Origin of the sequence: Streptacidiphilus cavernicola, from assembly GCF_042510955.1 — a bacterium.
GTDB classification, from domain to species: Bacteria; Actinomycetota; Actinomycetes; order Streptomycetales; family Streptomycetaceae; genus Streptacidiphilus; species Streptacidiphilus cavernicola.
Genome location: NZ_JBHFAB010000027.1, coordinates 55,691 through 109,053, shown reverse-complemented (window position 1 = coordinate 109,053; position 53,363 = coordinate 55,691). Strand labels below are relative to the sequence as shown.

General features: G+C 73.6%; 40 protein-coding genes and 2 pseudogenes (1 of these 42 cut by a window edge). 25 read left to right on the top strand and 17 right to left on the bottom strand.

What is annotated here, in order from left to right; translation table 11 throughout:
* From ACEZDE_RS28615 to ACEZDE_RS28605, 3 genes and pseudogenes are all read left to right on the top strand, one after another.
* Positions 1 to 601, top strand: a pseudogene (locus tag ACEZDE_RS28615) (discoidin domain-containing protein); the annotation flags it as partial.
* A gap of 176 nt (positions 602 to 777) precedes the next feature.
* A complete protein-coding gene (locus tag ACEZDE_RS28610; protein ID WP_380542065.1) occupies positions 778 to 1,770 on the top strand; it encodes a GNAT family N-acetyltransferase in 993 nt (330 codons plus the stop codon).
* Between the two features lie 161 nt (positions 1,771 to 1,931).
* Positions 1,932 to 3,689 (top strand): MFS transporter, encoded by a 1,758-nt coding sequence (locus ACEZDE_RS28605; protein ID WP_380542061.1) that lies wholly within the window; start codon positions 1,932 to 1,934, stop codon positions 3,687 to 3,689.
* A gap of 44 nt (positions 3,690 to 3,733) precedes the next feature.
* Here ACEZDE_RS28605 and pgm read toward each other — a convergent pair whose 3' ends face one another.
* Complete coding sequence (gene pgm / locus ACEZDE_RS28600; RefSeq protein WP_380542058.1) at positions 3,734 to 5,377, bottom strand: phosphoglucomutase (alpha-D-glucose-1,6-bisphosphate-dependent); 1,644 nt, start codon at positions 5,375 to 5,377, stop codon at positions 3,734 to 3,736.
* Between the two features lie 209 nt (positions 5,378 to 5,586).
* Here pgm and ACEZDE_RS28595 point away from each other — a divergent pair, with 209 nt between their 5' ends.
* Positions 5,587 to 6,558 carry a phosphatase PAP2 family protein gene (locus ACEZDE_RS28595; protein WP_380542055.1) on the top strand — a complete coding sequence of 324 codons (972 nt, stop codon included), beginning with the start codon at positions 5,587 to 5,589 and terminating at the stop codon, positions 6,556 to 6,558.
* 95 nt (positions 6,559 to 6,653) lie between these two features.
* Here the strand turns inward: ACEZDE_RS28595 and ACEZDE_RS28590 are convergent, their stop codons facing one another.
* The 5 genes from ACEZDE_RS28590 to ACEZDE_RS28570 all read right to left on the bottom strand — a co-directional run bounded on the left by ACEZDE_RS28590 (position 6,654) and on the right by ACEZDE_RS28570 (position 10,952).
* Complete coding sequence (locus tag ACEZDE_RS28590; RefSeq protein ID WP_380542052.1) at positions 6,654 to 7,907, bottom strand: RNA polymerase sigma factor; 1,254 nt, start codon at positions 7,905 to 7,907, stop codon at positions 6,654 to 6,656.
* Positions 7,904 to 8,266 (bottom strand): YciI family protein, encoded by a 363-nt coding sequence (locus tag ACEZDE_RS28585; protein WP_380542049.1) that lies wholly within the window; start codon positions 8,264 to 8,266, stop codon positions 7,904 to 7,906. The genes ACEZDE_RS28590 and ACEZDE_RS28585 overlap by 4 nt, the downstream gene beginning before the upstream one ends.
* 100 nt (positions 8,267 to 8,366) lie before the next feature.
* The gene (gene sthA / locus ACEZDE_RS28580) at positions 8,367 to 9,770 is read right to left on the bottom strand and encodes a Si-specific NAD(P)(+) transhydrogenase (RefSeq protein ID WP_380542046.1); all 1,404 of its coding nucleotides are present in this window, start codon (positions 9,768 to 9,770) and stop codon (positions 8,367 to 8,369) included.
* A gap of 67 nt (positions 9,771 to 9,837) precedes the next feature.
* A complete protein-coding gene (locus ACEZDE_RS28575; protein ID WP_380542043.1) occupies positions 9,838 to 10,278 on the bottom strand; it encodes a nuclear transport factor 2 family protein in 441 nt (146 codons plus the stop codon).
* Between the two features lie 101 nt (positions 10,279 to 10,379).
* Positions 10,380 to 10,952 (bottom strand): TetR/AcrR family transcriptional regulator, encoded by a 573-nt coding sequence (locus ACEZDE_RS28570; RefSeq protein ID WP_380542040.1) that lies wholly within the window; start codon positions 10,950 to 10,952, stop codon positions 10,380 to 10,382.
* Positions 10,953 to 11,178: 226 nt separating this feature from the next.
* Here ACEZDE_RS28570 and ACEZDE_RS28565 point away from each other — a divergent pair, with 226 nt between their 5' ends.
* Positions 11,179 to 12,147: an SDR family NAD(P)-dependent oxidoreductase gene (locus tag ACEZDE_RS28565; RefSeq protein ID WP_380542037.1), complete on the top strand. Its 969-nt coding sequence runs from the start codon at positions 11,179 to 11,181 to the stop codon at positions 12,145 to 12,147.
* Between the two features lie 58 nt (positions 12,148 to 12,205).
* Here ACEZDE_RS28565 and ACEZDE_RS28560 read toward each other — a convergent pair whose 3' ends face one another.
* Positions 12,206 to 12,622 carry a VOC family protein gene (locus ACEZDE_RS28560; RefSeq protein WP_380542034.1) on the bottom strand — a complete coding sequence of 139 codons (417 nt, stop codon included), beginning with the start codon at positions 12,620 to 12,622 and terminating at the stop codon, positions 12,206 to 12,208.
* Positions 12,623 to 12,827: 205 nt separating this feature from the next.
* Here ACEZDE_RS28560 and ACEZDE_RS28555 point away from each other — a divergent pair, with 205 nt between their 5' ends.
* A complete protein-coding gene (locus ACEZDE_RS28555; protein WP_380542031.1) occupies positions 12,828 to 14,222 on the top strand; it encodes a M14 family zinc carboxypeptidase in 1,395 nt (464 codons plus the stop codon).
* On the opposite strand, the gene ACEZDE_RS28550 is transcribed toward ACEZDE_RS28555, so the two are convergent.
* Positions 14,188 to 15,942 (bottom strand): cholesterol oxidase substrate-binding domain-containing protein, encoded by a 1,755-nt coding sequence (locus tag ACEZDE_RS28550; RefSeq protein WP_380542028.1) that lies wholly within the window; start codon positions 15,940 to 15,942, stop codon positions 14,188 to 14,190. The genes ACEZDE_RS28555 and ACEZDE_RS28550 overlap by 35 nt on opposite strands.
* 182 nt (positions 15,943 to 16,124) lie before the next feature.
* Between ACEZDE_RS28550 and ACEZDE_RS28545 the strand changes: the two genes are divergently transcribed.
* Positions 16,125 to 17,576: a condensation domain-containing protein gene (locus tag ACEZDE_RS28545; protein ID WP_380542025.1), complete on the top strand. Its 1,452-nt coding sequence runs from the start codon at positions 16,125 to 16,127 to the stop codon at positions 17,574 to 17,576.
* On the opposite strand, the gene ACEZDE_RS28540 is transcribed toward ACEZDE_RS28545, so the two are convergent.
* Positions 17,563 to 17,967 carry a PPOX class F420-dependent oxidoreductase gene (locus ACEZDE_RS28540; protein ID WP_380542022.1) on the bottom strand — a complete coding sequence of 135 codons (405 nt, stop codon included), beginning with the start codon at positions 17,965 to 17,967 and terminating at the stop codon, positions 17,563 to 17,565. The genes ACEZDE_RS28545 and ACEZDE_RS28540 overlap by 14 nt on opposite strands.
* A gap of 61 nt (positions 17,968 to 18,028) precedes the next feature.
* Here ACEZDE_RS28540 and ACEZDE_RS28535 point away from each other — a divergent pair, with 61 nt between their 5' ends.
* Positions 18,029 to 18,697 carry a GNAT family N-acetyltransferase gene (locus ACEZDE_RS28535; protein ID WP_380542019.1) on the top strand — a complete coding sequence of 223 codons (669 nt, stop codon included), beginning with the start codon at positions 18,029 to 18,031 and terminating at the stop codon, positions 18,695 to 18,697.
* Here the strand turns inward: ACEZDE_RS28535 and ACEZDE_RS28530 are convergent.
* The gene (locus ACEZDE_RS28530) at positions 18,640 to 19,593 is read right to left on the bottom strand and encodes an alpha/beta fold hydrolase (RefSeq protein ID WP_380542016.1); all 954 of its coding nucleotides are present in this window, start codon (positions 19,591 to 19,593) and stop codon (positions 18,640 to 18,642) included. The genes ACEZDE_RS28535 and ACEZDE_RS28530 overlap by 58 nt on opposite strands.
* Positions 19,594 to 19,856: 263 nt before the next feature.
* Between ACEZDE_RS28530 and ACEZDE_RS28525 the strand changes: the two genes are divergently transcribed.
* From ACEZDE_RS28525 to ACEZDE_RS28475, 11 genes and pseudogenes are all read left to right on the top strand, one after another.
* Positions 19,857 to 23,357, top strand: coding sequence for an FtsX-like permease family protein (locus ACEZDE_RS28525; RefSeq protein ID WP_380542013.1), 3,501 nt, complete (start codon positions 19,857 to 19,859; stop codon positions 23,355 to 23,357).
* Positions 23,354 to 26,284: a hypothetical protein gene (locus ACEZDE_RS28520; protein WP_380542009.1), complete on the top strand. Its 2,931-nt coding sequence runs from the start codon at positions 23,354 to 23,356 to the stop codon at positions 26,282 to 26,284. The genes ACEZDE_RS28525 and ACEZDE_RS28520 overlap by 4 nt, the downstream gene beginning before the upstream one ends.
* A gap of 16 nt (positions 26,285 to 26,300) precedes the next feature.
* Positions 26,301 to 26,696: a GNAT family N-acetyltransferase gene (locus ACEZDE_RS28515; protein ID WP_380542006.1), complete on the top strand. Its 396-nt coding sequence runs from the start codon at positions 26,301 to 26,303 to the stop codon at positions 26,694 to 26,696.
* 82 nt (positions 26,697 to 26,778) lie between these two features.
* A complete protein-coding gene (locus ACEZDE_RS28510) occupies positions 26,779 to 27,846 on the top strand; it encodes a protein kinase family protein (RefSeq protein WP_380542003.1) in 1,068 nt (355 codons plus the stop codon).
* 61 nt (positions 27,847 to 27,907) lie between these two features.
* On the top strand, positions 27,908 to 28,747 hold the full coding sequence (locus ACEZDE_RS28505) for an EI24 domain-containing protein (protein ID WP_380542000.1): 840 nt from the start codon (positions 27,908 to 27,910) through the stop codon (positions 28,745 to 28,747).
* 39 nt (positions 28,748 to 28,786) lie between these two features.
* Positions 28,787 to 29,545, top strand: a complete 759-nt coding sequence (locus tag ACEZDE_RS28500; RefSeq protein ID WP_380541997.1) for an N-acyl homoserine lactonase family protein — start codon at positions 28,787 to 28,789, stop codon at positions 29,543 to 29,545.
* 47 nt (positions 29,546 to 29,592) lie between these two features.
* Positions 29,593 to 30,597, top strand: a complete 1,005-nt coding sequence (locus ACEZDE_RS28495) for an LLM class flavin-dependent oxidoreductase (RefSeq protein WP_380541994.1) — start codon at positions 29,593 to 29,595, stop codon at positions 30,595 to 30,597.
* Between the two features lie 160 nt (positions 30,598 to 30,757).
* Positions 30,758 to 32,227, top strand: a complete 1,470-nt coding sequence (locus ACEZDE_RS28490) for a dihydrolipoyl dehydrogenase family protein (RefSeq protein WP_380541991.1) — start codon at positions 30,758 to 30,760, stop codon at positions 32,225 to 32,227.
* An 18-nt stretch (positions 32,228 to 32,245) separates the two neighbouring features.
* Positions 32,246 to 32,452 (top strand): annotated as a pseudogene (locus ACEZDE_RS28485) (NF041680 family putative transposase); the annotation flags it as partial.
* 285 nt (positions 32,453 to 32,737) lie between these two features.
* Positions 32,738 to 33,157 carry a peptidase inhibitor family I36 protein gene (locus ACEZDE_RS28480; protein WP_380541988.1) on the top strand — a complete coding sequence of 140 codons (420 nt, stop codon included), beginning with the start codon at positions 32,738 to 32,740 and terminating at the stop codon, positions 33,155 to 33,157.
* A gap of 233 nt (positions 33,158 to 33,390) precedes the next feature.
* Complete coding sequence (locus ACEZDE_RS28475) at positions 33,391 to 34,686, top strand: hypothetical protein (protein ID WP_380541985.1); 1,296 nt, start codon at positions 33,391 to 33,393, stop codon at positions 34,684 to 34,686.
* A 49-nt stretch (positions 34,687 to 34,735) separates the two neighbouring features.
* Here ACEZDE_RS28475 and ACEZDE_RS28470 read toward each other — a convergent pair whose 3' ends face one another.
* A complete protein-coding gene (locus ACEZDE_RS28470) occupies positions 34,736 to 35,755 on the bottom strand; it encodes a LacI family DNA-binding transcriptional regulator (protein ID WP_380541982.1) in 1,020 nt (339 codons plus the stop codon).
* A gap of 218 nt (positions 35,756 to 35,973) precedes the next feature.
* Here ACEZDE_RS28470 and ACEZDE_RS28465 point away from each other — a divergent pair, with 218 nt between their 5' ends.
* From ACEZDE_RS28465 to ACEZDE_RS28455, 3 genes are all read left to right on the top strand, one after another.
* On the top strand, positions 35,974 to 37,362 hold the full coding sequence (locus tag ACEZDE_RS28465; RefSeq protein ID WP_380541979.1) for an FAD-dependent oxidoreductase: 1,389 nt from the start codon (positions 35,974 to 35,976) through the stop codon (positions 37,360 to 37,362).
* 89 nt (positions 37,363 to 37,451) lie between these two features.
* Positions 37,452 to 38,441, top strand: coding sequence for a zinc-binding dehydrogenase (locus ACEZDE_RS28460; protein ID WP_380541976.1), 990 nt, complete (start codon positions 37,452 to 37,454; stop codon positions 38,439 to 38,441).
* A gap of 150 nt (positions 38,442 to 38,591) precedes the next feature.
* Positions 38,592 to 40,385 (top strand): ABC transporter ATP-binding protein, encoded by a 1,794-nt coding sequence (locus tag ACEZDE_RS28455; protein WP_380541973.1) that lies wholly within the window; start codon positions 38,592 to 38,594, stop codon positions 40,383 to 40,385.
* Positions 40,386 to 40,400: 15 nt separating this feature from the next.
* Here ACEZDE_RS28455 and ACEZDE_RS28450 read toward each other — a convergent pair whose 3' ends face one another.
* From ACEZDE_RS28450 to ACEZDE_RS28435, 4 genes are all read right to left on the bottom strand, one after another.
* Positions 40,401 to 41,081, bottom strand: coding sequence for a class I SAM-dependent methyltransferase family protein (locus ACEZDE_RS28450; RefSeq protein ID WP_380541970.1), 681 nt, complete (start codon positions 41,079 to 41,081; stop codon positions 40,401 to 40,403).
* A gap of 68 nt (positions 41,082 to 41,149) precedes the next feature.
* Positions 41,150 to 44,008 carry a cellulose binding domain-containing protein gene (locus ACEZDE_RS28445; RefSeq protein WP_380541968.1) on the bottom strand — a complete coding sequence of 953 codons (2,859 nt, stop codon included), beginning with the start codon at positions 44,006 to 44,008 and terminating at the stop codon, positions 41,150 to 41,152.
* 147 nt (positions 44,009 to 44,155) lie between these two features.
* Entirely contained in the window at positions 44,156 to 45,184 is a 1,029-nt protein-coding gene (locus ACEZDE_RS28440) for a LacI family DNA-binding transcriptional regulator (RefSeq protein ID WP_380541965.1), read from the bottom strand.
* A gap of 118 nt (positions 45,185 to 45,302) precedes the next feature.
* Positions 45,303 to 46,238, bottom strand: a complete 936-nt coding sequence (locus tag ACEZDE_RS28435; RefSeq protein ID WP_380541962.1) for a pentapeptide repeat-containing protein — start codon at positions 46,236 to 46,238, stop codon at positions 45,303 to 45,305.
* Positions 46,239 to 46,646: 408 nt separating this feature from the next.
* Between ACEZDE_RS28435 and ACEZDE_RS28430 the strand changes: the two genes are divergently transcribed.
* From ACEZDE_RS28430 to ACEZDE_RS28420, 3 genes are all read left to right on the top strand, one after another.
* Positions 46,647 to 48,239, top strand: a complete 1,593-nt coding sequence (locus ACEZDE_RS28430; protein WP_380541959.1) for a hypothetical protein — start codon at positions 46,647 to 46,649, stop codon at positions 48,237 to 48,239.
* Between the two features lie 218 nt (positions 48,240 to 48,457).
* Entirely contained in the window at positions 48,458 to 49,243 is a 786-nt protein-coding gene (locus ACEZDE_RS28425; protein ID WP_380541956.1) for a methyltransferase domain-containing protein, read from the top strand.
* 14 nt (positions 49,244 to 49,257) lie between these two features.
* Entirely contained in the window at positions 49,258 to 49,650 is a 393-nt protein-coding gene (locus ACEZDE_RS28420) for a VOC family protein (protein WP_380541953.1), read from the top strand.
* Between the two features lie 42 nt (positions 49,651 to 49,692).
* Here the strand turns inward: ACEZDE_RS28420 and ACEZDE_RS28415 are convergent, their stop codons facing one another.
* Positions 49,693 to 52,533: a hypothetical protein gene (locus ACEZDE_RS28415; protein ID WP_380541951.1), complete on the bottom strand. Its 2,841-nt coding sequence runs from the start codon at positions 52,531 to 52,533 to the stop codon at positions 49,693 to 49,695.
* Positions 52,530 to 53,363: the final stretch of an FtsX-like permease family protein gene (locus tag ACEZDE_RS28410; RefSeq protein WP_380541947.1), read on the bottom strand. It continues 2,586 nt past the right edge of the window; 834 of the gene's 3,420 nt are visible here — the last part of the coding sequence; its start codon lies off the right edge, out of view; it ends in the stop codon at positions 52,530 to 52,532. Before ACEZDE_RS28410 ends, ACEZDE_RS28415 begins: the two co-directional genes overlap by 4 nt.

Below are 53,363 nucleotides of genomic sequence, written 5' to 3'. Positions count from 1 at the left end.
GTCCGGCAACACCTTCCAGAACCTGACCGCGGTGACCCCGTGGCGGGCGGCGGGTGTGGCGGTCTACGGCGGGGAGAACAACACGCTGCAGAACCTGTACGTCGCCGACACCCTGACCTACGCCGGCATCACCATCAGCTCGCTGAACTTCGGCTACCCCTTCCAGGGCTTCGGCACCCAACCCACCACCATCCAAAACGCCTCCCTGGTCCGCGACGGCGGCCACTTCTGGGGCGGCCAAGTCTTCCCCGCCATCTGGGTCTACTCGGCCACGCAGCCGTTCCAGGGGATCCGGGTCAACAACGTCGACATCACCGACCCGACCTACTCCGGCATCATGTTCCAGACCGACTACGTCGGGAACACCGCCCAGAACCCGATCACCGACACCGTCTTCACCAACGTGTCGATCACCGGGGCGCAGCAGAGCGGCGACGCCTACAACGCCAAGTCCGGCTACGGCATCTGGGCCAACCCCCTGCCCGAATCCGGACAAGGCCCCGCCGTCGGCTCCGCCACCTTCAACCACCTCACCGAGAGCAACAACTACATCAACATCCAGAACACCACCTCCACCTTCACCATCACCGTCAACCCGTAGGCGGTAGAGCAACATCGGGCCCCTCCCGCGAATGCTGCGGGAGGGGCCCGACCCTTTGTCGGACGCACCTGGCATGATCGCCGACATGCTGCCGCAAGTCCGTCCGAACGGCCCTGGGGGCTGACCGCGCGGGGCAGGCTTCGGATCAAGCCCACCACGAAGGGGAGTAGCGGAGCATGGCGAACCTTGAGTTGCTGACCGCCGCGGACGTGCGGCTCATGCAGGGGCTGGCGCAGCGGGTCACCGCGACCCGCCTGGAGCTGGTGAACGCCGAGGCGACGGTCGGCGAGCTGGCCTGGAACTGGGGCAAGGCGCACGCCGCCCACGGCGCCAGTTGGCCGCGTCAATTGTGGTTCTCCGGCGGGGAGTTGGTGGCGTGGGGTTGGATCAGGCTGCCGCACCGGGTGCGGCGGAGCGACGGGTCGGCGAAGGACGTCACCAGTGCCAATCTGGTGTACCAGGTCCACCCCGACCACGCCGGGCTGATCGACGAGGTGATCGACTGGTACGGCCGCACGGCGGTGGACGACGCCGGACGGACGGTGGAGCGGACGGTGGTGCCGTCGGCCGCCGACGGGTTCGCGCTGCGGCGGTGGGCGGCGCACGGCTATCGGACCGATCCGGCCTCGCTCGGCGACACCGGGGACTGGACCCAGCTCAACGAGCGGACCCTCACCGAGCTGGAGCAGCCGGTGCTGCCGGACGGGTTCCGGTTCCGCACCGCCGACGAGGCCGGGCCGGAGGCCGCGGTCCAGGCCCATCTGAACGCCTGGGCGCCCTCGGCGTACACGGCCGAGAGCTACCGGGGCGTCAGCCGGACGGAGCCGTACCGCGGCGACCTGCACCCCCTGGTGCAGGCGCCGGACGGGACGATGGCGGCCTCGGCGATCATGTGGCTCGACCGGGCGAACCGGACCGCCGAGTTCGAGCCGGTCGGGACGCATCCGGACTACCGCCGCCTGGGGCTGGCCAAGGCGCTGCTGCTGCACGGGATGCGGTTGGCTCGGGCGGCCGGGGCCGACCACGCGACGGTCGCCTGCCAGGGCGCGCCGGGACACCCCCGGGCACGCGCGCTGTACTACGGCGTCGGGTTCCGGGAGATCTCCCGGGACGCGCCGCTCATCAGCACCGGGGACGGGACCGGGACCAGGACCAGGAGCGCGGGCTGAGGGCGGCCGCCCGAGGATCGGCGTCCGAGGACCGGCTCCGGCCGCCACCGCTCCGAGCGGGCTTCGACCCGGCCGGTAGGTGTCACGGCGTACGCTCCGGCCTGCCCGTCCGCAGTCCGGACACCATTGCTTATGCCAACTAAGATTCCTAGGATGGCAAGGTGCGTGTAAATGCCAAGCAGTCGCCGCCGAAGTCCGCCCCCAGTCCTCGGTACAAGTGGGTGGCGCTGTCGAACACCACGCTCGGGGTCTTCATGGCCACCCTGGATGCCTCGATCGTGATCATCGCCATGCCCGCGATCTTCCGGGGCATCGGCCTCGACCCGCTCGCGCCGGGGAACATCAGCTACCTGCTCTGGCTGATCATGGGGTATCTGCTGGTCACGGCCGTGCTCGTGGTGGCGCTCGGGCGGCTCGGGGACATCTACGGCCGGGTCAGGATCTACAACCTGGGCTTCGCCGTCTTCAGTGCCGCCTCGCTCGCGCTCTCGCTGGACCCGCTGCACGGCTCCGGCGGTGCGCTGTGGCTGATCGGCTTCCGAATCCTGCAGGCCGTCGGCGGCGCCATGCTGATGGCCAACTCGGCTGCGATCCTCACCGACGCCTTCCCCACCGAGCAGCGCGGGATGGCGTTGGGGGTGAATCAGATCGCGGGCCTGGCCGGGCAGTTCCTCGGCCTGGTGGCGGGCGGCATCCTGGCCACCGTCGACTGGCGCGCGGTGTTCTGGGTCAACGTCCCGATCGGGATCGTCGGCACTGTCTGGTCCTACCGCAGCCTCCGCGAGATCGGCACCAGCCGTCCCGCGGGCATCGACTGGGCCGGCAACATCACCTTCACCTGCGGCGCGCTGGCGCTGCTGGCCGGGATCACCTACGGCATCCAGCCCTACGGCGGCCATCCGACCGGCTGGACCAACCCGGTGGTGCTGGCGGTGCTCGCGGCCGGGCTCGCGCTGCTGGTCGTGTTCGTGCTGGTGGAGACCCGGGTGGCCGAGCCGATGTTCCACATCGGGCTGTTCCGGATCCGCGCCTTCGCCGCGGGCAACGCGGCGGCGCTGCTCACCGCCATCGCCCGGGGCGGGCTGCAGTTCATGCTGATCATCTGGCTGCAGGGGGTCTGGCTGCCGCTGCACGGGTACGCCTACGAGGACACCCCGCTGTGGGCCGGGATCGCGCTGATCCCGCTGACCGCCGGGTTCCTGATATCCGGGCCGGTCAGCGGCTACCTCTCGGACCGCTTCGGCGCGCGTGCCTTCGCCACCGGCGGGCTGCTGCTGATGGCGGCCTCGTTCGTCGGGCTGCTGTTCCTACCGGTCGACTTCTCCTACCCGGCCTTCGCCGCGATCGTCTTCGCCAACGGCGTCGGCCAGGGCATGTTCTCCGCGCCCAACACCTCGGCGATCATGGGCAGCGTCCCGCCCGAGCGGCGCGGCGCCGCGTCCGGGATGCGGGCGACGTTCCAGAACTCCGGGATGTCGCTGTCGATCGGCATCTTCTTCTCACTGATGGTCACCGGACTGGCCTCCGACCTGCCGCACACGCTCAGCTCCGGCCTTCAGGCCCAGGGCGTCCCGGCCGGGGTGGCCGGGAGCGTGGCGTCGCTGCCGCCGGTCTCCACCCTGTTCGCCGCCTTCCTGGGCCAGAACCCGATCGGCCACCTGCTGGCGCCGTCCGGGGTGCTGCACACCCTCCCCCCGCACAACGCAGCGACGCTGACCGGCAACGACTTCTTCCCGCACCTGATCTCGGACCCGCTGCACCACGGCCTGACCGTAGTGTTCCTCGCCGCCGCGGGGATGGCCGTGGTCGCGGCCCTGGCCTCGGTACTGCGCGGACGCGACACCGGCGGCTCGACCCGCGGCACCGGCGCCACCCCGATCCGGGACGACGCGACGGCGTCGGGGAAGCTCCACCGCTGACTCCCCCGGCCGCCGACGCGACCGCCACCCCGTCGGCCGACCCGTCAGCCCGCCGCCAGCACCGTGCCGACCAGGGCTCGGGCCTCCTCCTGGACACGGGCGAGGTGGTCCTCGCCCTGGAAGCTCTCGGCGTAGATCTTGTAGACGTCCTCGGTGCCGGACGGACGGGCCGCGAACCAGGCGCTGTCGGTGCAGACCTTCAGCCCGCCGACGGCCGCGTCATTGCCCGGGGCCCGGGTGAGCACGGCGGTGATCGGCTCACCGGCCAGCTCACCCGCGGTGACCTGCTCCGGCGAGAGCGCGGCCAGCGCCGCCTTCTGCTCGCGGGTCGCGGGCGCGTCCACCCTGGCGTAGGCGGGGGCGCCGAAGCGGCCGGTCAGGTCGGCGTAGTGCTCGGACGGGCTGCGGCCGGTGACCGCGATGATCTCGGAGGCGAGCAGCGCCAGCAGGATGCCGTCCTTGTCGGTGGTCCAGGTGCTGCCGTCGCGGCGCAGGAAGGACGCCCCGGCGGACTCCTCGCCGCCGAACGCGACCGACCCGTCCACCAGCCCGTCCACGAACCACTTGAAGCCGACCGGGACCTCCACCAGCTTCCGGCCGAGGTCGGCGGCGACCCGGTCGATCATGGACGAGGAGACCAGGGTCTTGCCGATGCCCGCGTCCGGACGCCAGCCGCCGCGGTGGGCGTAGAGGTAGGAGATGGCGACGGCGAGGTAGTGGTTGGGGTTCATCAGCCCGGCGTCCGGGGTGACGATGCCGTGCCGGTCGGCGTCCGCGTCGTTGCCGGTGGCGACCTGGTAGGCGGCGCGCTGCTCGATCAGCGAGGCCATGGCGTAGGGCGAGGAGCAGTCCATCCGGATCTTCCCGTCCCAGTCCAGGGTCATGAACCGCCAGGTGGGGTCGGTGGTCGGGTTGACCACGGTGAGGTCGAGCCGGTGCTGCTCGGCGATCCGGCCCCAGTAGCCGACGGACGCGCCGCCGAGCGGGTCGGCGCCGATCCGGACCCCGGCGTCGCGGACCGCGTCCAGGTCCAGCACGGCCGGCAGGTCGGCGACGTAGCTGCCGAGGAAGTCGAAGCGGCCGGTGGTGTCGGCGGCCAGCGCGCGGGAGTACGGGATCCGGCGGACCTCCGCCATGCCCTTCTCGATCAGCTCGTTGGCCCGGTCCTGGATCCAGGAGGTCGCGGTGGAGTCGGCCGGGCCGCCGTGCGGCGGGTTGTACTTGAAGCCGCCGTCGCCGGGCGGGTTGTGCGAGGGGGTGACCACGATGCCGTCGGCCAGGTCGGCGCTGCGGCCCTTGTTGTGGGCGACGATCGCCCGGGAGACGGCCGGGGTGGGGGTGTAGCCGTCGGCGCTGTCGACCAGGACGGTGACGCCGTTCGCGGCCAGCACCTCCAGCGCGGTGGCCTGGGCCGGCTCGGACAGGGCGTGGCTGTCGATGCCGAGGTACAGCGGCCCGGTGGTGCCCTGCCGGGCCCGGTAGTCGCAGACGGCCTGGCTGGTCGCGGCGATGTGGGCCTCGTTGAAGGCGGTGGCGAGGGAGCTCCCCCGGTGCCCCGAGGTGCCGAAGGCCACCCGCTGGCCGGGGTCGGCGAGGTCGGGGACCAGCGTGTAGTAGGCGGTCACCAGTCGTGCCACGTCGACCAGATCGCTCGGTCGGGCCTGCTGTCCGGCGCGCTCGTGCACCATGTGTCACTCCTCCGTCGCGTTTCCGCCGCACTGACCCGTCCATCATGGCGCAACCCGGTCGGCGGCCGGTGGGCCGCTAAGGTCACCGGGGTGACGCTTGTGACCTACGAAGCAATCGGGACCCAGATGTGAATCGGATAAGAGGCTCGGGAGAAGATGTCCCAGTGTCGACCAACCTGCCGGTACCGCCCGGCCCCGATGAAGCTCTGGTGAACTCTCGGGAGAGCGAGCCCGCCACCCGCTCCCTCCCGGCAGCCGCCGACTCCGCTCCCCTGCCCGGGAGCGCGCCCCGGCGCCGCCGCCGGCGCTGGAAGACGACCTGGAGCTGGGAGCTCCTGCTGGTCGTCTACGCCGTCTACGACGGCAGCAGGCTGCTGGTGAAAGGAGCCCAGGACCGGGCGATGCGGCACGGGCGGGACATCCTCTCGCTGGAGCGGCACCTGCACCTGAGCCCGGAGCACTGGATCAACCACACGTTCTACGACCACGCCTGGCTCGGCGTCCCGGCCGACTACCTCTACGCCACGCTGCACTACGTGCTGACCGTGGGCGTGCTGTTCTGGCTGTGGCGGTTCCACCGGGTGCACTACCGCCAGGCCAGGACCTGGCTCGGGCTCACCACCATGATCGGCCTGGTCGGCTTCATCACCTTCCCGACCGCGCCGCCGCGGATGCTCGGCCCCTCCTACGACTTCGTCGACACCCTGGCCGAGCACGCCGACATCGGCTGGTGGGGCGGGGGCGGCGGCACCCCGAAGGGCTTCGCCGACGTCACCAACGAGTTCGCGGCGATGCCCAGCCTGCACGTCGGCTGGGCCCTGTGGTGCGGGCTGCTGCTGTTCCGGCACGCCCGGTCGCAGGTGGTGCGGGTGCTGGGGCTGCTGTATCCGCTGGTGATCGCCATGGTGGTGATGGGCACCGCCAACCACTACCTGCTGGACGCGATCGCGGGCGTGACCGTGGCCCTGATCGGGCTGTGGTGGACGGATCCGCTGCTGCGGCTGACCGCACGGGTCGGTGCGCGGATGCGTCGGCGCCGTTCCGGTGCGCTGTCGGGAGCGGAGCTGTCACTGGCGCTGCCGGGCCCGCGAGGGCCCGAGGAGGCGGGTCCGGCCGAGCCGCCGGCGCAGGCCGGCGCGGGTCCGGCCGAGCAGGGCGCCGCCCTGGACGTGCAGGCCTGACCGAACAGGACCGGTTGGTACGACACAGCAGGACCCCGGCGGGGACGCCGGAGCAGGAACACGGGTGGCGCGGCTGGGGCGGGCGGGTGGCGGCCTCAGCCCAGTTGTCGGGCCCGGCCGTCCAGGTAGCGCTGTTCCGGGCGGCTCAGCGTCAGCCGGGCTGCTCGGCGGTACGCCTCCCTGGCCGCCTCGCGGTCCCCCGCGGCCTCCAGCAGGTGCGCCCGGACCGCGTGCAGCCGGTGGTGCCGGGCCAGGGCGGGCTCGCCGTCCAGCGTGGCGAGCAGGTCGAGCGCCGCCCGCGGCCCCTTCACCTCGGCCAGGGCGACCGCGCGGTTGAGGGTGATCAGCGGGTTCGGGGTGAGCAGCTCCAGCGTCTGGTACAGCGCCAGGATCTGCGGCCAGTCGGTGTCCTCGGCGCTCGCGGCCTCGGCGTGGACCGCCGCGATCGCCGCCTGGACCTGGTACGGGCCGAGCCGGGCGGTGGTCAGCGCCCCGGTGAGCAGCTCCACCCCCTCGTCGATCCGCTCCTGGTTCCAGCGGCTGCGGTCCTGCTCGGCGAGCGGCACCAGGTTGCCCTCGGCGTCGTCCCGGGCGGCCCGGCGGGCGTCGGTGAGCAGCATCAGCGCCAGCAGCCCGGTCACCTCGCCGTCCCCGGGCAGCAGCGCGCGCAGCTGACGGGCGACCCGGACCGCCTCGGCGGTCAGGTCGCCGCGCTGCAGGTCGTCGCCGGACGAGGCGCTGTAGCCCTCGTTGAAGATCAGGTAGAGGACGTGCAGCACCGCTCGCAGCCGTTCGGCGCGCTCCTCCGGCGGGGGCATGGTGAAGGTCGCCCCGGCCTCGCGGATCTTCTGCTTGGCCCGGCTGATCCGCTGCGCCATGGTCGCCTCGGGGACCAGGAACGCCCGGCCGATCTCGGCCGTGGACAGTCCGCCGACGGCGCGCAGGGTCAGCGCGATCTGCGAGGGCGCGGTCAGCACCGGGTGGCAGCAGAGGAACAGCACGGTCAGCGTGTCGTCCTGCTCCGGAGCGGCGGGCCGCTCCCCCGGCGCGGGGGCCAGCTGCTCCGCCTCGGGGACGGCGGCGGCGAGCCGCTGCTCGCGCTCGCGCCGGGCGCTCTCGCTGCGGATCTGGTCGATCAGCCGCCGTGAGGCGACCGTGGTCAGCCATCCCCGCGGGTTGTCCGGCACCCCCGTCTCGGGCCACTGCACGGCCGCCGCGAGCAGCGCCTCCTGCACCGCGTCCTCGCAGGCGTCGAACTGGCCGTAGCGGCGCGCCAGCGCGCCGAGGACCTGCGGCGCGGCACTCCGCAGCAGGTCCTCGACGCGCGGTTGGGCGGACGGTTCGGTCACAGTGCGGGCACCGCCTCGTGCATGACCGGCCACACCTCGACCGCGTTGAAGGCCGCGAACGGCATCCGGGCGGCGATCTCCAACGCCCTGGTCTCGTCCTGGCAGTCCAGCAGGCAGAAGCTGGCCAGGTGCTCCTCGGCCTCCAGGTACGGGCCGTCGGTCACCGCGGCCGATCCCGCCCTGACCCGGACCGTCCTGGCAGTGGCGGCGTCGGCCAGGCCGAAGGCGCTGATCAGCTCGCCGGTCTCGAAGAAGGCGGTGGTGAAGGCGTCCTGCTCGGCGATGCCCCTGGCCATCTCCTCGGCGCTGAGGCCGTCCCAGGTGTCCTGGCTGGCGTAGATCATCAGCATGAACTTCATGGGGTGTCTCCCTGTGCTTCCGGGTCTCCGGCTCCCCTCGTGGAGAGCCTTGCACAGGGAGGTCGGCGCCGCAGCGGTGTTCTCTACACCAACGCGCGGGTCAGTCGCCCAGGTAGGTGATCTGGCGGATCTTGTTGGTCGCGTCCAGCGCCGCGACCTTGTAGGACTCGGCCAGGGTCGGATAGTTGAAGACCGCGTCGACCAGGTAGTCGACGGTGCCGCCGCAGCCCATCACGGCCTGGCCGATGTGGATCAGCTCGGTCGCGCCGGTGCCGAAGCAGTGCACCCCGAGCAGCCTGCGGTCGTCCGGGGAGACCAGCAGCTTCAGCACCCCGTGCGAGTCGCCGATGATCTGGCCCCTGGCCAGTTCCCGGTAGCGGGCCACGCCGACCTCGAACGGGATGCTGTCCTCGGTCAGCTGGTCCTCGGTCCGGCCGACGTAGCTGATCTCCGGAATGGTGTAGATGCCGATCGGCTGCAGCTCCGGCATCGGGTGCACCGGCTCGCCGCAGGCGTGGTAGGCGGCGGTGCGGCCCTGCTCCATCGAGGTCGCGGCCAGGGCGGGGAAGCCGATCACGTCGCCGACCGCGTAGATGTGCGGGACCGCGGTCCTGAAGTGCTGGTCCACCTCGATCCGGCCGCGGGCGTCGGCGGTCAGGCCGGCCTTCTGCAGGTCGAGGTCGTCGGTCAGGCCCTGCCGTCCGGCGGAGTACATCACCGCGTCGGCCGGGATCTTCTTCCCGCTCTCCAGGACGGTCAGCGTGCCGCGCGGGTGGCGCTCGACGGCGGCGACCTTCTCCCCGAAGCGGAAGGTGACGGCCAGGTCGCGCAGGTGGTACTTGAGCGACTCGACCACCTCCAGGTCGCAGAAGTCGAGCATCCGCTCGCGCTGCTCCACCACGGTGACCTTGCTGCCCAGGGCGGCGAACATGGAGGCGTACTCGATGCCGATCACCCCGGCCCCGACGATCACCATCGACCGCGGCACCCGCTCCAGGTTGATCACATTGTCCGAGTCCAGGATGGTGCGCTCGTCGAACTCCACCAGGTCGGGCCGGGCCGGACGGGTGCCGGTCGCGATCACGATGTGATCCGCCGTCAGCAGCCGGTCCTGACCGGTGACATCGCGCACCGCGACGGTGTGCTCGTCGATGAAGCGCCCGGTCCCGGCGAGCAGCGCGACGTGGTTGCGGGAGAGCTGACTGCGGATCACGTCGACCTCGCGGCCCACCACGTGCTGGGTCCGCGCGGTCAGGTCGGCGACGGTGATCTCGTCCTTGAGCCGGTAGCTCTGGCCGTAGAGGTCGCGCTGGGTCAGGCCGGTGAGGTAGAGCACCGCCTCGCGCAGGGTCTTGGAGGGGATGGTCCCGGTGTGGATGGAGACCCCGCCCACCCGGTCGGGCCGGTCGATGACGGCGACCCGGCGGCCGAGCTTGGCCGCGGCGATCGCGGCTTTCTGGCCCCCCGGGCCTGAACCTATGACGAGCATGTCGAATTCGGGCACCTGGCGAGTGTGACAGCCGATCATGCCCGGACGGAAGGACGGGTTTCCGGATCAACCGGGCCGGGGATCAACCGGCGGGCGGCGCCAGCGCGATGGAGTAGGCCTTGTCCTCGGACCGGCGGCGCAGCCGCCAGCCGTCCGGGGTGCGGACCAACTCGTCGACGTACCAGAGCCCGCACAGCAGCAGCCCGGCGGCACCCTCCGCGCCGGGCAGTGCCATCGGGTTGTGGCACATGGTGCGGGCGGTGGCGCGGTCCCCTTCCAGCACGACCGCGGAGTTGGCGACCAGGTGCTGGGTGGCGGTGAACATCGGCAGCACCGACGCCAGGAACGCGGTCACCTCGGCCACCGTGCCGCACGGGCCGCCGAAGGCGGTGTAGTCGACCACCGCGTCCTCGGTGAAGCACTCGGCGAAGAGTTTCCACTCCCGAGTGTCCACCGCGTGGGAGTAGCGGACCAGCAGGTCCTGGATCTCGATCCGGTCGGACAGCTCCTGCAACGACAGCACGGCCCACCTCTTCCTGATCCGACGTCAGCCGCCAGTGTGGATAGGAGAAGTGGAGATGGGAAGAGAATTGACGGGGCGTCAGTTTGTGATGCCGGAGCCGCTCAGGGGCGGTTCCGCAGGCCGTCCATCAGCAGGTCGAGCAGCCGCCCGGCCTGCTCGCGCTGGGACGGGTCGCCCGCGGCCATGCTGACCCCGGCGAGCGCGGCGAGCAGGTCGGCGGAGTCGAGGTCGGAGCGCACCGCCCCGGCCGCGGCCCCCGCGGCCAGCAGCGCGCCGATCGCCGCGACCAGCCGGTCCCGGCTCTGCGCGAACGGGTCACCGCCGGCCGCGATCACCATGCGCAGGGCCTCGGCCATGCCGCGCTTGGTGGTCATGTAGTCGACGAAGCGGTCCATCCAGGCCCGCAGCGCACGCTCCGGCGGCAGCTCCCCGAGCAGTTCGGGGACGGCCTCGCAGAGCCGGGCCAGCTCGTTCCGGTAGCTGGCCTCGACCAGGGACTCACGGGTCGGGAAGTGCCGGTAGAGCGTGCCGATGCCGACCCCGGCCTGCTTGGCGATGGCGTCCAGGGTGACGTCCGCGCCGTCCTCGGAGAACGCGCGGACGGCGGCGGCGAGCAGCCGGTCGCGGTTGCGCTGCGCGTCGGCGCGCAGCGGACGGGGGGCGCTGGCCGACACGGACGACTCCTCGGGACGGGGTGGGCGGGCGGGGCAAGCGGGACGGACGGACGAGACGGAGGGCGGACGGGCGGAGGGCGGACGAGCGGGGCGGGGCACGGGCGGGCGGGTCGGCTTGCGAATCGGAGGAGGCTCCGCTTAGGCTGATGCTCAGCGGAGGACCCTCCGGTTTCCAGGATACCGGCTGACCGGGCCACCCCGCGCCGACCTGAAGGAAGCGACGGCGATGACTGCGCACACCCCCCTCACCACCCCCTTCGGCTTCGAGTCCACCGCCGCCGAGGTGGTCTCCGGCATCGACCTCTCCGGCCGCCGCGCCGTCGTCACCGGCGGCGCGTCCGGCATCGGCGTCGAGACCGCCCGCGCGCTGGCCTCGGCCGGCGCCGAGGTCACCCTGGCCGTCCGGGACACCGCGGCCGGCGAGCGCACCGCCGAGGAGATCGCAGCCGACCCGGGGGTCAAGCGGCCCCTGGTCGCCCGGCTGGACCTGGCCGACCAGGCCTCGGTGGCCGCCTTCACCGCCGCCTGGGACGGCCCGCTGCACCTGCTGGTGAACAACGCCGGGATGATGGCCTCCCCGGAGATGCACACCCCGCAGGGCTGGGAGATGCAGTTCGCCACCAACCACCTGGGCCACTTCGCTCTGGCCACCGGGCTGCACCGGTCGCTGGCGGCGGCCGGGGGCGCGCGGGTGGTGTCGGTCAGCTCCAGCGCACACCTGCGCTCCGGCGTCGTCTTCGAGGACATCCACTTCCAGCGGCGCCCCTACGAGGCCTGGAGCGCCTACGGGCAGTCCAAGAGCGCCAATGTGCTGTTCGCGGTCGAGGCGTCCAAGCGCTGGGCCGACGACGGCATCACCGTCAACGCGCTGATGCCGGGCGCGATCAGGACCAATCTGCAGCGCTACGTCGACGACGCGGAACTGGAGCGGATGCGCACGGCCATGGGCAGCAGCGGGGTGCAGTGGAAGACCCCCGAGCAGGGCGCGGCCACCTCGGTGCTGCTCGCCGTCTCCCCGCTGCTCGAAGGGATCGGCGGACGCTACTTCGAGGACTGCGCCGAGGCCGAGCCGCACCAGGAGGGCAGCCGCCGCGGCGTCGCCGCCCACGCGCTCGACCCGGAGGCCGCCGAGCGGCTGTGGCGGGTCTCGCTGGACACCCTGGGCGGCAACGCGCCCGGCACGTCGGCGCGGTAGGGCCTCAGGCCCGCCTTCGGAGCTCGGCGCGATGGGCCCGCGCCGTCGCGATAGGGCCTCAGGCCCGCTTGCGGGGCTCGCCGCGGTAGCTGCCGAAGGACCAGCGGTTGCCCTCGGGGTCGCGGGCGGCGAAGTCCCTGGAGCCGTACTCGGTGTCGTGCGGCTCGGTGACGATCTCGGCTCCGGCGGCTCGGGCGCGGGCGCACAGCCCGTCCGGGTCGTCGGTGACCACGTAGGCGCCGAACTGCCCCGGGGTGAGCGCCCAGGCGTCCGCGGCGTCCCCCGGCCGAGTTGAGCCCAGCATGATACCCCCTCCGGGCGGCCATGCAAGTTCGGCATGGTCGACTCGCGCACCATCTCCATAACTGGCTGTCAGTTCGAATCCAAAGGCGTCGACCAGAAAGCTGATCAGCGCCGGCGCGTCCTTGCTCCGCAGAGTGGGCCAGACCTGCGGTTTCGGTGTCTCGTCCGTCATCAGTACGTCAGCTCCTCACCTGGTGTCCACAGTCCCTGCACTCCCATTATCGCGCCGGGCGGCCCCCGCGAAAGCTTCGGCGACCTCGCCCACCACCCCACCGACGCGGCAGAATCGACGGGTTGCTGGGCCAGTGGGAGGCGGGAACATCGTGCACGGCGGTAACGATCTTGTCCGGCAGGACCGCTGCCCCACCGTCGCGGAGGTGAGCCGCTCCGCCCGCGCGCTGGCCGCGGCGCATCCGGGGCGGTGCAGACTGCGCCAGATCGGCACGTCCCGGCAGGGCCGTCCGCTGGAGCTGCTCTCGGTCGAAGGGCCGGACGGGTCGTCAGCCTCGGCGGCCGGGACGGGCACCGGCTCTCCCGGGCCGGGCGGCGGGTCCGGACGGGACGTGCTGGCCGTCGCCGTCCCGCACTCCAACGAGCCGCTGGGCGGGGCCACCGTGCTCGCCCTGGCCGAACGCGCCCTGCGGGATCCGGGGTTCGGCGCGGACACCGCCGTGACCTGGAACTTCCTGCTCTGCCTGGATCCGGACGGGGCGCTGCGGCACGAGACCGGTCCGGACGAGCGGCACAGCCTCTACGACCACCACCGGCACTTCTTCCGCCCGGTCACCGACGAGCAGCCGGAGTGGGCCCCCTCGCTGCGCTCCCCCGGCGAGTCCCTGCCGGAGACCCGGGCGCTGGCCCGGCTGATCGACGAACTGCGGCCGTTCCTGCAGTTCTCGCTGCACGGCGCGGACGTGGACGGCAGCTGGGTGCAGCTCACCCGGGACATCCCCGGCCTGGCCCTGCCGTTCGGCGCGTCCGCCGCCGAGCTGGGCATCCCGGTCGCGGTCGGCAGCTGCGACGCCGCGTTCTGGCCCAGCCCCGGGCCCGGCGTCTATGTGATGCCGCCGCCGGGACGCCCCGCGGGCTTCGCCAGCCAGTCCGAGACGGTCGCCGAGTCGACCTGGTACTTTCCGCACCTCTACGGCGGGGTCACCGCCGTGCTCGAAGTCCCGATGTGGGGAAGCCCGCTGATGAGTGACCAGCGGATGCACCCGACCCCCTGGCAGGCCCTGCACCGCAGCGCGGACGGCCTGCGCCGCAGCGGCGCCGAGCTGGCCGCGGTGCTGGACCGGGCCCGCCCGTACTTCACCGCGGCGGCGCTCGGCCCCAAGGGCGACAGCCCGCTGCTGCGCGCCGCCGAACGCGCCGTGCAGATCTGCCCCGGCCTGGCCGACGACTGGGACCCGCTGCGGCGGCAGCACCGGCGTTCCCTGCCGGACCCGCTGACCCGGGCCCGGATCTCCTCCCTGGACGCGCTGGCGCACCGCATCCCGCTACGCGCCACCGCCATGCTGCTGCAACTGCTGGACGGCGCCACCGACCCGCGCGCGGTGCGGCTGCACGCCGAGCTGGACGCCCAGTTGGCCCGCCGCTGCGAGGCCTACCTGGAGGAGCTGCGGGCGGTCCCGATCCCGGTCACCCGGCAGGTCGCGCACCAGGCGCGGGCCGCCGTCGCCACCTACCGCTGCCTGCTGGCGCAGTCCGCGGGCGGGGCCGCCGAGCCCGCGTCCGCGGTCAGCGCAGCACCCCGTCCAGGAAGGCGCTGCTGAACACCCCGGCCGGGTCCAGCGCGTGCAGGGTGGCCACTGCCGCGTCCCAGCCGTCGCCCGCCGCCTGGCCGGCCCGGTAGGAGGCGGGGATGTCACCGGCGATGACAGCGCCGTCGGTCCAGGCCCCGGCCGGGGTGTTGGCCCATTCCTTGGACCACTCGGCGTGGACCTGGCCGTAGCTCGCGAAGTTGCCGCGGATCCAGGCCTCCATCTCGCCCATGAACTGGTGCGCGGACGGGGTGACCGGGATGGTGGTCATGTCGAACCACACCGTGGTGTTCCACTCCGGGTGGTCCGGGCGCGGGCGCAGCGGCGACAGCTGCGCCCCGAGCGCGCCCGGCACCCCGCAGTCAGCGGGGTTGTCAACGCCGGTGACCCGGATCTCCAGCGGCCCGTTCATGGGATAGAGCCCCTGCGCCCGGTAGGCGGCGAGCTTGCCGCTGTACGCGGCGTAGAACTCGCTGACCGCGCGCTGCACGTTCGCCCGACTGGTCACCACGTTCCAGCAGGTCGAGGTGATCCGCAGGGTGGTCGGCCGGACGTAGACCAGCATGTCCGCGGACCAGCCCCAGAGGTCCCAGCTGCCGGTGGCGATCAGACCGGCGCTGATCGCGTCCATCTGCGCCGCGGTGAAGGTCGGGGTGGCCGAGGCGACCCCGCCGATCACCTCGGAGAGCAGGTCCGAGACGTTCTTCGGGACGATGTCGTTGAACGGGTAGTTGTACGGGCTGCTGACCGCCCGGCTGGTCCACGGCTTGCTCGGGGTGGGCGTGAACACCCGCAGCCAGGGCGCGTCGGTGAACGGGAACCAGATGCAGACCACCCGTCCCGAGGCGTTCACATAGCTCGCCAGCGACTGCGACCCCGCGCTCGCGGGCGGGGCGAACAGGTTGGCGGCGCTGACGTTGAACCAGCTCTGGCAGCGCAGCCGCTGGTCCGCGCCGACCCGCAGCACCACCTCGGTGACGAAGGCCCGGCCGACGTTGGTGATCAGCGCCTGGATCTGCGGGTCGGTCCGGGTGAAGCTGCGCAGCACATACGCGGAGGCGGCGGCGTCCCAGACCACGGCGGTGAGGCCGATCACCAGGCTGCCGACCGAGCCGTAGCCGTGGCCCGGCAGCGGCGTCTCCCCCACCGCGGGCACGCCGGTGCCCCGGCCGCCGGTGGCGAGGACGCCGCCGAGGGTCGCCGAGCCCATCACCGGGAAGCCGGTGAGCCCGTAGCCGGACGCCTTGAGCGTGGCCAGGAAGGAGTCCATGGTGACGCCGGGCTGCGCGGTGACGCTCGCCGGGCTTCCGGGGTGGACGGTGACCGCGGTGAGGTGCTGGGCGCAGTCGACCAGCAGGGTGTTCGCGGCCGGGGTGCCGAGGTCGACCACGACCGGCGACCAGCTGTATCCGCCGCCCAGCGGGCGCAGCCTCCAGCCTTGTGCGTGGGCCCAGTTGGCGAGGGTGACCACGTCCTGGGCACTGGCCGGGGCGCAGCTCCACAGCCCGTCGACGGTGACCTCCTCGGACCAGTTCTGGAAGGTCTGCTGGTAGAGGCTGATCCCGGCCGGGAAGGCCGGAGGCGCGGCGAGGGTGGCCGCCGCGCTCCCGGCCGGGATCCGGGCGAGCGGCGTCCACCGCCCGGCTCCGAGCGCGACGGCGCCGGCCGTGCCGACCGCCGCGCCGAGGACCGCGCGGCGGGTGGGGTGGCCGGTCGGTCGGCTGGTCTCCATGTTCGGTCCTCCTGGCTCGATAACTGACGGAACGTCAGATGCCAAGCTGGGACCACGCCCTGGAGAAGTCAATGTCGGAAGGCAGTCAACTCCCGGCCCGGTTTCCGAGGTTGCAAGACTCTGGGAAATTATGGCAAGAACTGTATCCTTCCGAGCAAGACTCTTGGAGGGGGCGGCAGTTGATGGCTGAGCCGGTAGCGGGGACAGTCCTGGGCGGGGCCCGGATGACGGATCGGATCCTCGTCCCGTTCGCCGGCCCCGGTGCCGGGGTCGGCGGGCTGACCTGGGGTCAGCGCAAGGTCTGGACGCTGATGCAGCAGGCCGGGACGTCGATGAGCATGGGCGGCGCGGTGCCGGTGACCGACGGCAGGACGGTCCGCGACCTCGCCGCCGAACTGCGCTTCTTCCTCTCCCGCTACGCGTCGATGCGGGCCCGGATCCGGACCGGGGCGGACGGCGCGCTGATCCAGGAGGTGTCCGGCTCGGGGCAGGCCGAGCTGGGGATTCTCGACGTCCCGGACGACGGCGACCCGGACCGGGCCGCCAAGGCCCTGGCCGACCAGTGGGAGGCAACGCCGTTCGACCACGCCGAGGAGTGGCCGATCCGGATGGCCGCGGTGCGCAGCCGGGGCGTGGTCACCCATGCGGTGGTGGCCATCTCGCACGTCGCCACCGACGGCGGCGGAATCGCGGTGATGCTCCGGGAGTTGGGCGAGCGCGACCCGGTCACCGGCGAACCGGCGAAGCCGGCCTCGGCGCTGGGGCCGCTGGAACTGGCGGCGCAGCAGCGCACCCCGTCGGTCCGGCGGCAGAACGACTTCTCGCTGCGCCACTGGGAGCGGCTGCTCCGCACGGCCGGGCCCCGGCGGTTCGGCCCGCCGGTGGACCGGGGCGAGCCGCGCTACCTGCGCGGCGCCTTCGAGTCCCGCGCGCTGCAACTGGCCTCGAAGGCGGTGGCGGCCCGGCTCGGCGTCAGCACCGGCTCGGTGCTGCTGGCCGGTTACGCGGTGGCCGTGGCCCGGCTGACCGGGATCACCCCGGCGCTGGTCCAGGTGGTGGTCGGCAACCGGTTCCGGCCGGGGCTGGCCGACGTCTCCCATCCGCTCTCGGTGAACGGCCTGTTCCTGGTCGAGGTCGCCGACGCCTCCTTCGACGAGGTGGTGGACCGCACCCAGCGGGCCTCGGCGCTCTGCTCGAAATACGCCTACTACGACCCGGCGGAGCTGGAGCAGTTGCGGGCCCGGATCGGCCGGGAGCGCGGCGCGGAGGTCGAACTCTCCTGCCTGTTCAACGACCGGAGGATCGGCGTCGGCGTCGAACCGCCCGCCCCGGCGCCGTCCCGGCAGGAGCTGGAGGCCGCGCGGGCCGGGAGCGAGCTGCGCTGGGGCGAGCCGTTCCCGCGCTACCAGGACACGCTGATGATCCAGGTCGGGACGGCCGCGGACACGGTCGAGCTGGAGATCCACGTGGACACCCACCATGTGTCGGTGGACGAGGTGCGGGCGCTGATGCTGGATCTGGAGGCACTGGTGCTGGCGGCGGCGTCCGACCCGGGGCTGCCGACCGGGGTGCGGCCGACGCCTGCGGAGTCAGCGGTGTCGGCGGCGGCGGGGAGCGCGGTCAGTCCCGGCTGAGGGTGATCCGGATGGCGACCGTCCCGTCCGCGCCGCGGCGGAGCCGGCTGCCGAGCAGGGTGAGCCGCCCCACCACCCCGTACTTGCGCTTGAGCAGGTCGCGGTAGCGGTCGGTCTGCCCGGCCGGGAGGATCTCGGCGAAGCCGGGGACGTCGTCGCCCTTCCGGTTGCCGCGCACGTCGCAGGGGGCGACCAGGACGTCGCCGCGGTTGCGGATGCGCTTGACCTTGCCGGAGTCGGCGACGGTCCAGATGCCCAGGGCGTCGCCGTCGCGGACCGTCCAGACCGGGGTGGGGACGGTCCTGCCGTCCTTGCGGTAGGTGGTGACCAGCAAGTACTTGCCGTCGCCGAGGAGATCCTGGGCGGCGGGGCGGGCGGGGTCGGTAGCCATGGCCCCCAGCCTATGCGGAAACCCCTTGTGAGAGCGCTCCCAGGGGGGCATGATCGATCGCATGGCCACCACCACCCACCGCCCCGTCGTACGCCTCTACCAGCCCGGGGACCGGGCCGCGATGGACGACGTCTGCGCCAGGACCGCCGACGCCGGCGGCGACTCCCGGGAGACCTTCCCCGACCTGCAGCTGCTGTCGAGCATCTTCGCCGCGCCCTACGCCGTGCTCGAACCGGAGCTCGCCTTCGTGCTGGACGACGGGGAGCGGGCGGTCGGCTACATCGTCGGGACGGCCGACACCCCGGCCTTCGTCAAGCGCTTCCGCGGCGAGTGGCTGCCGGCCGTGGCGGACCGCTACCCGGCGCCGACCACCGAGCCAACGGCGGAGCCGGTCACGCCGAGCGAGGGCATGGTCCGGCTGATGCACTGGCCGGAGCGGATGCTGGTGCCGGAACTCGCCGCCTACCCGGCGCACCTGCACATCGACCTGCTGCCCGAGCACCAGCGCTCGGGCCACGGGCGGGAGTTGATGGCCGCCTTCCTCAACGCCCTGTCCGAGCGCGGGGTGCCCGCGGTGCACCTGGGCATGCTCAGCTCCAACACCCCGGCCCGCGCCTTCTACGACCGGCTGGGCTTCCACGAGATCGACGTCCCCGACGCCGGGGAGATCACCTACCTGGGCAGGTCCACCGAGTTCACCGGCTCCGGGTACTCCAGCGGGTTGCAGTAGGGCAGTTCGTCGATCGGACAGTCCGTCAGGAACCGGCCGAGCAGGTCGGTGAACTCCTCGATCCGCTCCATGTGCACCAGGTGGTCCGCGTCCCGGACGGTGGTGAAGGCCGCGCCGGGGAGCAGCTCGGCCAGGTGGCGGCCCATCGCGGGCGGGGTCAGCGTGTCGTGCTCGCCGGTGAACACCAGCGCGGGCACCGGCGGCACCGGCTCCGGCCGGTACCACTCGTGGCGCATCAGCCTGCGGTTGTGGTCGGCGACCGCCATCCGGAACTGGCGCGGTGTCTGGTCCATGAACTGACGGTGGATCAGCCGTCCGATCGCGGCGTGGCGGCGGATCGTGCCCGCGCCCTGCGGCGACATGAACCGGGCCACCAGCTCCTCCGCCATCGCGGCGTAGTCGCCGTCGTCCAGCATGCCCAGCCAGCGGTTGGCCGCCTGCTCGTACTCGGGCGGGACGAAGGTGGTCATGCCGACCAGGATCAGCCGCTCCACCGCGTCCGGGTAGTGCTGGGCGAAGCGCAACGCGATCGCGCCGCCGAAGCAGCCGCCGAAGAGGTTGACCTCGCCGAGGTCGAGCGAGTCCACCATGTGCCGGGTGGCGGCGGCCAGGAAGTCCATCCCGTAGCGCTCCGGCAGCGGGTCTGCGTCGCCGTAGCCGGGCAGGTCGACGGTGACCACGTCGCACAGCGGCAGCAGCGCGGTCTCGTGCCGGGCCCAGGAGAAGCGGTCCTGGGAGGAGCCGCCGAGGAGCACCAGCGGCGCGGTGACGCCCGCGCCGCGCCGCGCCACCCTCGCCACGTAGCGGAAGCCGTCGAAGGTGAGCGTGTGCTCGCTCACCACAACCGCGGGGGCGTCAAGCAGCACTGGCGCCACTGGGGTTGTGTCGATGGACATACGTGGCTCCCCACGATCGCGGACGTCGAATCCGAAGATCTATCACCGCGACGGGGACGACCCGCGGCATTGTCACTCCTCCGTGGTCGTTTCCCGCTCGCCTTTCGAATTCCGCTCGAACGCCATCGCACGACCCGGGCGGGACAGGGCACCTGGTTCCGGAACCAGGTGCGATGTCCGGAATTCCTTGCACAGGCGGGTGACGCCGGGTAAGACTGTGACGCATCGTGACCGTTTCTTGATCCAGACCACGGGGGGCCCACGTGGTCGCAACAATCGCCGCACCGCCGGGGCCCCGCGCCGACCGTGGGCGCAGGCGGCTGCCCGCCGCCGTCCGGCGCTCGGTACAGCACGGACTGATCCTGGTCGCGGTCGCGCTGACGGTGCTGCTCTCCGCCGCCGTCCTGGCCGGGCTCACCGCCCTGGCCACCACCTCCGTCGACAGCGGCGCCGCCGAGCGGCTGGCCGCGACCCCCGGCGCCCAGGTGCTGGCCACCGCGAACTTCCAGGCCGCCGGGATCGCCGCCGCCGACCGCGACCTACGAGCTGCCTCGGCGCGGGTGTTCGGGGACGTGCCGCAGCGGACCTACCTCGGACTGCTGGACACCACGCCGGTCTCGGTCACCGGGGTCAGCGGCGGGGCGGGCGGGGGCACGGACGCCTCGGTGGGCCCCGGCGGCAGCGCGCTGCACCCGGTCGCGGTGCAGGACGCCGCCGCGTTCGGGCGGCTGCTGTCCGGCCGCTGGCCGGCCGGCGCCGGCGACGCCCCGGCGAGCGCGTTCACCTCGCTGCCCGAGGTCGGGGCCGCCAGCGGCTCCACCGCCACCGTCGACGCCGCCGTACCGGAGCAGTTGGCACAGCGCCTCGGCCTGCGGCCCGGCTCCGTGCTCCACATCGAGGACGCCTTCGACCGGCCGATGGCGCTGCGGATCAGCGGCGTCTACCGGGCCTCGGGGGCGGCCGGGTTCTGGCCCGGCATGGCCGGAGACCTGTCCGGCGCCACCGGCGCGGAGCAGGACCTGCTGCTGGTCTCCCCCGCCGCGCTGAACGGCAGCGCCGCCCTGAACGGACAGCTCGTCGCGCACTGGGACGTCCAGGCCGACCTGGCCCACCTGGACACCGCGCGGCTGGGCGGGCTGCACGACCGGACCCGCGCCTTCTCCGGCAGCCAGACCGCACTCTCGGTGTTCCAGGGGCGGAAGCCCCCGTTGGACGGCCTGACCGTGGTGTCGGGACTGCCGCAGGCGATCGACGCACTGGCCGTGCCGACCGTGGTGGCCCGCTCCGCGCTCTACCTGCCGACCGCGCTGCTGGCCGCGCTCGCGCTGACCGCACTGGTCCTGACGGCCCGTCAGCTGACGCTGCACCGGCGCGGCGAGCTGGCCCTGCAGCAGGCCAGGGGGGCAGGCACGGTGCGGCTGCTGCGGTTCGCGGCGGCCGAGTGGGCGGTCACCGGCATCCCCGCCGCGGTCGCCGCGCCGTTCCTGGCCGGACTGTTCCAGCCGGGCGCGCTCGGCCCGGCCGCCTGGGCGGCGTCCGGCGTCACCCTGCTGGTGCACGGCGCGTCCGTACTGCTGCCGGTGCTGCCGCCGCTGCGGCTGCGGATCGGACGCGGCGCTCGGGCCGCGGCTGCCCAGCGGACCGGCGCGGACCTGGCCCTGCTGGCCATCGCCGGGCTCGGCTACCTGGAGTTGCGTCGGCACCACACGCTGACCGCGGCGGCGGTCGGCGACGCGAGCGGCGGTCTTTCGGTGGACCCGGTGCTGGTGCTGGTCCCGGTGGTGGCGGGCGGAGCCGCCGCGCTGCTGCTGCTCCGGCTGCTGCCGCTGACCTCGCGGCTGCTCGACGCGTTCGGGCGACACCGGAAGGGGCTGGTGCTGCCGCTGGCGGGCTGGCAGTTGAGCCGCAGGTCGGCACGGAACGCCGGGCCGGTGGTGCTGATGTGCCTGGCCGTGTCGGTCGGCGCGCTCGCCACCACCGCGCTGGCCTGCCTGGACCGGCTGGCCGTGGACCAGGCCGGGTTCAGCGTCGGCGCGGACGTCCGGATCGACCCGACCGGCAGCGGGAGCTATCCGGCGGCGGTGCTGGGCAGCGGGTATGCGGCGCTGCCTGGGGTGACCGCGGTGGCGCCGGTGACGGTGGCCTCGGCCAACCTGCCGGGCGGGGCGACCGAGGATCTGGTGGGGACGATATCCGGGGTCGCGCCGGGAGCGGGGGTCTCCGACGGGGGCCTCTCCGGCGGGGGCCGCTCGGGGACGGGTGCCTCGGGGGCAGGTGGCTCGGGCGGGGGTGGCTCGGGGGCGGGTGGGTTCGGGGTGGTGCTGCCCGGTCGTCCGGGCACGTTGCTGCTCGACGAGACGCTGGTCAGCGACGGTGACACCGCGGCGCCGCGGTTGCGGCTGACGCTGCAGGACGCGGCCGGGCTCGACAGCACCGTGTCGACCGCGCTGCCCGCCGCCGACGGCGCCCGGCATGTGGTCAGGATTCCGCTGGAGGTCCCGCTGAGCGGCGGCCTCAGCCGCAGTTACCCGCTGACGCTGACCGCGATCACGGTCGCCCCCGAGCCCGACGTCGCACCGGCGCGGCTGCGGCTGACGGTGCATCGGGTGGGCGGAGCGGGCTCCGTGGCCGGGACGGGCTCGGCGGCCGGAGGCGGAGCCGGGGGCTCGGGGGACGTCTGGGCGGCGGCCGTGCTGCCGTCCGGGCTGGGCTGGGCGGACCGGACCGACGACGCCAAGGACGCCACCTCGGGAGCCTGCCTCGGCGTCTTCACCGACGGGTACCAGTACGGCGCGCCTGGCGTCTGCTCACTCAGCGGGGGTGGCACCGGCGGGGGCGGCGGAGCCGACCTGCTCAGGGCCGACCTCAGCACCGGCTTCCGCGGCTCACCCGCCGGGGCCGACGGCCTCCCCGCGATGACCGCGATGCCCACCCAGCCCCGGATGTCGCTGCAAATCGTCGCGGCCCCGACCGGGAAGCCGAAGCCGCTGCCGGTCCGCGCGGACGCGGTCGCGCTGGGCGACGGCCGCCTCTCCGTCGGCGACAGCACCACGCTGGACCTGGGCACCGGGTCCGGGCTGCCGGTGACCGTGGTCGGCGAGGTCGCCACCATGCCGGGGCTCGGCCGGGGCCAAGGCCATCTGGTGGCCGACCAGCGTCAGTTGGCCGCCGCGCTGACCGCGGCCGGGACGCCCACCCAGGATCCGGCGTTCTGGTGGCTGACCAGCCGTGACAGCGCCCGGACCAGCGCCGCGGCGGCGGTGCGGCCGGCCCTCGGCAGCGCCGTCACCCGCGCGCAGGCGGCGACCGCGTTGCGGACCGACCCGTTCCGCAGCGGGCTGCGCCGGGTGCTCGCGCTGAGTCGCTTCCTGGCGCCCTGCTTCGCCGTGGTCGGCTTCACCGTCCACGCGGTGATCTCCACCCGGGAGCGGCGGCGGGAGTTCGCCCTGCTCCGGGCCATGGGGATACCCGTCGGGCGACTGTCCACGCTGCTCGGCGCGGAGCAGTTGAGCATCGCGCTGTTCGCGGTCGTGCCGGGGGCGCTGATCGGCACGGCACTGGCGGGCGCCGTACTGCCGCTGGTCACCGTGGACGACACCGGGCAGCCGCCGTATCCGCCGATGCGGCTGGTGCTGCCGTGGGCAGACGTGGCGCTGACGGCGCTGGCCACCGCGGCGGCGATCTGCCTGGTGGTGCTGGCGCTGGCACGGCTGCTGGCCCGGGTGGACCTGGTCCGGGTGCTCCGAGCGGGGGAGAGCGGATGAACCGCGGCGCGGTGAGTGCGCGGCTGGTGCGGCGGGAGGCCCGGGGGGACCTGCCGTTGCTGGCCTGTCTGGCTCTGCTGGTCGCGGTGTTGACGGCGCTGTGCGCGCTGGGGCCCGCCCTGGCCGGTCGGCAGGAGGACCGGGCGCTGCGGCAACGCCTCGCCACCGCACAGGCGCAGGCCCCGCTGCTGAGCGTGAGCACCCAGCCGGTGAGCCACCCCTTCGAGGACCCGACCGCGCCGGTCCCGCCGCCGACAGCCACCGTGCTGGCCGCCGGGCCGCGGCTGACCGCGAGCCTCGGCGGTCCGCTGGCGCGGAGCCTGTCCGTGTCCGGCGGCGGCTTCGACTACGCCGCCGCCGCGCTGACCACCCCGCGTCCGCCGGACCGCACCGTCGCCGACACCAAACTGACGCTCAGTCACCTCGCTGACACCGCAAGCCGTCTGCGCTTTCCGACCGGCCGCGCCCCGGCCGACCGCACCCCCTCCGGCACGCTGCCGCAGATCGCCCTCTCCCAGGACACCGCCCAGGCCCTCGGCGTGCGGACGGGCAGCCGCCTCGACCTCTCCTTCCCCGGCGCACCGCACCAGGCCTTCACCGTGAGCGGCGTCTTCGTGCCGATGCAGTCCGCGGACGGGTTCTGGCAGCAGCAGTCGACGCTGGTGCAGCCGCTCCGCTACCCGGAGGAGTCCAAGGCCGGGACCGTGCTCGCGGTGCGCGGCCTGGTCGGCACCGACGCCGCGGACCTGCTGACCCGGGACGACGTGGACAGCCCGCTGCTGACCTGGCCGGTGCGGGTCGACCTGGGCCCGGCCGCCGTCTCCCGCGCGAGCACGCTGACCGGGCCGCTGGCCACCCTCGCCGCCGACCTCAACGCCCGGCAGTGCCACGGCACCGACCAGGGCACCGGACAACCGTCCTGCATGGTCGGCGGCCTGGAGACCAGCGGCTTCCTGGTGCCGGACGGCCTCAGCCCGCTGCTGGCCACCTTCGCCGCCGAGGACGCCCAGGCCCGGACGGTCGGCACGTTCGCCGTCGCCTCGCTGGTGGCAGTCGCGCTGGCCACCGCCGCCGTCGCGATCCGGCTGCTGCTCCGGCGCCGGGAGGCGGAGCTGCGGTTGCAGCGGGCCCGTGGCGCGTCCACCGCCCGGCTGGTGCTGCTGCGCGGCGCGGTGGCCTGGCCGGTGGTGCTGGTCAGCGCGGGAGCCGGCTGGGCGGCCGGGTCGGCGCTCGCCCCGGCCGGGACCTCGGGCGCACCGCGGCCCGGCGCCGCGGTGGCCGTCACCGTCGCGGCGATGCTGCTGCTCCCGCTGCTCACCTGGTCCGCGGTGCGGGAGGGGCGGTCGGCGGGGGCATCACGGGCACGCGGCCCGGCCGCCGACGGACGACTCGCCGACGGACGGCGCGGCGGGGGCCTCGGCGGGGAGCCGCGGGGCGGCGGCTCCCGGCGCGTGGTGCTGGAGCTGACCGTGCTGCTGGCGGCCGTCGCCGGGGTGCTGGCGCTGCGGACGCAGGGGGCCGACGGAGAGCTGAGCGCGGTCCCGGTACTGGTGGCGCTGGCCGCGGTGCTGGTGCTGCTGCGGCTCTATCCGCTGGTGCTGCGGCTGCTGACCCGGCGGCTGCGGCGCGGCGGCGGGCTGCTGGCGTTCGTCGGAATGTCCCGGGCCGCACGGGACGCCTCGGCCACCGGTCTCGCCCTGTTCGTCCTGGTGCTGACGCTGGGGACGGCGGTGTTCGGCGGCCTGGTGCAGCGGACCATCGCGGACGGCGCGGAGGCGGGCGCAGCCTGGAGCAGCGGCGGCGTGGACGCGACGGCGCTGGCGGCGGGCACGGCGACGCCGACGCCGGACGGCACCGGCCCGGGCACCTCCACCTCCACCTCCACCGGCACTGCTACCGCCCCCGGCACCGGGATCCGTTCCGCCGTCGAGCAGCTGCGCAGCCTCACCCTGGTCGGGCAGGCCGACGGGGCCGGGATCTCCTCGGTCGCGGTGGTCACCCTGGACCCGGCCCGGCTGGCGGCGCTCTCCCCCGCCACCGCGGCCACCCCACTGGTGAGAGCACTGCTCTCGGATCTGAGCACCGCTCCGAGAACCCTCGCCGACGGCACCGTCCAGCTCCCCTTCGTGGCCACCCCCGGCCTCCGCGCCCGTGAGCACACCGGTGGCTTCACCGCCGCCTACCAGGCCTACGGCAAGCCCAGCGTCCACCTGGTGCTCCAGCCCGCCGGGTCGCTCACCGACGCCGAGCTGCGCGACCCGCTGCTCGGTCCGATCACCGAGCAGATCGCCCCCGGCACCCCGCTGCTGATCACCACCGCGGCCGTCGCCCCGATCCTCCCGGCCCAGTCCTCCGGCAGCACCGCCGTCCTGCTGGGCGACCCCTCCGGCACGGCGGGCCCCTCGGCCCTGCGCACCGCGGGCGTCCGGGCCCTGGGGCCGTCGGCGCAGGTCCGGGTCCGCTCGCAGGCCCTCAGCGCGCTGCGCCAGGACGGGCTGACCCGCGGCGTCGGCGCCGTCTACGCCGGATGCACCGCCCTCGCGGTGCTGTTCGGACTGCTCGCGGTGGCCCTGGAGCTGGTCCTCACCTCGGCCGAACGCAGCCGCACCAGCTCCTACCTGCGGACTCTCGGCCTGGGCAGCAGGGCCGCCGCCACGCTGCACCTGCTCCAACTGGTGCCGTTCGCGGTGGCCGCCGCCGTGGGCGGGGTGCTGCTGGGACTGCTGGAGCCGCGGCTCATGGGCAGCTCACTGAACCTCCGTCAGTTCACCGGAGGTCCGGTCCAGCCCGCCCTCAGCACCGACTACCGGCTTACCCTGGCACTAGGGGCCGGTCTCGCCCTGCTGGTCCTCGGCGCGGCGGTGGTGGAGACTGCGGTCACACGCGGGCGCCGCCTGGGGGCGGTGCTCCGGTTGGGGCAGAGCTGAGAAGGAGTGCGCGGTCATGGCGGACGACGTGGAAAGCGCGGACAAGGCGGGCAAGAACGGCATCCAGTTCCAGGACGACGGCCGCAGCCTGCTGGAGGCGCTGATCGACGGCAGGCAGGCGGGCCGGATCGACTACTTCCTGCTGGCGCCCGAGAACGGCGAGGACGACGCCCCGGCCGCCCGGGTCGGCGTCCACACCGTGGTCCAGCCCGCGCAGGAGGGCCAGGGCATCGGCGGCCGGCTCGCCGTCGCCTTCTACCGCGCCGCGGCGGCGGAGGGCCGTACGGTCGTCCCGCTCTGCCCGTACCTCAAGCACTGGGCCGAGACCCACCCGGACCAGGCCCCCGCCGCCGCCCCGGAACTCATCGCCCGCGCCGCCGCGTATGTGGAGACCCACTCCTCGCTCTGGTGACCCGGGGTGGCCTGGCGTCCCCGGCCGGTGTCCCCCTGGCCGGTGTCCCAGCGGCCGGCGCGGCCGGGTAGCGTCACCGTCCATGTCACGATCACTGCGGCTGGCCGCCCACCGCACCGTCTCCGCGCAGCTCGCCCGCCGCAGCGACCAGCAGCTGCGTGAGCTGCTGGAGACCGCCGCGCCGCTCGGCACGGGGATCGGCGGGACGGTGGCGCTGCTGCGGCTGGACGGCGTGCCGGTGTTCGTCAAGAAGGTGCCGCTGACCGACCTGGAGCGGCGGCCCGAGCACACCCGGTCGACGGCGAACCTGTTCGACCTGCCCGCCTTCTACCACTACGGAGTGGGCTCGGCCGGCTTCGGCGCGTGGCGCGAGCTGGCCGTGCACGAGCAGACCACCGACTGGGTGCTCTCCGGCGAGGCGGACTGCTTTCCGCTGACCTACCACTGGCGGGTGCTCGACCAGGACGCCCCGGCGGTGGCGACGGCCCCGACGCCCGAGGAGGACCGGGAGCTCGAAGACCGAGTGGCCTTCTGGGAGGGGTCACCGGCCGTGCGCGCCCGGCTCAGGGCGCTCCGCGAGTCCACCGCGAGCGTGGTGCTCTTCCTGGAGCACATCCCGCACCGGCTGGGCGACTGGCTGTACGAGCGGGTCAGCGACGGCGGCCGGACCGGCGAGCAGGCCTGCGCGATGGTGCGACGGGAACTCGCGACCGGCACCGAGCTGATGAACTCCCGTGGGCTGCAGCACTTCGACGCGCACTTCCACAATGTGCTGACGGACGGTCAGCGGCTCTACTTCGCCGACTTCGGCCTCGCCCTGAGCGACCGCTTCGACCTCGCGGAGCCGGAGGCGGCGTTCCTGCGGCGGCACCGCAGCTATGACGCCTCCTACACCGCCACCCGACTGTTCAACATGATCGTCTCGGTCGAGGAGATCGGCGTCGCCGACACCGTCGTCCGCGCGTACGCCGACGGCGGCAATCCCGGCGGACTGCCGGAGCCGCTGCTGGCGACCGCGCGGCGGCTGGCACCGGTCGCGCTCGCCGTCGGCGGCTTCTACCGCGGGCTGCGGCTGGAGTCACGGTCCACCCCGTATCCGTCCGCCGCGGTCGAACGCGCCTGCGCGGACGCGGGGCTGACATCGGGCTGACGGGCGGACGCCGGCCGCACCCCCTTGATCCCCGCCGCGCGCCATGCGCCACACTGCTGGCATGCGCCAACTCCTCCAGGGCTTCCGTCATCTGCTGCGCGGTCAGCGCTGGGCCGTCCGGCACGGCCGCTGGTGGGGGTTCGGGCTGCTGCCGGGACTGGTCTCGCTGGTGCTGTACGTCGCGGCGCTGGTCGCGCTGGCGGTCTGGTCCGGGGACCTGGCCGACTGGATCACCCCGTTCGCCGACCACTGGTCGTCGGGGGCCCGTACCGCGCTCCGCGACCTGACCGCGCTGCTGCTGGTCGGCGGCGGGCTGATGCTCGCGGTGGTGACCTTCACCGCGGTCACCCTGATGATCGGGGAGCCGTTCTACGAGTCGCTGTCGGAGCGGGTCGAGGACATCGAGGGCGGCGGCCCCGCGCCGCTGGGCCTGTCCTGGTGGCGGCAACTGCTCTGGGGTCTGCGGGACGCCCTGGCGTCGGTGCTGATCGTGGCCGGGATCGGCGTGCTGCTGTTCGGCTGCAGCTTCGTCCCGGTGGTCGGGCAGACCGTGGTGCCGGTCGTCGGGGCCTGCGTCTCCGGCTTCTTCCTCACCGAGCAGCTCACCGCGGTCGCCTTCCAGCGGCGGGGGTTGACGTTCCGTCAGCGGGTCCGGCGGTTGCGCGGACGGCTGCCGCTGGCGCTGGGCTTCGGCGTGCCGCTGGTGCTGCTGTTCCTGATTCCGCTGGTCGCCGTCTTCGCCATGCCGGGCGCGGTGGCCGGGGCGACCCTGCTGGTCCGCGACCTGGACCCGGCCAACCCGGCACCGGCCGGACCGCCGGCCGCGGCACCGCCACCCGCGCCGTCCGCACCCGTAGCGGGGCCGGGGCCGTCCGCACCGGGGCCGACGCCGACGGCGTAACCGCCCCCCGGGCGTCGGCACCGGGGGAACAATGACGGCATGGCGCACTCCCCGACCCCGCTGACCCCCCGCACCCCTCCGACCGACCAGCTGCACCGGCTCGACCTCGGCTACTTCGTCCGTCCCGCCGCGGAGGCGGGCGAGCCGCAGCCGCGCGTCGAGGCGGTGCTCGGCTACGTGCTGCGCCGGGACGGGCGCACCGTCCTCTTCGACACCGGCATCGGCGAGGCCGACCCGGAGACCGAGGCGCACTACCGTCCGCGCCGACACCCGCTGCGCGGCGCGCTCGCGGCGGTCGGGCTCGGCCTGGACGACGTCGACCTGGTGGTCAACTGCCATCTGCACTTCGACCACTGCGGCGGCAACCCGCTGCTCCCCGGCACGCCGATCCTGGTCCAGCGGGCGGAGTTGGCCGCGGCGCGCGGCGGCGGCCACACCGTGGACGCCCTGGTCGACTTCACCGGCGCCGCCTACCGGGAACTGGACGGCGAGGCGGAGATCCTGCCGGGAGTCTGGATCATCCCCACCCCCGGCCACACCGACGGCCACCAGTCGCTGGTCGTCCGCCGCTCCGACGGCAGCATCGTCCTGGCCGGCCAGGCCCACGACTTCGCCTCGCAGTTCGCCGCGGACGTCCTGGCCCGGCAGGCCGCGAGCGACGGAGCGGAGCCGCCGCTCCCCGACTACCGGCCCTGGTTGGACCGCCTCGCCGAATTCGACCCGCGCCGGGTGCTGTTCGCCCACGACAACTCGGCCTGGGAACCCGCATCCCTTGAGGTCCCTTCTGCGGGGTGGTAGGCATAGCGGTATCTGACGCATCGTCAGCTACCGGAAGCAGGTACCCGATGACGCTCACCACCCTGCGCTTCAACCAGGTCACCCCCGGGCTCGACCGGCGCGAGGTCTCCGCCCGCTACCGGGCCACCGTCGAGATGGCGGCCTTCGCCGACGCCCACGGGTTCGACCTGGTGACCCTGGAGGAGCACCACGGCGCCGACGACGGCTGGAGCCCGTCCCCGCTGAGCACGGCCGCCGCGGTGTTCGGGGCGACCCGGCGGATCGGGGTGATCGTCTGCGCCCTGCTCACCCCCCTCTACGAGCCGCTGCGGCTGGCCGAGGACGTCGCCGTGCTGGACCACCTCAGCGGCGGACGGCTGACCCTGGTCGCCGGGCTCGGCTACCGCCCCGAGGAGTACACCGCGCTCGGCAAGGACTGGGCGCAGCGCGGCCGACTCCAGGACGAGGTGCTGGAGACCCTGCTCAAGGCCTGGACCGGCGAGCCCTTCGACCACCACGGCCGCACGGTGCGGATCACCCCGCCGCCGCTGACCCGTCCGCACCCCGGGCTGATGGTCGGCGGCTCCTCCCGGGTGGCGGTGCGCCGGGCGGTGCGGCTCCGGCTGCCCTTCTTCACCGCCGCCTACCTGCCGGACCTGGTCGACCTCTACGACGCGCTGGCCGCCGAGGCCGGTTTCGAGGGCGGCTTCGCCTCCCTGCCGCCGGAACGGACCGCGATGATCCACTGCACCGAGGACCCGGACAAGGCCTGGGCCGAGTACGGCGACTGCTTCCTGCACGAGGCCCGCACCTACGCCGGCTGGCAGACCGCCGACGTCTCCTCGGCGATGGCCAGCACCGCCGCCACCGCCGAGGAGCTGCGCGCGGAGGGGATCTACGCCTGCCTCACCCCGGACGAGTGCCTGGAGGTCGCCCGCAGCGAGGGGCCGCTCGGCACACTGCTGCTGCACCCGCTGTGCGGGGGGCTGCCGGTCGACGCGGGCTGGGAGAGCCTGCGGCTGTTCGCCGACCAGGTGGTGCCCCGGCTCGGCGGGGAGCCGCCGTCGGCGTGACGCGGCTTTCGGCGGGACCGGCTTTCGGCGTGACGCGGCCGTCGACATGACGTTGTCGGTGTGACGCGCCGGGCCCGCAGCGTCGGGAAGTCCCGCACCGGGCGTCGAACTGGGGCAGGATCGAGGCACTGCCTCAGGAACGGGCCCAAGGACGGGAAGCATGACGAGCACTCAGCAGGAGATCAGCACCGCCGACTACGACGTGGTCGTCGTCGGTGCGGGCCCGGTGGGCGAGAACGCGGCCGACCGGGCCCGCGCCGCGGGGCTCACCGTGGCCGTGGTGGAGAGCGAACTCGTCGGCGGCGAGTGCTCCTACTGGGCCTGCATGCCGAGCAAGGCGCTGCTGCGCCCGATCGTCGCGCTGGCCGAGGCCCGACGCCTCCCCGGCGCGCGCGAGGCGCTGACCGGACGGCTGGACGCGGCATCGGTGCTGGCCCGGCGGGACGCGTTCACCTCGCACTGGAAGGACGACGGCCAGGCCCAGTGGGTCCAGGGCATCGGCGCCGACCTGGTCCGCGGCCACGGCCGGCTGGACGGTGCGCGGCGCGTCAGTGTGACCCAGGCAGACGGCACCGTAAGGCTGCTGACGGTGCGTCATGCCGTGGTCGTGGCCACCGGCAGCCGGGCCGTGCTGCCGGATCTGCCCGGCATCGCCGAGGCGCGGCCGTGGACCAGCCGCGAGGCGACCTCGTCCGCCACCGTGCCGAACCGGCTCGCCGTGGTCGGCGGCGGGGTGGTCGGGGTGGAGATGGCCACCGCCTGGAACGCGCTGGGCGCGGAGGTCACCCTGCTGGTGCGCGGGACCGGCCTGCTGCCGAACGTCGAGCCGTTCGCCGGGGAGCTGGTCACCGCCGGGCTCACCGAGGCGGGCGTGGACGTGCGGACCGGGGTCTCGGTCTCCTCGCTGAGCCGCCCGGCCCCGGACGGCCCGGTGACCCTGCGGCTGGACGGCGGCGACGACGGGTCGGACGAGCTGGAGGTGGACGAGATCCTCTTCGCGGTCGGGCGCGCGCCGCGCACCGACGACCTCGGGCTGGACACCGTCGGCCTGAAGCCCGGGAGTTGGCTGGAGGTGGACGACAACTGCCGGGTGACCGCGCTCTCCGGGGACGGCGGCTGGCTCTGGGCGGTCGGCGACGTCAACCACCGGGCGCTGCTGACCCACCAGGGCAAGTACCAGGGCCGGTTGACCGGCGACGCGATCGGCGCGGTCGCGGCGGGCCGTCCGCTGGACACCGCGCCCTGGGGCGCGCACGCGGCCAGCGCGGACGTCGGCGCGGTCCCGCAGGTGGTGTTCACCGACCCTGAGGTGGCCGCGGTCGGGGTGACCGCGGCCCAGGCCGAGCGGGCCGGGCTGCGGGTGCGGGCGGTGGACTACGAGATCGGCGGTGTCGCGGGCGCGAGCCTCTACGCGGACGGCTACACCGGCCGCGCCCGGATCGTGGTCGACCTGGACCGCGAGGTGCTGGTCGGAGCGACCTTCGTCGGCGCGGGCGTCGCGGAGCTGCTGCACTCCGCGACCGTCGCGGTGGTCGGCGAGGTGCCGATCGCACGACTGTGGCACGCGGTCCCGTCCTACCCGACGATCAGCGAGGTCTGGCTGCGCCTGCTGGAGGCCTACCGGGGCTGACCCTGAGCTTGTCATTGATGGACTGCAGTCCTGGACGCCCAGCGCCTGGAGCCCGGAGCGGATGTCGCTGCTGTCACCACCGTTCAGGTCCGGGAACTGGCGGACCGTCTGATCGCCGCCGGGTACGACGCCCCGCGGCTGGCCCATCTCCTGCGCGACCTGCCCGTGGAAGTGCTGGGCCGCCTGCGCTCGGGCCGGGTCATGCGCCGCCCGGTGCGTGCGCGGTCGCGGGCGAGACCCCGAACGACGGAGGCAGATGCCGCCGCGCACACCCGCCGGTCAGCGCGCCCGGTTGCGCGGCTGCGCACTCCCACCGCATAAGACAAGCTCTTATGCCGGGCAAACCCGTCTATTACTGCCGACCAATCGAGGTCATCTGTATATTCCAGTCCAAACTGCACCAAATCATCCGCACAGGTAAGTGGCAACGTCTTGGACGTAGACATTTCTCTTACCAGGTGACATGATTCAACGCACGCGATTCACTTAGTCCAGAGAAAAGGAAAAGAAATGAACTGGAAGCACCGTTCCCTGGCAGCACTTTCGACCGTCGCCCTCGCGGCCGGTGGCGCCCTCGCCGTCGCCGGGCCGGCCTCCGCCGCAGCGGGAACCGGAAACTGCGGCGCCGCCCATCTCTGCGTCTACAACAGCACGAACTTCCTCGGAGAGAAGATCACGGCTTCCAGCACGAACAGCTGCTTCAGGACTTACACCGTTGTCGGCCACGACTTCCTTACCATGTCGTACGTCAACAACCTGTCGGTTGACGCCTACATCTACACCGACCTGCCCGGCGGCGGCTTTGAAAAGGCGCGGACGCTCGTTTCTGGCGGCTTCAGCTCCGATATCAACGCCACCGGCGGGGGCTACTACCTCAATGTTGTCATTTGCGAGGGAAGCGCCAACCCGGCAAACTACCCCGGCCTTTAGTAGCACCCGTCGCGCATCTGCGGCGCTGCGCAGGGCGTCTTCGGGGGGCATTCTCTGCGAAGGCGCCCTGCCGTTGGTCGGTCCCGCCAGGTTTTCTCTGATAGAACGCTGCCATGAAACACATATACGTCGTACTCGCGCTCCTCTTCGGGTTGGCCATGTCCCCTGTCGCGTCGGCGCACGCCGCTCCCCTAACGCTTTCCGGGCTCAAGGGGACGGCCGAGAGGCCGATCATGACGGGCGGTCACATCGATGACGCGGCAACCGTGGCCCGCCTCGTCGCTCTGCACGCGAACACCTATGACTACCTCGTGGAGCAGCCGAACGACTGGGTCGATCTGCCCGGGTTCCTCAGTGCCGCTCAGACCTCGGGGATACAGGTCTTCGCGTACCTGTTGCCGCCGACCGAGTGCCCGCACAGCACCGGCGGGTCGACCTGCGACACCTACGCGCCGGATGCGGCCGACTACCCGCAGTGGGGGGCGGATCTCAACGCCCTGCATGGTGTCCACCCGAATCTGGTCGCCTGGACCATCGATGACATGGACAGTGGCGCGAATACGGCCCTGTTCACGCCCAGCTATGTCGCCACCATCCGTGCGAGCGCTCCTGACCTGCAGTTCTTTCTGCAGTTCTATCAGCCCAGCATGACCGCGGCGAAGATCGCGACCTACGCCGGGCACGCGGACGGGGTGATCATGCCCTACCGCGACGGCGCACAGGCCGACACCGTCACCACCGACACCCTGCAGAGCGAGGTCGCCGCGGACACCGCCCTGCTGAACCCCTACGGCATGCGGCTGATCGTCATGGTCTACGGCGACACCCTGGGCAGCGACGCGGCCACCAGCACCGCGGAGCTTCCCCCCGACACCGGCTATGTGCGCACCGTCACCGCCCAGGCCTGGGCCGACGTCAAGGCCGGCACCATCGCCGGGGTCATCGTCTGGAAGCAGGCCCTGGCCACGCCCGGCGTCCCCGCCTACCGCTCAGCGGCCTTGTCCTCTTGGGGCAACGGCGTACTGGACTTCACCATCGGCCCGAAGGTCGGCACCACGGCGGGCGACTTCGCCCAGGCAGCCGCCAAGGTCACCCTGGACCCCGGTTCCACCTCCTGCACGCTGGCCCTGTCCCGCAGGGACGACCGTGACACCACCGCGCCCTCCGGCTACCACCAGAAGCGCGCCTATGTGAACGGCACCCTGGTGTGGAACTCGGACGTCGCCTCCGAGGGAACGGACTGGTACAGCTCGAGCCCGCTCGACCTCACCCCGTACCTCAGCGGTGGGTCCGCCACCCTGGCCCTGCAGTTGTTCGAGAACGCCGGGGTGTCCAACTACCGTACCCACGTGGACTTCGACAACCTGCGGCTGACCGGGTGCAGCGTGCCCGACCCCGGCTTCGAGACCGGAGCGGGATGGACCCTGACCCACTCCGCCGACGGAGTCGTCCACGGTACCGTGTACCACTACAGCCCCACCTTCACCACCGACACCTTCAGCGCCCTGGCCGACGTCTTCGCCTCCTGACCCCCGTCGGCCGGCGTGGCCGGTGATCGGCCGTGCCGGCCGGGACGGGTCAGCGCCCGTCGGGGCCCGCCTCGCCGGAGCCGCGGGGGATCAGGCGGGCCGGGAGGACGATCCGGCGCGGCGGGGCGTCGTCGCCCGCCAGGCGGCGGAAGAGGAGGTCGGCGGCGGCGCGGCCGAGGGCGGCCGGGTCCTGGGCGACCACAGTCAGCCCCGGGGTGAGCAGGTCGGCCAGTTCCAGGTCGTCGAAGCCAACCAGGGCGGGCCGCGGCGACAGGGCGGGCAGCCGCCGCAGCACGCCCAGGGTGATCCGGTTGTTGCCGCTGAGCACGGCGGTGACCGGCGCGGCGCCGCCGGTCACCCGGTCCACCGAGGCGGCGACGCTCGCCGGGTCGGTGGGCGCCATGGCGATCCAGGCCTCGTCCACCGGCAGGCCCGCCTCCGCCATCGCCTCGCGGTAGCCGCGCAGCCGCTCCGCCGCGGTGTGGATCTGCGGCAGGTCGCCGAGGAAGGCGATCCGCCGGTGCCCGTGCCGGATCAGGTGCGCCACGCCCTCGCGCGCGCCGCCGACGTTGTCGGTCAGCGCGGCGTCGGCGTCGATCAGCTGCGCCGGGCGGTCCACGAACACCGCGGCGATCCCGGCGGCCAGCTCCGGCAGCAGGTAGCGGTGGTCGCCCCCGGCCGGGACCACCACCAGGCCGTCCACCCGGCGGGCGCAGAACGCCAGCGCCAACTCCTGCTCGTGCCGGGCGTCCTCGCCGCTGGAGCCGGTGAACAGCAGCGACCCGTGCATCCGGGCGACCTCCTCCACCGCGCGGCTGAGCTGCCCGGAGAACGGGTCGGCGATGTCCTCGAGCAGCAGCCCGACACTCGCGGTGCGGCCCTTGCGGAGCAGCCGCGCGCTGTCGTTGCGGCGGAACCCCAGCTCGGCGATGGCCGCCTGGACCCGCGCCGCCATGTCGGGCGTGACGCCCGCCTCCCCGTTCACGACCCGGGAGACGGTCTTCAGCCCGACGCCGGCGGTGGCCGCGACGTCCTTCATGGTCGGCCTGGATCCGTAGCGGGTGCTCATGCAGGGAGCATAAGGCCGCACCCGGCCCGTGCCGCCCCGAACCCCGGACCTGCGCCGCAGCCCGCCGGTCGGCGCCCCGGCGGATAGGGTCGGCAGGGTCCGGGGACGGCCCGGAGCAGCCGGGGACGGCCCGGAGCAGCCCGGGACGGGCCGGGCGGGCCCGGAGTGTTGGCCGGGGGCGGTTGCCGGGAGCAGGGAACGGACGGGAACGGACGGACATGACGGAGCATCTGGTGGTCGTCGGCGGGGACGCCGCCGGAATGTCGGCCGCCTCGCAGGCCCGGCGCAGGCGAGGCCGGGACGAGCTGCGGATCACCGCGTTCGAGCAGGGCGACTTCACCTCCTACTCGGCCTGCGGCATCCCCTACTGGGTCGGCGGCCAGGTCGCCGACCGCGACGCGCTGATCGCCCGGACCCCGGCCGAGCACCGGGAGCACGGCATCGACGTGCGGCTGCGGACCCGGGTGACCGAGATCGACCCGGACCGCCGCCGGGTGCGGACCCGCAGCCTGGACGACGGGACCGAGGCCTGGACCGGCTTCGACCAACTGGTCGTCGCCACCGGCGCGGAGCCGCTGCGCCCGCCGCTGCCCGGCTTCGACGCCCCGGGCGTGCACGGCGTGCAGACCCTGGACGACGGGGCGGCGCTGCTGGCCACGCTGGAGCGGGACGTGCACCGGGCGGTGGTGGTCGGCGGCGGCTACATCGGTGTGGAGATGGCCGAGGCCATGGTGCAGCGCGGTCTGGCGGTGACCATGGTGCACCGGTCGGCGGAGCCGATGGCGACCCTCGACCCGGACATGGGCCGACTGGTGCGGGTGGCGATGGAGGGCATGAGCATCACCGTCGTCCCCGGGGCCGAGGCGGAGGAGGTGCTGCTCGACGCCGCGGGCCGCCCCCGGGCTGTGCGGACCTCGGCGGGCGAGTTCCCGGCCGACGTGGTGCTGCTCGGCCTCGGGGTGCGGCCCAGGACGGCGCTGGCGCGGGCGGCCGGGCTGCCGCTGGGCGGCTCCGGCGGGCTGCTGACCGATCCGTCGATGCGGGTCGAGGGCGCCGACGGGATCTGGGCCGGCGGCGACTGCGTGGAGGTGCTCGACCTGGTCTCCGGCGTCCGCCGGCACATCGCGCTGGGCACCCACGCCAACAAGCACGGCTTGGTGATCGGGACCAACATCGGCGGCGGCAGGGCCGTCTTCCCCGGCGTGGTGGGCACGGCGGTGAGCAAGGTCTGCGCGCTGGAGATCGCCCGCACCGGGCTGCGCGAACGCGACGCGGCCGAGGCGGGGATCGGCTTCGACACCGCCGTGATCGAGTCCACCAGCCGGGCCGGGTACTACCCGGGCGCAGCGCCGATGACCGTCAAGATGCTGGCCGAGCAGCGGACCGGACGGCTGCTCGGCCTGCAGATCGTCGGCCGCGAGGGCGCGGCCAAGCGGGTCGACATCGGCGCGGTGGCGCTCACCGCGGGGATGACGGTGGATCAGGTCGTCTCCCTGGACCTCGGCTACGCCCCACCGTTCTCCCCGGTCTGGGACCCGGTCCAGGTCGCCGCCCGCAAACTGGTCTCCAACCGCGAGGGCCCGGCACCAAAGTCCCAGCGGGCGTAGTCCCCTGGTCCGAGGCCCGGCTCAGGGGGCCGGCCTAGGGTCGGAAGACGCAGCAGGGGGAACGCGGGTCGGAAGAGAGGGGTGTGCCGGTGCGGGCCATCGTTGTGCGGGAGTTCGGCGGGCCGGAGCAGTTGCGCCTTGAGGTGGTGCCCGATCCGGTGCCGGGGGACGGCGAGTTGCTGGTCGGCGTCGAGGCAGTCGGGATCCAGTTCGTCGAGACGCAGGTCAGGGCGGGGCGGTTGCAGGGGGTCTCGCCGGTCGCCCCGGCCGGGCTGCCGTGGACGCCGGGGCGTGAGGTGGCCGGGGTGGTCCGCGCGGTCGGCGCGGGCGCGGACCCGGCGCTGCTCGGCCGGCGGGTGGCCGGGCAGACCGCCGCCCAGGGCGGCTACGCCGAGCTGGCGGTCGTGGCCGCCGCAGCGGCGCACCCGCTGCCGGACGGGCTGAGCAGCACCGACGCGGTGGCGCTGCTCGGCACCGGGCGAACGGCGGTCGGGCTGGTCGAGACGGCGGGGATCGGCAAGGGCGACACCGTGCTGATCGAGTCCGCCGCCGGGGCGGTCGGCGCGCAGGTCGTCCAGCTCGCCGGGGCGGCCGGGGCCGAGCGGGTGATCGGGCTGGCCCGTGGTGCGGAGAAGCTGGCACTGGTAAGGGAGTTGGGTGCGGACGCGGCCGTCGACTACACCGACCGGGACTGGCCGGACCAGGTGCGGGCCCTCGCGCCGGAAGGGGTGACGGTGGTGCTGGACGCCGTCGGCGGCGAGGTCGGCAGCCAGGCGTTCGAGCTGCTGGCACGGGGCGGACGGTTCGTCGTCTTCGGCTTCTCCAGCGGTGCGACGACGGCGCTCGACCCGGCGGTGGTGGCCGAGCGCGGCATCGTCACCCCCGCCTACTTCGGGCCGCCGACCGGGCCGCGCGGCCCGGAGCAGCAGCTGCGGCAGATCCGCGAAGCGCTGGCCGCGGCGGCGGAGGGGCGACTGAAGCCGCTGGTCGGGCAGAGCTTCAGGCTCGCGGACGCGGCGGACGCGCACCGCGCGATCAGCGCGCGGGCGACGGTCGGCAAGACGGTGCTGGTGCCGTGACCGGAACGGCGCCGTGGATCCGGCCGGTGACCCGAGCCGGGTGGACCAGGGGGTGAGACGGCGGGCGGCGGGCCTTCCTGGGGCTGATCCGCTGCTGCCAGGATGGTGCGCGTCCTACCCTCGCCCTCCCTACCCAGGAGCTCCTGCCTCATGGCATCGGCCTCGGCCTCCGCCACCAGCCCGCACCACAACGGACCGCTCAGTCACCGCTACCGCGGCGAGCACCCGCTCCGCACCCTCGTCTACCTCTTCGAACCGGACCGGCGCCGGGTCGCCCAGGCCGTCGCCGCCTACTTGGGCAAGCACACCCCGGTGTGGCTGCTCCCGCTGATCACCGCCAACATCATCGACGTCGTGGTGCGGCACAGCGACGTCTCCGCACTGTGGTGGAACGCCGGCGTGCTGCTGGTGGTCCTCTCGCTCAACCTGCCGATGCACCTGCTCTACGTCCGCTGGATGCACGGCAGCATCCGCCGCACCGGCACCCGGCTGCGTTCGGCGCTGTGCCACCGGATGCAGCAGCTGTCGATCGGCTACCACTCCCGGGTCAGCGCCGGGGTGCTGCAGGCCAAGGTGATCCGGGACGTGGAGAGCATCGAGACCGCCGCGCAGCAGACCGCCGACAACGGCCTGGCCGCGGTGGCGACGCTGCTCGGCGGCCTGGTGGTGATCGGGGTGGAGACACCCCTGTTCCTGCCGGTGTTCCTGGTGCTGGTGCCCGCGTCGGCGGCACTGGTGGTGCGGCTGCGCAAGCGGCTCCGCAGCAACAACGAGACCTTCCGCCGCGAGGTGGAGCAACTGTCGTCCCGGGTCATCGAGATGACGACGCTGATCCCGATCACCCGGGCGCACGCGCTGGAGCGCACCGCGCTGAAGCGGGTGGACCGGACGCTCGGCTCGGTGCTCAGCGCCGGGCTGCGGCTCGACCTGCTGAACGGGCTGTTCGGGGCGCTGGCCTGGATCCTGCTGAACACCATCGGGGTCGGCTGCCTGGTCGGCTCGGCACTGGTCGCGTACTACGGCTGGTTCCAGGTGACGGCTGGTCAAGTCGTGATGCTCAGCGCCTACTTCACCGCGCTGACCAGCTCCGTCACCAGCCTGATGATGCTGACTCCGCTGATCGGCAAGGGCCTTGCCTCGGTCCGCTCGGCCGGTGAGCTGCTGGAGGCGCCCGACCTGGAGGAGAACGCGGGCAAGGCCGAGGTCGCCGAGGTCCGCGGCCGGATCCAGTTCCAGCAGGTCGGCTTCAGCTACCCGGGCGGCGACCGCCCCTCGGTGACCGGCTTCGACCTGGACGTCCGGGCCGGTGAGACGATCGCGCTGGTCGGCGGCTCGGGCGCGGGCAAGTCCACCATGCTCAACCTGGTCATCGGCTTCCTCCGGCCCACCGAGGGCCGGATCCTGCTGGACGGCCGGGACATGGAGGCGCTGGACCTGCGCAGCTACCGCACCTTCCTCTCGGTGGTGCCGCAGGAGTCGATCCTGTTCGAGGGCAGCATCCGGGAGAACGTCGGCTACGGCATGACCGACGTCCCCGAGGAGCGGGTCAGGACCGCCCTGCGGGACGCCAACGCGCTGGAGTTCATCGACCGCCTCCCGGAGGGGCTGGACACCGTCGTCGGCGAGCGCGGCGCACGGCTGTCCGGCGGGCAGAAGCAGCGGCTGGCCATCGCCCGCGCGCTGATCCGCGACCCCCGGGTACTGATCCTGGACGAGGCGACCTCGTCGCTCGACTCCCGCTCCGAGGCCCTGGTCCAGCAGGCGCTGGCCCGACTGGTCCAGGGCCGTACGGTGTTCGTGGTCGCGCACCGGCTGTCCACCATCAAGGGCGCCGACCGGATCGTGGTCATGGACGAGGGCCGGATCGCCGAGGTCGGCCCGCACGACCGGCTGCTGCGCAACGGCGGCGTGTACGCCGGGCTCCAGGCGGCGCAGATCGCCTGAGCGGGCGGGCGGCCATCAGGGCCCCGCGGGCTCCTGGTCCAGGTCGCAGCCCTCGTTGAGGACGTCGTAGCCGATGAAGGCGAACATCGACCGACCCGGCCGGAGCGGTCGGGGCGTGCCGGTGAACCGGTGTGCCCCGATCCCCTGGTGGACCGCCGGGTCGGACACCCAGACCCGCTGGTAACCGCGCTGCTCGAACCAGTCGCAGATCAGCGCGGCCCGGTCGGCCTCGCCGCCGCGGTGCCGGGTCCAGACCACCGTGCCGCCGGTGGCGCAGAGCTCGGCGCAGCTGTCGATGGTCCGTTCGATGTCAACGTCGCTGACATTGCCGAAGATCCCGCAGGCGATCACCAGGTCGGCCGGGACCATGCCGCGGTAGTGGTCGGTCAGCGCCGCGTCCCCGGTCACCACCTCGACCTGTCCGCCGAGCCCGGCCGCCGCGGCGTCGGCCTCGGCGCGGGCGGTGTTGCGCGGGTCCAGCTCCACCAGCCTGGCCCGGACGTCGGCACGGCGCGGGTGGTCCGCGAGCGCCTCGATCAGGTCGCGCCCCTGCCCGGCGCAGAGGCTCACCACCCGCAGCGGGCCGGGCGGAGCCCCGTCCAGCGCCTGGCGGATCAGCCCCTTCACCGCGACCAGGCGGGCGGCGAGGACGGAGTCGGGTCGGTCGTAGGCGTCGTGCCAGCTCTGCCAGTCCATGACCCCGAGCCTAGGGGGCACGGCCGGTGAACGGCCGTGCCCCCCGGGTCGGTTGACGCCTGCGCTGGTCAGCCGGTGTGCACGGTGCAGGGCGCGCCGTTGAGGGTGGCGGTCGTGGGCGGGTTGTCGGCGGTGGTCCAGCTGCCGTTGAAGCCGAAGGCGGCGGAACCGCCGTTGGCCGCGAGGACGGCGTTGTAGGAGAGGCCGGTCACGCTGACCACGGCTCCGGTCTGGGTCTCGGTGCCGTTCCAGAGCTGGGTGATCTGCTGACCGCTGGGGAAGGACCAGCTGACGGTCCATCCGTTGACGGCGCCGGCACCGTGGTTGACGACGGTGACACTGGCGCCGAAGCCGCCGGGCCACTGGCTGCTGACGGTGTAGTCGACCTCGCAGGCCCCGGGGGTCGGGGTGGCGGTGGGCGTGGACGTCGGCGAGGCCGTGGCGGTGGGGGTCGGGGTGGGCGTGGGCGTCGGGGTAGTGGTCGCGGTGGGTGTCGGGGTCGGCGTCGGGGTGCCGGTCGCGGTGCCGGCCACGTCGCCGTAGAGGATGCCGCGGCCGTTGCTGCTCACATACACCCGGCCGTAGATCCGCGGGTCGCCGGTGATCGCCGCACCGGTCCAACCCCACTGGTGCTGGTCGTCGTTGATGCGGATCCAGCTCGCGCCCGCGTCGTCCGAGCGGAAGATGCCGCGGACCCCGCCGATCTGCGCGCTGGTGTAGAGGGCCGGGTAGGTCGCGCCGGGCGCGGCCTTGCCGAAGCCGATGGTGTCGGCCTGGTCCACGCCCGCCAGCCGGGTGAAGCTGCTGCCGCCGTCGGTCGAGTGCCACAGCCCGTACGCGGTGCCGGTTCCGGTCGCGCCGCCGGCCAGCCAGATGTCGCCCTTGACCCCGGTCAGCGCCTTGAACTGCACCGGGCCGGTCGCCGGAAGGCCCGTCGCAGCGGTCGCGGCGAAGGTGGCCCCGGCGTCGGTGCTGCGGTAGAAGGTCCCGCCGGAGAAGCCGTAGAAGGTCTTCGGGTCGGTGCGGTCGGAGGAGACCGTCGCACCGGCCGGGATGCCGGTCGACGCGGCCCAGGAGTTGCCGTAGCCGGTGGAGTGGTAGACCCCCGCGCCCGCCGGGCTCCACACCGTCGCGCTGCCGTCGGAGGCCAGCGCGACCGTGCCGCCGCCGGTGACGCCGCCGGGCTCGGAGGAGGCGGCGAACCAGTCGGCGCCGTCGTCGGTGGAGTAGCCGATGTGCTTGTCGGTCGAGCCGGAGGCGGTGTCACCGACCCTGACAATGACGTTGGGGCTGGTCTCCGCGTAGTCGATGGCGGTGGAGGTGGTGAAGGTCGGCGAGGTGAAGATCTTGGCCGGGACCGCGGTGACGTCCGTGTGCCGGAAGCCGCCCAGGTCGCCCAGCGCGCTGAGCAGCGGAGCGCCGGTCGGCGGGCTGATCAGGCCGTTGACGGCGGTCTCCTCCAGGCCCTGCACCACCGGGGTGATGGTGATCTTCTTGCCCGCGTCGAAGTCGGTCAGGTCCGAACTGCCGAACAGGGTGGCCCCGGTGCCGAACATCATCCGGTTGGAGTCGAACGGGTCGATCTGCAGCGCCTCGGTCATCCAGCCGAGCTTGGGCGTCTCCTCCGGCGGCGAGGGGTTGGCCCCCATGGTGAGCCAGGGCACCGAGGAGATGTCCAGGGTGTACTGGTCGGCCCTGGTCGGGTAGCTGCTGTAGGACCAGAACGGCTTCCAGGTCGCGCCGCTGTCGGTGCTGCGCCAGATCTGGGTGTCCGGCCACCAGGAGCTGTAGGCGGTGACCATCAGCGTCCCCGGGTGCTCCCGGTCCACGGTCAGGCCGCTGTAGCCGAAGTAGTCATTGCTGGTGTCAGTGGACGGGACCGGGCTGGTGTCGGTCCACACCCCGGTCGAGGTGGCGTACTTCCACAGGTCGCCGTGCGCGCCGTCGTACGGGCCGCCGGTGTCGCTGTAGGCGATGAAGAGGTTGCCGCCGGTCCCGTCCAGCACCGCCTGGTGCGGGACGAAGCCGGTGGGCTGGCCGGCCACCGCGGTCCAGGTGCTGCCGCCGTCGTCGGAGCGGTAGATGCTGTGGGCCTTGTCGGCGACGCCCACGAACACCGTCCTGGTCACGCCGTTGACGGTGCCGCTGCCCTTGTCGAAGACCTCCCAGAGCACGCCCTCGTTGTCGCTCTGGTAGCCGGTGGTGTCGGTCGGGTCGGGCGCGTAGTTCCCGGCGTCCGGGAAGGCGGTGACCTTGGCCCAGGTCACGCCGTAGTCGGTGCTGCGCCAGAGGCCGTTGCCGCTCTCCGCGCCGAAGTAGAGCACCTTGTCGTTGTTGGGGTCGATGGCGAGCCGCTCGCCCATCCCGCGGCCGGGCATGTTGCCGCCGACCTTGAACGGGAGCACGGTGCGCTGCCAGGTCGCGCCCTGGTCGGTGGAGCGGAGGATGGCGCCGTTGTTCGGGTCCCAGCTGTTGGTATAGCTGCCCGCCGCGACGTAGACCCGGTTGGGGTCGACCGCGTCGGTGGCGAGGCTGGCCACGCCGGTGAGGTTCCAGTCGGCCCAGCCGACCGAGTCCAGCAGCGGGATCCACTTCTTGGTGGCCGGATCCTGCCGGTAGGCGCCGCCGACGTCCGTCCGCGCGTACACCAGGCCGGACTTGCCCTGGTTGAAGATGATGCCGGGGACGAAGCCGCCCCCGCCGATCTGCACGTTGTTCCAGCTGTACGGCTGGGTGGCGGCCGACGCCGCCGCTGGGACGGCGCCGGTCGCGGCAGCGGCCGGGCCCGCCGCCGGGACCAGCCCGAACGCGGCGACCGCGGCGGCGACCGCCGCCAGCGCGGACAGCAGCGGACGGGGGCGGGGGCGAAGCCGGGCGACGGGTGGGCGCGGTCGGGCGGAGCCGCGGCGCGGACGTGGACGGAGCATGGGTGGACTCCTCAGCGGGTGGGGGCGCGTGCGGAGCCATGCAGCCAGGCTGCTGATGAGGCGTCAACACCCTTGCCTGCGGCGCGGAAGCGCTTCGCTGGTCCGAGCGGCACCGACGGACCGAAGGGTGTGAAACCTACATCCGGTTCACCCCGACTCGCGCAGCACCAGCTGGGTCGCCATCACCACCCGCTCCCGCCCGGCCGAGCCGCCGGACGGCGCGTACCCCAGCAGCTCCGCCACCGCCCGCGCACCCATCTCCTCCACCGGCTGCCGCACCGTGCTGAGCTGCGGACGGGTGCGCTGGGCCACCACGTCGTCGTCGAAGCCGACCACCGCCACGTCCGCCGGGACCGACCGGCCGAGCCGCCGCAGCGCGCGCAGCGCACCGGCCGCCATCAGGTCGGACGCGGCGAACACCGCGTCCAGGTCCGGGCGCAGGTCGAGCAGCCGGAGCAGCGCGTGCTCGCCGGAGGCGACGGTGAAGTCCCCGTAGGCGACGGTCTCCCTGACCGGCGAGCCGGCCTCGCGGATCGCGCTGCGGTAGCCCGCCAGCCGGTCCGCGCCGACCGCCATGTCCGGCGGCCCGGCGATGGTCCCGACCGCGCGGCGGCCGGCCCGCAGCAGGTGCCGCACCGCGAGCACCGCGCCGCCGTGGTTGTCGGCGTCCACGCAGGGCAGGTCGCCCGCCCCCGAGAGCCGTCCGACCGAGACCATCGGCACCCCGGCGGCCCGGATCAGCCGCGGCAGCGCGTCCCCGCCCCAGGGGCCGACCAGCACGATCCCGTCGACATGGCCGCCGCAGAGGTAGCGGACCAGCGTCGGCCGCCGCGACCGGCGGGAGGCGGTGAGCACCACGAACTCCCGGTCGGCGGTCTGCAGCGACCGCTCGACGCCGACCAGCAGCCGCGAGTAGAACAGGTCGGACTGGTAGTGCGCCATGTCCTCGAACACCACCACCGCCACCGCCCCGGCGCCCTGACCCGGCCCGCCGGGCGCGGCGCGGTGCGCCCGGTGCCGCACGTAGCCGAGCTCGCTCACCGCGGACTCGACCCGCGCGAGGGCGGCCTCGCTGACCTTCGCCGAGCGGTTGAGCACGCGGGAGGCGGTGGCGGTGGAGACACCGGCCTTCCTGGCTACCTCGGCGAGGGTGGGTCTGACCGTCTCCGTGGCCATGACCATGGGCTCCATCGGCACGTCCCTTCGCTCCGTACTGGAGACTCCGGCAGCGGCCGACGCACTGTCAAGACGCGTGCACGACAGGGCTGCTGACGCTGTCGAAGCGCTTCACCGATCAGCCGCGGCCGGGGCTGACCGCGGTGTCGGCGCCGGGCCAGTGGGCGGGCCGGGTCAGCGTGGGCGGCAGCACGGTCGCGCCGTCGCCGACCGCCGCGTCCAGTTGGGCCTGGACCAGGAACAGCGCACCGGTCAGGTCGGCGCCGCCGAGGTCCGCGTCACGGAAGTCAACGCCGATGACATCGGCGTTGCGCAGATCGGCCCCCCGCAGATCGGCGCCGATCAGGTACGCGCCGCGCAGGTTGGCCCCGCGCAGGTCCGCTCCGCGCAGCTTCGCGCCGATCAGGTCGGCGCCGCGGTGGTCCCTCCGCCGCCGACCGGAGGTCTCGGCCCTGGCCAGCTCGCTCGCCCGCAGCAGCAGGGCGTTGACCTCGGCGCGGAACCCGGGCAGGTCGGTGCGGCGCAGGTCGTCGGGGCGACGCAGGGTGAGCGCACGGGTCCGCTCCAGCGCCGCGGCGAGGGCCGGGCGGAGACCGCGGGCGGTCGGGAGGGAGTGCGCCTCGGTCAGGTAGCGGAGCAGTTCCTGCAGGTCGCGCATGATCGGGAAGACCTCGAACATCTGCCGGGCCGTCCCCGGGTGCTGCCGCCAGTCCCGGCCGCCAAAGGTGACCTGGGAGACCTTCTGGCCCGCGCCGAAGCAGTCGTAGACGGTGCAGCCTCGGAATCCCCGTTCCCGCAGGTCGGCGTGAATCCCGCAAGCGAAGTCGTCCCGCCGCAGGTTGGCGCAGGGCCGCCCGGCCGCCTTGTCGACGGCGAAGTCCACCGAGGCCGCGAAGGCGGGGACGACACAGCAGAGCGCGAAGCAGTTCGCGCAGTCGGCACGGAGCTCGTCCGCTGGCGCGGGCGTCTGTGCGGACGCGGGTGTCGGCGCGGGCGCGGGTTCGAGCGTCGGTGCGGCGGGGTCGATGGGGCCAGCGGGGTGGTTCTCGGGCACGGCGCGGGACTTTCCGGTTCAGGGCGGGTTAGGAAGGGCAGTGGTGGCGGTCAGTAGTGGTGCCTTGTGGCGCCGGCAGTGGGGGGCGGGACGGTGGCCGCGGGGCTTTCCGTACCCTACCGAGCCTTCGCCGAGGGGTGATTGGGGTGTTCGCGGGGCGTTCGCGGGACCGAGGTTCGGTGCTCGGGCGGCAAGGAGGTTGTCGGGTTGTCGGACAGTCCTCGAATGCCGCCACAGGAGGCGACATCGCGTGCGGAGGCCGGGGGTGCGTGCGCAGGCCCCTGGCTCACCCGTATCGTGGGCGCTCGCGCGTACGGAACACCGCGCCGGACGGTCACAAACCCCTGAGGCGCGCTCCGCACGACCCGACGCCGCCGCAGTGCTCCCTGCCACGAATCGGACTTCACTATGAACGCGCTCGACCTTTCCACCGACGAAACCACCACACCGGCAGCCACCGGTGACGCATCAGCGGACGCCCGCCAGAATCTGATCGACTACGCCTCCCTCGGCGGCTTCACCCTCACCTCCGAGACCCACGCCTGGTACGCCGCCGTCGACACCGTCGGCAGCCCCGAGGCCGCCCGTGCCGCGTCCACGGTCCTCGCCGAGCTGCGCGGTCGCGACCTCCCCGCCACCCGCGAGGCCGCCACCCGGATCGCCGAGGAGACCACGCTGGGCCGGCAGGACTCGGTCGTCGCGGTCGGCCGAGCCGTGGCGCTGACGCTGCGGGTCCGCTCCACGCTGGAGGTGCTGATGCCCTCCGCGTACGAGTCCGACCAGCTCAAGGCCCTGGCAGCGGCGACCGGCAGCGGCCGGTGGCGCAGGGAGCAGGACGCGAAGCTGACCTTCGGCCAGCGCCTCAACCTGGGCCGGGCCGCCCGCAACCTCGCCGTCGCCAAGCGGCCCCGCCGCGGTGCGCTGCACGCCGCGCTGGTCTCGGCGGAGGCTGAGCGCACCGAGTGGGCGGCGACCTCGCCGACCGGCGACAAGCCCGCACTGCCCGCGGACCTGGGCTTCCTGGACGCCTCGGCCCAGGCCGTCGACGCCGCGTGCGAGGCACTGGCCGAGCTGGGTCGGCTGAAGGTCGACGCCAACCCGGCCGCGCTGTCGCTGGACGAGTTGGGCGAGCTGGTCGACCGGCTCGCCTCCGACGAGGGTACGTTGCACCGCCTTCCGGCGCTGCGGGCGCTCCGCGAGTCGCTGGAGCAGCAGGGCTACGGCGAGCTGGTCGCCGAACTGACGGCGGCCCGCGCCGACGCCGAGGCGGTGGCCGAGGCGGTCGTCCGTGAGTTCGGCGCGGACGGCCGCGAGGAGGCGGCGGCCGAGGAGGAGTCCCCGCAGGCGCTGGTCCCGGCACCTCGCGAGGAGAACCCCGCGGGGTCCGCGGGGGCGGAGGTCGAGGCAGAAGCGGAGGCGGACGCCGAGGTCAAGGTCGTAGCCGAGGTCGAGACTGAGGTTGAGGTTGAGACGGACGCCGAGGTTCAGGCGGGCGTCGAGGTCGAGGTCGAAGCTGAGGCGGAGGTCGCGGCGGAGACTGAGGCCGAGGTTGAGGTCGCGGCTGAGGCGACTCCCGTCGTCGAGGAGCAGCTCGACTTCAGCGAGCCCGAGCCCGAGCCCGAGCCCGAGGCTGTCGCTGCCGAGCCCGAGGTCGTTGCCGTCGCTGCGGAGCCGGAGCCCGTCGCCGAGCCCGAGGCCGTCGCCGTCGTCGAGGCGGAGGCCGTTGCCGAGACCGAGCCCGCCGCTGAGGCGGACACCGCCGTCAGTGCGAGCCTGCCCGCGCCGCGTCGGCCGCGGAAGCCGGCGTTCACGCCCGGACGGCCGGTCACCGCGTACTCCGCCGACGAGCTGACCGCGGTCGTCCGCTGGATCGACAGCGACGGGGTGAAGCGCAACGACGAGGAGTTGCTCCGTGCGGCCATGAAGGAGCTGGGCTTCGCCCGCCTCGGCCCGCGCATCAAGGACGCGCTGGGCACCGCCGTCGCCACGGCCCGCGACTGACCGCAGGCACGGCACAGGCACAGGCACCGCACCGCACCTCACCGCAAGGTACAAGCGCCGCAGAACACCACACAGCACCCGCGGCATCCTCGGCCCGGCCCACCGGCAGCTCGCCTCCGGTGGCCGGGCCGACCGCTTCCCCCTCCCCCGCAACGCGGAAAAAGCAGAAAGCGGAAAACCGCTGGTGTCACGGGGCATTCCCCGAGCACGATCGGATCATGTCGCGATCCTTTGACGAACTCGTCGCCGAGGCGGAGGCCGTCTCCGTCGACGGCTGGGACTTCTCCTGGCTGGACGGCCGGGCCACCGAGCAGCGCCCCTCCTGGGGCTACCAACGCGCCATGGGCGCGCGGGTCGCGCGGGCGTCCGCTGTGCTGGACCTGGAGACCGGCGGCGGCGAGGTGCTGGCTGGGTCGACCCCGACCCTCGCCCCGCTGACCGTGGCCACCGAGTCCTGGCCGCCGAACCTCGCCAAGGCGACCCGCCTGCTGCACCCGCTGGGCGCCGCCGTCGTCGCCACCGACGACACCTCGCCGCTGCCGTTCGCGGACCAGGCGTTCGACCTGGTGGTGAGTCGGCATCCGGTGACCACCCGATGGAGCGAGATCGCCCGGGTGCTGCGCCACGGCGGTTGCTACTTCTCCCAGCAGGTCGGCCCGGCCAGCGTGTTCGAGATCGTGGAGTTCTTCCTCGGACCGCAGTCCGAGCGGGTGAGGAACATCCGCCACCCGGACGCCGCCCGCCGCGAGGCGGAAGCCGCCGGGCTCATCGTGGCGGACCTGCGGTCGGAGTCGCTGCGCACCGAGTTCTTCGACATCGGCGCGGTGGTCTACTTCCTGCGCAAGGTGGTCTGGATGGTGCCGGGCTTCACCGTCGACCAGTACCGTGACCGGCTGCGGGAACTGCACGAACTGATCCAGACCGAGGGCCCGTTCGTCGCGCACACCGCCCGCTTTCTGATCGAGGCACGCAAGCCCCCGATCGGCACGGTCGGCACGAACTGAATCAAGGGACAACGATGGAACTCACCCAGGTCCGGCTTCTCGTCACGGACTTCTCCGCCTGCTACCGCTTCTACCGGGACATACTCGGGCTGAAGCCGCAGTTCGACGCCGAGGACGGCCCGTACGCGAAGTTCACCCCCGACGGCGGCGGCGCCGGAATCGCGTTGCAGGATCGCGCGCAGATGACCCGGCTCCTGGGCGAACTCGCCGCCGAGCCGACCGGCTACCGGTCCCTCGTCGTCCTGCGGGTGGACGACCTCGACCGCTGCTGCGAGGAGATCGCCGCACGCGGAGCCGTGCTCGCCCACGGCCCGGCCCCGATGACGGACCGGATGCGGGTCGCCCACCTCACCGACCCGGCGGGAAACCTGGTCGAACTCCAGGAATGGCTCCTCCTGCGCGGCTAACCGCAACCCACCCAGCCCGGCCGGCCGGCCCCGGACCCGACCCTAGACCTCGCCCAGCCGCAGCACCGCCCCCAGTCGCCGGACCCGTGCCACCAGGGCCTCGGCTGCCGCCGCTGCCAGGACCAGCAGGGCCATGCCCAGGCCCAGCGCGACGGTGAGCCGGTAGTCGGTGTGCAGGGCGGGCCTGGCCGGGCCCCCGGTGAACTGACGGAGATTCAGTGCCGGTCCCAGCAACCGTGGTTCGAGCATCCCGAGGAGGACGCCGCCCAGCGCCGCCGCGCAGCCGAACGGCACCAGTTGGAGCACCTGGAGAGCCGCGGCGGGCCGTCCGCCGAGGCCCAGGGTGCGCAGGTAGGAGCTGGTCCGGCCGCGCTCGCGGGCGGTCAGCGCCAGCTCCAGCGCCACCGCCAGCAGTCCGAACAGCGCGGTCAGCACCGTGCTCAGGCCGTAGACCTGACGCAGCTCGCTGGTCAGGCCGTCGGCGCGCATCGACGCCAGCGCGTCCGAGCGCAGCCGCACCTCGGCGAGGGGGCCCAGCGCGGCGACCGCCGCGCCGCGCAGGGTGTCCGCGCCGACCGGGGGGCCGCCGTGCTCGGCGTAGAGCAGGACCGCGGTGCCGCCCGCGGTCTGCGGCGCCAGCTGGGCCTGCGCCGCCGCACCGCCGATCAGCAGCGGGGTGCCGGGCGGGACGGCCGCGGTGAGCGGGCCGAGGGCGGGGTCGTGCAGTTCGGCGGTGGTGAGGGCGCCGGTCATCCGCAGCCGGACCTGGTGGGTCCGGTCGGTGTTGGCGAACGAGGCCGCGCTGAGGTCGCCGCCGGACTCGGCGGCGAAGAGGGTGCGGTCGCCCAGCACCGGGAGCTCGACCGTGCCGTCGGCGCGCCGCACCGGAGCACTGCTCGCCTTGGAGAGCAGTGCTCTCGCGAGCGGTGAGCCCGGCTCCGCCGCAGCCAGTCGGGCCGCGTCGACGGTCACCGTGAGCACCCCGGTGACCGAGGCGCCGTCCCGGCTCGCGGTCAGGCTCAGCGAGCGCGACTGCTCGCCGACCGCGATCACCGGGCTGGACGCCGGGGTCGGCGTGGGGGTCTGGTTCCCCGCCGCCAGCGCGACCGCGTCCCCGCCGGTGGTCCAGGCCACCCCCACCGCCACCCCGTCGGTGACCGTGCGCGCGACCATCCCGCCGAACACCGCCGTGGCCACCGTCAGCACCAGCACGAACAGGGCCAGGCCGGTCGCCGTGGCGTCCCGTCCGGCGCGGGCCAGACCGACGAAGGCCAGCGCCCCGCGCCCGCGCCTGGCCTGCCGTGACAGCAGCGCCAGCACCGGCGGGTAGATCCGGAGCAGCACCAGCACCCCCGCCAGCCCGACCAGTACCGGGACCGCGCTCATCTCCAGGTCGACGCCCTGGACCGGGGTCGCCCCGCGCAGCCGCAGGGCGACCACCCCGGCCACGGCCAGCAGCAGTGCGGTGAGTTCCAGCACCTCGCGCCGCCCGGCGAACCGCCGTCCGCGCCGGACCCGCCGTCGCGGGACGCCCGGTTCCCGGACCGCGAGCCAGGTCAGCAGCGGCAGCAGAGCCCAGGCCAGTGCGGCCGAGGCAGCCGCCCACCCGGCCTGCGGCACGCCGGAGCTGCCCCGCGCCGCGTAGTGGACGCCGAGCGCCCAGCCGATGACGCCCGCCGCCAGCAGCACCGGGGTCGCCACCGCAGAGCGCAGCAGCACCAGCCGCGATGTCGAGGCGCCGCGCGCCCGTTGCAGCCGCAGGTGACCGTCCCGGCGCCGCAGCAGCAGTCGGACCGCCACGGACGCCGTCGCCAGCAGCACGCCCGCGACCGAGGCCAGGGCGAACGACTGCACCTCGTCGGCCTCCTGCCGCTCCTGGTCGAACGAGGCCAGCAGCGGGGTGAGCCCGTCGGTCCAGGTGTAGCGCTGCACCGGCCAGTAGCCCGCCGTGCAGGCCGGTTCGCCGGTGTCGTCCCCCGACATCGACGGGCACTGCGCGGCCTGCAGTTCGGTGCCGTAGGCGGCCAGCGCATCGGTCAGCCGCTGCTCCTGGGCCACCGCGTCGCGCCCCGGGGTCACCTTGAACTGCCAGCTCACCGAGGGGTAGGGGAGCACGCCGTCACGGGCCAGGTGCTCCGGCGCGTCCGCGCCCAGCAGGCCCTGGAAGGAGACCTGGTCCCCACCCGTGTCGGCGTCCGGGTACTGCAACGGCTGGTCCAGCGCGGCGTGGTCGTTCCAGAAGCTGTCGCCGGTCTGCAGCGGGACGTAGACCCCGGAGACGGTGAAGGCGCTGTCCGCGTAGTAGTCGCTGTCGCCGTAGCGCATGGTGAACCCCTCGCCGACGTGCAGGCCCAGCAGTCGGGCCGTCGCCTGGGAGACCGCGAGCGGGGTCGGCGCCCTGGTCGGGGTGACCGCGGCCGGGAAGGCTCCGGCGACTATCCGGACGTGCGCGGACGCGTCGCTGACATAGGAGAGTTGAGCCACCGAAGTTCTGATCCGGGGATCGGGAGCGGGCGGCATGGGCATCAGCCGGCCGAGGGTGAAGTCGGCCTCGGACCTGACGTAGCCTAGGTCGCGCCGCAGCACCGGGTCGGCCTCCGCGATCAGCTGAGGCCCCGTCAGCCGCAGTGCGGCGGCCACCGACTGGGGCGGCGGAAGCTCGCCGAAGGCGGGCGGGGAGAGCGTCGTGGCCACGGTGAACAGCGGCGCCGTGCGCTGCGCGGCCTGTACCCGCTGGCGCAGCGCCGCGTCCTGACGCCCCGACACCAGCGGCGGCAGCCAGGCGCTCAGCGCCGTCAGCACCCCCACCAGCACGGCCAGGCAGACCAGCAGCGGCAGGTCCCCCGACGCCTCGCGGCGCACCAGTCGCGCCGGGCCGCTCATCCGCCCTCCCCCGCCCGCAGCACCCGCACCAGGTCGACCCGTGCCAGCAGTGGCGCCAGCACCATCACCACCACGCACACCACTCCCGCCGTCACCCCGGCCGCCCCCAGCACCCTCGTCCACGGCACCACCAGCCGCAGCGAAGGGAACGGCGCGCCGCCCACGTCGTCCACCGTCACCAGCGGCAGCACCACCTCCGCCAGCCCGACCCCCAGCAGCGCGCCCGGCACCAGGGCGAACAGCGCCACCCCCACCTGCTCCGCCCACAGCAGCCAGGACAGCCCGCCGCTGCGCACCCCCATCGCCCGCAGCAGTGCGAACTCCCGCCGCCGCTCCCGGGTCGTCACCACCGCGTGGACGGTGAAGCCGATCACCGCGAACCCCGGCGCCAGCATCCGGCACAGCTCAAGCACCGCCCGCATCCCGGCCCCGAACGGGTCCGCGGCCAGCCCGGCGCGAATCTGATCCACCGTCACCGCTGTTCCCAGCAGCGGGTTCGCCGCCACCGCGGCGGCGGTCCTGGCCGGGTCCGTGCTGCTCAGCCACCAATTGGCGGGCGTCGTCTGCGGTTCGCCGATCCCCGCCTCGGCGGCGGAGAGGGCGCGCTGGTCGACCAGGTAGTGGCCCTGGGCCCGGTCCATCCCCGGGAGCGCGGCGATGCTGCCGGTGATGGCGACCGTCAGCGCGTGGCCGTCGCCGAAGTCCAGCGAGACCCGGTCCCCCACCTTGTGGCGGCCCTCCGCCAGGGCGGCCGCGTCGGCGAGCGCGGGGATCGGGGCCGGGGTCACCACCGGGACGGGTGCCAACTGCACCTGGTAGCCGGACAGGGT

What these genes read in the sequence shown, in the direction of transcription:
- ACEZDE_RS28530 (WP_380542016.1), bottom strand. Translation starts at nt 19,593, where the DNA reads ATGTCCATCGACACAACCCCAGTGGCGCCAGTGCTGCTTGACGCCCCC.
- pgm (WP_380542058.1), bottom strand. Translation starts at nt 5,377, where the DNA reads ATGGTGCACGAGCGCGCCGGACAGCAGGCCCGACCGAGCGATCTGGTC.
- ACEZDE_RS28550 (WP_380542028.1), bottom strand. Translation starts at nt 15,942, where the DNA reads ATGGAGACCAGCCGACCGACCGGCCACCCCACCCGCCGCGCGGTCCTC.
- ACEZDE_RS28610 (WP_380542065.1), top strand. Translation starts at nt 778, where the DNA reads ATGGCGAACCTTGAGTTGCTGACCGCCGCGGACGTGCGGCTCATGCAG.
- ACEZDE_RS28495 (WP_380541994.1), top strand. Translation starts at nt 29,593, where the DNA reads ATGACGCTCACCACCCTGCGCTTCAACCAGGTCACCCCCGGGCTCGAC.
- ACEZDE_RS28510 (WP_380542003.1), top strand. Translation starts at nt 26,779, where the DNA reads ATGTCACGATCACTGCGGCTGGCCGCCCACCGCACCGTCTCCGCGCAG.
- ACEZDE_RS28505 (WP_380542000.1), top strand. Translation starts at nt 27,908, where the DNA reads ATGCGCCAACTCCTCCAGGGCTTCCGTCATCTGCTGCGCGGTCAGCGC.
- ACEZDE_RS28535 (WP_380542019.1), top strand. Translation starts at nt 18,029, where the DNA reads ATGGCCACCACCACCCACCGCCCCGTCGTACGCCTCTACCAGCCCGGG.
- ACEZDE_RS28515 (WP_380542006.1), top strand. Translation starts at nt 26,301, where the DNA reads ATGGCGGACGACGTGGAAAGCGCGGACAAGGCGGGCAAGAACGGCATC.
- ACEZDE_RS28415 (WP_380541951.1), bottom strand. Translation starts at nt 52,533, where the DNA reads ATGAGCGGCCCGGCGCGACTGGTGCGCCGCGAGGCGTCGGGGGACCTG.
- ACEZDE_RS28430 (WP_380541959.1), top strand. Translation starts at nt 46,647, where the DNA reads ATGAACGCGCTCGACCTTTCCACCGACGAAACCACCACACCGGCAGCC.
- ACEZDE_RS28545 (WP_380542025.1), top strand. Translation starts at nt 16,125, where the DNA reads ATGGCTGAGCCGGTAGCGGGGACAGTCCTGGGCGGGGCCCGGATGACG.
- ACEZDE_RS28480 (WP_380541988.1), top strand. Translation starts at nt 32,738, where the DNA reads ATGAACTGGAAGCACCGTTCCCTGGCAGCACTTTCGACCGTCGCCCTC.
- ACEZDE_RS28465 (WP_380541979.1), top strand. Translation starts at nt 35,974, where the DNA reads ATGACGGAGCATCTGGTGGTCGTCGGCGGGGACGCCGCCGGAATGTCG.
- ACEZDE_RS28565 (WP_380542037.1), top strand. Translation starts at nt 11,179, where the DNA reads ATGACTGCGCACACCCCCCTCACCACCCCCTTCGGCTTCGAGTCCACC.
- ACEZDE_RS28540 (WP_380542022.1), bottom strand. Translation starts at nt 17,967, where the DNA reads ATGGCTACCGACCCCGCCCGCCCCGCCGCCCAGGATCTCCTCGGCGAC.
- ACEZDE_RS28490 (WP_380541991.1), top strand. Translation starts at nt 30,758, where the DNA reads ATGACGAGCACTCAGCAGGAGATCAGCACCGCCGACTACGACGTGGTC.
- ACEZDE_RS28420 (WP_380541953.1), top strand. Translation starts at nt 49,258, where the DNA reads ATGGAACTCACCCAGGTCCGGCTTCTCGTCACGGACTTCTCCGCCTGC.
- ACEZDE_RS28475 (WP_380541985.1), top strand. Translation starts at nt 33,391, where the DNA reads ATGACGGGCGGTCACATCGATGACGCGGCAACCGTGGCCCGCCTCGTC.
- ACEZDE_RS28450 (WP_380541970.1), bottom strand. Translation starts at nt 41,081, where the DNA reads ATGGACTGGCAGAGCTGGCACGACGCCTACGACCGACCCGACTCCGTC.
- ACEZDE_RS28445 (WP_380541968.1), bottom strand. Translation starts at nt 44,008, where the DNA reads ATGCTCCGTCCACGTCCGCGCCGCGGCTCCGCCCGACCGCGCCCACCC.
- ACEZDE_RS28470 (WP_380541982.1), bottom strand. Translation starts at nt 35,755, where the DNA reads ATGAGCACCCGCTACGGATCCAGGCCGACCATGAAGGACGTCGCGGCC.
- ACEZDE_RS28425 (WP_380541956.1), top strand. Translation starts at nt 48,458, where the DNA reads ATGTCGCGATCCTTTGACGAACTCGTCGCCGAGGCGGAGGCCGTCTCC.
- ACEZDE_RS28440 (WP_380541965.1), bottom strand. Translation starts at nt 45,184, where the DNA reads ATGGCCACGGAGACGGTCAGACCCACCCTCGCCGAGGTAGCCAGGAAG.
- ACEZDE_RS28520 (WP_380542009.1), top strand. Translation starts at nt 23,354, where the DNA reads ATGAACCGCGGCGCGGTGAGTGCGCGGCTGGTGCGGCGGGAGGCCCGG.
- ACEZDE_RS28455 (WP_380541973.1), top strand. Translation starts at nt 38,592, where the DNA reads ATGGCATCGGCCTCGGCCTCCGCCACCAGCCCGCACCACAACGGACCG.
- ACEZDE_RS28585 (WP_380542049.1), bottom strand. Translation starts at nt 8,266, where the DNA reads ATGAAGTTCATGCTGATGATCTACGCCAGCCAGGACACCTGGGACGGC.
- ACEZDE_RS28560 (WP_380542034.1), bottom strand. Translation starts at nt 12,622, where the DNA reads ATGACGGACGAGACACCGAAACCGCAGGTCTGGCCCACTCTGCGGAGC.
- ACEZDE_RS28500 (WP_380541997.1), top strand. Translation starts at nt 28,787, where the DNA reads ATGGCGCACTCCCCGACCCCGCTGACCCCCCGCACCCCTCCGACCGAC.